Raw genomic sequence first — 46,399 nt, 5'->3', positions numbered from 1 at the left:
GCCGATCTTGATCTCGACGCCGCCGAGCTTGACGCGCTCGTCGTGCTTGAGCTCGCCCTGCACCGTCAGGAAGGTGCCCGTGGCGAGGTTCGAGATGAGGTCGGTGAGGGCGAGGGCTGCGGCATCCTGCTCGCTGCCGTCCTCTGCCGGTCGCGTCGCCGGGTTGACCAGCTGCACCGCGCCCGTCTCGTCACGCAGGATGACGAACTGGACCTTCTTCTGATCGCGGACGGTCTCCACCCAGCCCGACACCGAGACGGGGCCGTCGGGGAGCCCCTTCAACTGACTGACGAGAACGCGTTCACTCACGAGCGACAAGTCTACGTGGCAGGTCGGCGGGCACTTCGCCGCGCTGGGCGGGCGCACTGGGCGAACGCTCAGCCGGTCCACAGAACACGCCCACGTAGACTGGGGCCGTGCCCGCCGCTCGCCTCCATCTCGTGCGCCACGGGGAGGTCCACAACCCCTCCCGCGTGCTCTACGGGCGACTTCCCGGATACGGTCTGAGCGCCGACGGTCGTCGCATGGCGCGGCAGGCGGCCGAGTACCTCCACTCGCTGGAGCGGCCCGTCTCGGCGCTCGTGTGCTCGCCGCTGCAGCGCACCCAGGAGTCGGCAGAGCCGTTCACCGAGATCTTCGGCATCGAGCCGGTCATCGACGACCGCGTGATCGAGCCCACCAACGTGTTCGAGGGCAAGCGCATGGCCCGCGCCCTTGTGAACCCCTGGAACTGGCGTCACCTCCGCAAGCCGGCGCTGCCCAGCTGGGGCGAGCCGTACGCCGATGTCGTGGGCCGCATGAACAAGGCCATGACCGAGGCCTGGGACGCCGCAGACGCCGGCGACGTCGTGATCGTCTCGCACCAGCTCCCCATCTGGATCACCCACCTCGCGGTCGCCGGGCTCCCGCTGCGGCACGACCCCCGCGCGCGACGCTGCGCGCTGTCGAGCGTGACGAGCTTCGAGATGATCGACGGCAAATGGACAGAGACCGCCTACGCCGAGCCGGCGTCGACGGCGGGCGCGGTGGATGTGGGAGCAGTATGACTCGCGGCTTCGGGAAGGTCCGCGCGGCGGCATCCCTCGTTCTCAGCGCGGTGCTGATCGCCGGGCTCGCGGCGTGCTCCGCCGACCCGCTGGCCGAGCAGTACCGCGAGGGCGACAACAAGGGCTTCGTGGCGTCGGACGGCTTCAAGGTCGTCGAGATCAAGGCCGCCGATCGTGAGGACCCGGTCGCTTTCGAGGGGGTGCTGGACACCGGCGAGAAGACCACGAGCGCCGACTACGCCGGCGACGTGACCGTCGTGAACTTCTGGTACGCCGGCTGCGCGCCGTGCCGCGTCGAGGCGCCCGAGCTCGAGAAGGTGCACGACGCGTTCGAGGGGCAGGACGTCAAGTTCCTCGGCGTCAACCTGTACGACGGCGCCGAGGCGTCGCAGGCGTTCGCCAAGAAGTTCGGGATCACCTACCCGAGTGCGCTCACCACCGTCGACGGCTCGATCAAGCTCGCCTTCGCCGGTTCGACGCCTCTCAACGCCGTGCCCGTCACGCTCGTGCTCGACAAGGAGGGCCGCGTCGCCGCGCGCCTCATCGGGCAGATCGAGGAGTCGTCGATCCTCGAGACCCTCGTGCGCGAGACGCTGGAGGAGTCGTGAGCCTCGGCGAGCTCGTCGCCGACGGCTCGCTGCTCGTCGCGATCCCGATCGCCGTCCTCGCCGGCGCGATCTCGTTCCTGTCCCCGTGCGTGCTGCCGCTCGTGCCCGGCTACCTCGGCTTCATCGGCGGCGCGGTCGCGCCGCGCCCGGCCCCCGTCGCGGTGAACGCGGTGACGGATGCCGGCGGCCAGGCGCCCGCGCCCGCCGCGATGTCGACCGGGCTCGAAGCACCGGCCCGCGGCCGGCTGGTGCTCGGCGTGCTGCTGTTCATCGCGGGCTTCACGGTCGTCTTCGTCAGCATGGCGATGCTCGGCGGCACGGTCGGACGCTTCCTGCTCGAGTACGCCGACCTCATCACGCGCGTGCTCGGCGTGCTCATCATCGCGATGGGGCGCGTGTTCATCGGCTGGTTCGGGCTCGCGCAGCGGATCGCCCGGCCGCAGGTGCGCGGCAACCTCGGACTCATCGGGGCGCCGCTGCTCGGCATCGCGCTCGCGATCGGGTGGGCGCCCTGCATCGGCCCGACGCTCGCCGTGATCCTCACCATGTCGTTCGACTCCGGATCCGTCGGGCGCGCGGCGCTCCTCGGTGTCGCGTACTCGCTCGGGCTCGGCATCCCGTTCCTTCTCATCACGCTCGGATTCGGCTGGGCGACGCGCTCGGTCGCGTTCGTGCGCCGTCACATCCGCGTCGTCAACCTCGTCGGCGGCGCCCTGCTCATCGTGCTGGGCCTGCTCATGGTCACCGGCGTGTGGACCGCCGTGATGGCACAGCTCCAGGGGGTGTTCTCCAGTGTCCCGGCCCCGCTCTGACGCTTCGGCAGGCTCAGCGACCGAGGGCGGGTCGGACCCGCTCCGCCCCGCCGACCACGCGGACGGCGCCGGCGCGCCGGGCGACGGATCCGACGACATCACCCAGCCCGCGCTCGGCGTCGTCGGCTGGCTGCGGTGGGGCTGGCGCCAGCTCACCTCGATGCGCACCGCGCTCGTCCTGCTGCTGCTCCTCGCGATCGCCGCGGTGCCCGGCTCGCTCGTGCCGCAGCGCAGCGCCGACCCCAACGGCGTGCGACAGTACTTCGTCGACAACCCCGACCTCGCGCCGGTGCTCGACAAGCTGAGCCTGTTCGACGTGTACACGTCGCCGTGGTTCTCGGCGATCTACATCCTGCTGTTCATCTCGCTCGTCGGCTGCGTCATCCCGCGTACGAAGCACCACTTCAAGGCGATGCGCGCGAAGCCGCCGCGCACGCCCGCGCGTCTGTCGCGCCTGGACGCCCACCGCTCCGAGATCCTCGAATACTCGGACGAGACGGATGCTGCCTCCGCCGCCGCTCTGGCCGTCGAGGTCGCGCAGCAGCAGCTGCGCAGGTCGGGCTACCGCGTCGAGCGCTACGACAACGCCCGGACGCTGTCGGTGTCGGCCGAGCGCGGCTACCTGCGCGAGACGGGCAACCTCGTCTTCCACGGGGCGCTGGTGGGTGTGCTGCTGGCCGTGGGCATCGGCGGCGGATTCACCTATACCGGGCAGACCGTCATCATCGAGGGCCGCACCTGGGTCAACACGATGCTCGACTACACCTCTTTCAACCCCGGTCGCTTCGTCGACGAGGACGCCCTGACGCCGTACGCGCTGACGCTCGACCGGTTCGACGTCACGTACCAGCCCAGCGGCGAGCAGGGCGCGGGCATGGCCGGCGACTTCGTGGCGAACCTGACCACGCAGTACGCGGGCGAGCCCGCAGGCAAGGGCGAGGTGCGCGTCAACCACCCGCTCGACATGGCCGGCGACCGCGTCTACCTGATGGGCAACGGGTACGCCCCGACCCTCACGATCCGCGACGCCGACGGCGACGTCGTCTTCTCCGAGGCGGTGCCGTTCCTGCCGCAGGACACGAACATGACCTCGCTCGGCGTCATCAAGGTGCCGGACGGACTCAGCGACCAGGTCGGCCTCGTCGGCTTCTTCTATCCGACCCAGGTGAAGCTCGACAGCGGCGCGTACACGTCCAGCTACCCCGCGCTCATCAACCCCGTCGTCACGCTCGACGTCTACGTCGGCGACCTCGGCATCGACGGCGGCGTGCCGAAGTCGGTGTACACGCTCGACACGAGCGAGATGGACAAGCTCACCGGCGTCGGCACCGACGTGAAGTCGCTGGAGCTCGCCCCCGGCGAGACCGCCGACCTTCCCGGCGGACGCGGCACGGTCACGTTCGAGAACGAGGCGCCCGCGGGTGCGCAGGGCTACGACGGCTCGGTGAAGAGGTACGTCTCGCTGTCGATCCATCGGGATGCAGCCGCCACCTGGGTGCTCGGCTTCGCGGTGCTCGCGCTCGCCGGCCTGCTGGCGGCGCTGTTCGTGCCGCGCCGCCGCATGTGGGTCAAGGCCGTCGTCCAGGGGCACACCGTGCACCTCGAATACGCAGGACTCGCCCGCGGCGAGGACCCGACGCTCGCGGCCGCCGTCGACCAGTTCGCCGTGAAGCACCTCGCATCGCTGGCCGCGACCACGCCGGCCGGCGGCGCCGGCCGCGCTGCGGCATCCCCCGTTCCCGAATCAACCCCCGACGTAGACTGAGGATCATGCCCGACGCCACGCCCTTCGACCTCGACTCGATCTCGGTGCTCCTCGTCTGGACGGCCATCGCGATCTACGCGCTCGCATTCATCGCCTACACGGTCGACCTGTCCCGTCGCGGCGCGGTCGCGGCGGACGCGAAGGACGCCGCGGCGAAGGTCGCGCGTGAGCGCGAGCTCGTGACCGCAGGCGGGTACGCCGGCGGCAGCTCGGTCGACGAACTGCGCGCGCAGGAGTCGGCGTCCGAGGCGGCGCTCAACGCCCCCGTCGGCCGTCGCGAGCGCTTCGTGTGGGCGCGCATCGGCACGGCGCTGACGGTGCTCGGGTTCCTGTTCCACGTCGGTGGCGACGTCACGCGCGGGCTCGCCGCAGGCCGGGTCCCGTGGTCGAACATGTACGAGTTCGCGCTGACCGGCACGATGCTGATCGTCGCGGTGTACCTCGGTGTTCTTTTCCGCTACGACCTGCGGTTCCTCGGCACGTTCATCACGGGTCTGGTGGTGGTGTTGCTGGGCGGGACGGCCATCTGGTTCTACACCGACATCGTGCCCCTGATGGACCCGCTGAAGTCGGTGTGGCTCGTGATCCACGTGTTCGTGGCATCCCTCTCGACAGCCATCTTCGCGCTGGCCTTCGGGCTGTCGGTGCTGCAACTCATGCAGGCCCGACGCGAGCGCAAGGTCGCCGTCGCGGCGACAGCCGAGGACTCCGCGACGGCGGTCAAGACCGGACCCGGATTCCTCCGCACGCTGCCCAGCGCCGACGCGCTCGAGTCGCTCGCCTACCGGTTCGCGATCATCGGCTTCATCTTCTGGACGTTCACCCTCATCGCCGGATCGATCTGGGCCAACGACGCCTGGGGCAGGTACTGGGGCTTCGACACCAAGGAAGTGTGGACGTTCGTCATCTGGGTGCTCTACGCCGGCTACATCCACGCGCGGGCGACGCGCGGCTGGCGCGGCTCGCGATCGGCCTGGCTGTCGATCATCGGCTTCACCGCGGTGCTCTTCAACTTCACGATCGTGAACATGTTCTTCAAGGGCCTGCACGCCTACTCCGGCCTCAACTGACCCGTCTTTCCGCGACATTCCGTTCCGGGAATGCCGGGCCGGCCCCTCGGCTCGATGATGGAATGTCCGACACGCCCTTGACGGATCTCTCGGCCCGGGGCTACTTTTGCGCCTGTCCGGTTCGCTGACCGCGTCGCCTCGCCGCACGCAGGCCTCGGGACCGGGATGGGTTTGAGCATCAGGATCGGCACGCAAGTGTCATCGCCGGGGTTCGGGGGAGCCGCGCAGCGGATCGAGTACACCGGCGCGTTGTCAGTTTCGTCATACGAGCGACAGGCGCGTCATGGTTTGGGGATCGGGAACGGAGCGCTACCGCAGCGCGGCGTTCGGCTTGGTCGCGTACGCGACCGCCGTGGCCGTCGCCGTCGGTATCGCATTGCCGTACAGCGCGCCGCGCGCGCTCCCGGTCGCGACCGTCGCCTCCGCCTCCGCCTCCGCACCCGCTCAGGCACCGGCCGCCGCACCCGCGGCGACGGTGTCGGGAGCCGCTGCCGACGCCTCGTCCGGCGAGATGATCGGCGAGCCGGCGGCCTTGAACGTGCGGCCGTTCGACGCCACCGACGTGGCCACGCCCACCGATGCTCCTCCGGCCGACCCGGCGCCCGCGGACCCTGCGCCCGCACCCGATCCGGCACCGGCCCCCGCGCCCGATCCCGCCCCGGCGGTCGATCCCGCGCCGGCTCCCGCACCGGTCGAACCCGTCGCGGTCGACCCTGCGCCGGCGCCCGCGCCTGCGGACTCCTCGGTCCCCGCGGACCAGGCACCCGCCGCACCGGCGCCCGCTGCTCCCGCCACGGTCGCACCCGCCCCGTGGGTGCTGACGATGTCGGGCACGGCGTCGTCGCTCGTGTTCCACGGCGACGGCACGGTCACCTTCGAGGGCGTCACCCGTTCCCTCGCCGAGATCTCGGAGATCCGCGTCACCGGCACCGCGGGCGATGACACGTTCACGATCGACTTCGCCGGCACCGACCCCGGCGTGCCGATCTGGTTCGACGGCGCGGCCGGCTACGACACGCTCGCGACGAACGGCGGCGGCGGCTTCTCGTCGGCGCCGACCGACGGCTCGTCGGGCTCGATGACCTTCGGCTCGACCGTTGTGCACTACGCGGGCATCGAGCCGATCCTCACCGACAACGACCCGTCGGCGAGCGTCGAGTTCACGCTCAGCGGGAGCGACGACGACGCCGTGCTCGAAGTCGACCCCACCGACTCGTCGCTGCTGCGGCTGCGGTCGCTGGCAGGTTCCCCGACGTTCGAGCAGACCAGCTTCGCCGCACCGACAGCGTCCGGGACGAAGCTCAAGATCTCGGGCGGCAGCGGGCACGACAAGCTCACGGTGCTCGGCATCATCAACCTGCTGAACGCCGCGTTCGAGGCCTACTTCGAGTCGATCGTGTTCCAGGGCGCCACCGTCACCGCAGGATCGGTCACGGCGGCGGCGGCCGACAGCAACACCGACGGCATCCCGTTCACGCTCAGCGACTGCAACCCGCTCGGCGACGACTTCGACATCGTGAACTGCTTCGCGCACAACGCGACCGCCTCGGTCACCGTGACGAACAGCTCGATCACCGCGGGCGACGTCTCGCTCACCGCAGATGCCTCCGTCGTGCCCGACACCTCTGCCGCCACGGCGTATGCGGTGCTCGTGAAGTCCGCGGCGACCGTGTCGGTGACGGACTCGACCATCACCGCGACCGGCGCCTTCACGGCGGCGTCGACGTCGACCGTCGGCGCCTTCACCCTGAACAAGCGCTACGGCGACGTCGCGGTCGTCTTCTCCGACGCCACCACGACCATCGGAGGCACCACCGCTCTCAACGTCGGCGGCGACGCGACGATCTCGGCGACCTCCACGGTCACCGCCAGCGCCATCCCGCAGACGGCCAACCCGAACGACGCGCCGAAGAGCTTCGACGCCGCCGTCGCCGCCGTCACCGTCGACTCCGACGTCGTCAGCACCCTCACCGGCAGCGCACACGCCACTGTCGCCGGCGCACTCGGGGTCGCGGCATCCAACGTCGCCACCGTCACCGCCGACGGCGACGCATCGGGCGAGAGCAGCGGCGCCGGCGTCGCGGTCGTCTACATCGACCAGACGACGGACGCCGCCATCGACTCGACGTACGCGCCGGGATCCACCGCCGCCTCGCTCGCGGTGCTCGCGAACCAGCAGTCCACGGTGACGGCCACGTCGAAGGCCGCGCACGACGGGGCGTCGGCCCAGAACAACAAGAGCCCGAACGCGCCGAGCCGGGCGAACGGTCAGGCGGCCAACGACGACGGCACGCAGACCACGATCGCCGGGGCCTTCGCGCTGTCGATCCTGGACGTCGACACGCACGCCCGGCTCCAGGGCTCGTCGGTGACGACGACCGGAGCGCAGACCGTGACCGCGAAGGCGAAGAACAGCGTCGCGACCACCGGCAACGGCGGCACCACCGACGGCGCCGCGACCGGCATCGGCGTCGGCGTCGCGATCAACCTCATCACGCTGCTGACCGAGGCGTTCGTGCAGGCGGCTCACCTCTCGGCGGGCGGCGGCGTCACCGTCGAGGCCGACGGCCCCGACAGCGGAGACGCATCGTTCACCGCGACGGCCACATCGGGCGCCGGAGGCGGCGGCTCGTTCAGCGGTGCGGGCTCGCTGGCCGTCGACCGCATCACCGCGCACACCTCGGCACGGCTCGCCGGCACCGGCAGCACGTTCGACGGCAAGAACCTCACCCTCAAGGCGCGCGGCGCGCACACCAGCCACGCGAAGGCCACCTCGAAGCAGGACGGCACCGGATCGGTCGGCCTCGGCGCCTCGGTCGCGCTGAGCCTCATCCGCAACGAGGTGTTCGCGGGCGTCGACGCCGGTACGGGTGCGACAGGCATCGGGGCTCTCGTGATCGACGCGGCAGGCTCCGACGACGCGACGACCGAGACCGAGGGCGGCGCGGAGGGCGGAACCTCGGCCTCGCTCACCGGCGTCGCGAGCATCGCCATCCACAACGTGCACACGACGGCCTCGATCCTCGGCGGCCCGGCCCTCGCCACTGCGTCGGGCATCACCGCGAAGGCCGACCAGAAGGCGAAGGCGACGACGAGCGCCAAGGGCGCCACCAAGGCCGGCGCCGGGGCGACCCTCGCACTGACGATCGCGTTCGCGCTGACGAGCGCCGACCATGTCGCGGAGGCGCGGATCGGCCGCGACGTGACTGCGGGCGGTGCCGTGTCGTTCACCGCGGAAGGCACATCGACGACGGCCACCTCGGCCGAGGCGAGCGCGGCGGGTGCGCCGGGCGAAGCCGGCGGCAGCGGCAAGGACAGCACCGGCAAGGACGTCAAGGGCAAGGCCGACGACAAGGCGACCAAGACCGGGGCGCGCACCGACGGGGGAGCCGGCGGCGGCACCTCCACGCCCGAGCAGAAGAACGAGGACGGCACCTCGGTGTCGGTGGCCGCGGCGATCGCCATCAACCTCGTCAACTCGGTCACCCGCGCCATGCTCGGCGACGGCAGCGTGCTCGTCGCGAACGGGGCGCCGGTGACGTTCGAGGCGAAGAACAACACCGATGCCTCGGCCACGGCCAAGGGCACATCCTCGGATTCGAGCTCCGTCGGCATCGGCGCTGCGGTCGCGGTCAACAAGGTCCGCCTGATCAACGAGGCCGGGATCGGCATCGGAGCTTCGCTGCACGCCGCGTCGCTCGCCGTGTCGGCCACGGTGAAGACCGACGGGTCGGACGACACGCACACGTTCGCCGCCGTCGCCGAAGCCGGCGCGACCGGCACCGGCGGCACTCTCGGCATCGCCGGGGCGTTCGCGATCAACCTCGTCGACGAAGACACGCGAGCCGTGGTGGACGCCGACAACGACCCGCTGCACCCCGACCCGCCGGCGCCGCTTCCCGGCGTCGTGCTCACCGGGGGCTCCGCGAGCTTCACCGCCGGGTCGAAGAGCAACGACAAGGCATCGGCCAAGAGCGAGCAGGAGGGCGAAGGCACCGTCGGCATCGGCGCCTCGTTCGGGCTCAACCTCGTCACCCACGAGGTGTACGCGGGCGTCGCGCCCGCGGCCAACGGCACACGCGGCCCTCCCGTCACCGGTGCCGGCGCACTGACCATCACCGCCACGCACGACGTCACGCTCACCACTGAGGCAGAAGCAGGCGCGGCAGGCGGAGGCGTCACCATCACGCCCTCGGTCGCCATCGTCATCGCGACCATCCACACCGCAGCATCCATCGGCATCGGCTCCGCTCCGCTCACCACGTCGAGCATCACCGCCACCGCCACCCAGACCGTCGCCGCCGACACCACGGCGAAGGGGTCGACCACCGCGGGCAGCACCGCCGGGATCGGCGTCTCGCTCGCCCTCGCGATCCTCGACGACATCACGTCGACGTCGGGCAGCGATCGCAGCCTCACCACGACCGGCGCCGCCTCGTTCACCGCGACGCAGCGCGTCGACGCAAAGACCACCGCGAAGGCCTCGGCCCAGGGAGCGAAGCCGTCCGAGGGCAAGGACCAGGGCGGCAAGGACGTCAACGAGAAGGCCGACGCGAACCTCGGCCAGGCGAGCACCACCAAGCAGCAGAACGGCGGTGGATCGACGTCGACCTCGTCGACGCCGAAGGCCGCGACCAACGACAACAACGGCGCGTCGCTGTCGATCGCCGGCGCCATCGCCATCGCGGTCGTCTCGCCCACCGTGCGGGCCCGCTTCGCGAACGGCGTGTTCGTCGTCGCCGGCGGTCTGGTGACGCTGCGGGCGCTCGCCGACATCGACTCGAGGGCCGACGCCCGCGGCGACACGTCGACCAAGGGCGACGTCGGCATCGGGGCCGGTGTCGCGGTCCAGGCCGTCGAGATCACGGTGAACGCCACGACCGGCGTCTCGACGATCACCGCCACCGGACTCGTCGTCGAGGCGGGGATGCTCGACGGCGACACCGACGACGTGGTGCGCCGGTGGGACGACGCGACCAAGACGTGGATCGTCGTCGATTCGGGCGAACAGCTGCCCGGGCCTTCGAAGAACGACACCGCCTATGTCAAGGAGTCCGGGCAGGAGGGCATCTACACGTTCGACGGCTCGAACTGGTCGAACACGACGCCCGGCGCCATCACCGCCGGCGACGAGCTGCCCGGCTCGCCGAGCGCGAACGACCTCTTCCTGCTCCGCGCCGAGAAGGACGGCCACCCGGGCAACTCGGTGTGGAAGTACGACGGCTCGGACTGGGTGTTCCAGACCGCGGCGGTCTACGCCAAGAAGGACGACCTGCCCAAGGACGAGATCGAGGAGGGCGACTGGTTCCAGCTCACGGCACAGGACGGCACCCACGCTCCGGGCTTCTACAAGCGCAACGGCAGCCACGAGTGGGAGCTGCAGTCCGTCACCGTCGGCTCGGGCGACCGGCTGCCCGCTTCGCCCGCCGACGACGACCTGTTCCGCCTGTTCGAGCACGAGATCACCTCGATCGCCCGCGCCGGCGCCAGCAAGTCCGACAGCGTCGGCGTCGCCGGGGCCATCGCCATCAACATCCTCGGCAACCAGACCGAGGCGGTCGTCCCGACCGCGGCGACGGTCACGCTGTCGTCGGCGGCATCCACGATCTCCGCAGAGAGCAACGAACGGGATGCCGCGACCGCGACCTCGCAGGCCAACCAGGGCAAGGCGACCGGCATCGGCGCCGTGTTCACGCTTCAGGTCGTCGACGGCAGCGATGTGCGCGCCGAGGTCGAGAACGGTGCGGCGCTGACCGGCGGGACCGGGCTGGCCATCACGGCGTTCGGATTCCGGGAGTTCATCACGAAGGCCGAGGGCGGCGCCGAGTCGACAGGCGCGGCCGCGATCGCGCCCGTCGTCGCCCTCGTGATCAGCGTCGACGACGACGTCACCGCTCGGCTGGGGACGGGCGGTGACACCGGCGTCACCGGGCCGCTCAGCGTCACGGCGACCCACCAGCTGCGCATCCGCACCGACGGCAACGCGAAGGCCGCCGGCAAGAGCGCCGCGGTCGGCGCGATCATCGCCGTGAACGCCGTCGTCGGATGGGACACGCTCGCCGAGATCGCGCGCAACGCCTCCGCCACGGCGGTCTCGGTCGTCGCCGACTCGCTGGCCTTCACCGAGGCGAAGGTCGAGGCCTCGGCAGAGGGCGCGAGCTCCAGCGAGACCCAGTCGGGCGACCAGAAGTCGGGCGAGGCCGTCAACGGCGACAAGAACCCGAACACGGCGGGCACGCGCGACGACACCGCCGGCATGCCGTCCTCGAACGGCGGCACGAACGGCACCAACGGCGGCAACGGCGCGAACCAGCAGCAGTCCGCGCAGTCGGGCCAGTCCGGCAGCGGCAGCAGCGACACCACGGCGGTCGCTGCGGCGATCGGGGTCAACTGGCTCGTGGCGACCTCGACCGCCCGCATCGCCGCGAACGTCACCGTCACCGCGACGGCCGGCGAACTCGTCGTGCGGTCGCTCTTCGCGCAGCGCGCGTACGTCTTCGCCCTCGGCACGGCGATCGACGTGACCCACGGCGGCACCCGCGTCGGCGCCACCATCGGACTCAACGTGCAGGACGCCACCAACCGCGCAACCATCGGCGCCGGCGCGCACGCGACCGGCCAGACCGGCGTGACGGTCGCCGCCGTAGCACCCGCCGGCACGCACAACGACTTCATCGTGTGGTCCTTCGCCGCGGCGGGCGGCAAGAACACCTCGGTCGCCGGCAGCGCGGCCGTGCAGATCCTGCTGCTGACGACCGAGGCCTCGGTGGGCGTCGGCGCGGAACTGGATGCACCGGCCGGGGGAGTGGCCGTGACCGCGACGCAGCCCATGCGGCTGCAGAACCTCGCCATCTCGGGGGCGCTCAGCACCGGGTCGGATGCCGCCGTCGGAGGGGCGTTCCTGGTCAACTACCTCGAGATCAACACGCGGGCCTGGATCGACTCGACCGTCGGCTCGCCGACGCACGTCGACGCGTCGGGCGCCACCTCCCTCACCGCGACGACCACCCTCGACCCGATCGTCCCCGATCTTCCCGAGCCCGTGAAGGGCAAGGTCGACATCCCGGCAGTGAGCAACATCGCGATCGCCGGCGGGGCCACGCAGGGTACGGCGGTCACCGGCGCCTTCATCGTGAACATCTTCAACCTGCAGACCCGCGCATGGATCGCGAACGGCGCGCAGCTGAACCAGACGGGCGCCGTGGGCGGCAGCGGGCAGACCGTCACCGTCGCGGCGAGCGACTCGATCACCGTCGTCGACGCCGCCGGCGCGCTGTCGCTCAGCCTCGACTCGTCGAGCGTCGGCATCACGGTCGCCGTCGAGATCTCGAACTCCGACGTCCGCGCGTGGATCGGCGACCAGGCGGTCGTCCGTGCCGGCGGAGACGTCGAGGTCGAGGCGACCTCGCACGAGGACTGGTTCGTGCTCGCGGTGTCGGGCGGCGTGACGATCAGCGGCAGCGTCGCCGCGACCGGTGCCGTCCTCGTGATCGTCGCCAACCAGGGCGGCAGCGACCCGCAGACGCTCGCCCGGATCGGCCAGTCGACGGTCCGCACGAACGGCGACCTCACGGTGCACGCGAAGAAGGACGTCGTCGCGAAGCTCTCCAGCGGCAACATCGCCGTCTCGGGCAGCGGCTCGGGCGTCGGCGCGTCGGTGACGGTCAACGTCCGCGACGACGACGTCACGGCGCAGATCGGCGACGGCGCCGACGTGCAGGCCGCCGGAGACACCCTCGTCAAGGCGGAGCAGTCCGGCGACTTCCTGCTCTTCGCGGTCGGCGGCGCCGGCGGCAACTCGGTCGGCGTGGGCGGGTCGGTCACGGTCAACGTCCTGACCGACACCACCACCGCGAGCATCGGCGGCGGCGCGAAGGTGAACTGCGTGGGTGTCTCGTGCACCAACGCCAACCCGAGCCTCACGCAGGACGTGGTGGTCGAGGCATCCGACGAGACGACGGTCCTCTCGCTCGCCGGCGTCCTCGCCGTCGGCGGCACCGCGGGCGTCGGCGTCGGCGTCGACGTCGAGGTCGTGAACAAGACCACGCAGGCGAGCATCGGCGCCGGTGCGACCGTCAACGCGAACGGCGACGTCGTGGTCAGCGCCACGTCGTCCGAGCAGATCGACTCGATCTCGGCGGGCGGATCCGTCGGCGGCACCGCCGCGGTGACCGTCAACGCCGCAGTGCCGGTGGTCACGGTCACGACGAAGGCGTGGATCGGCGCATCCGCGAACGTCACGGCCGGCGGCAACGTCATCGTGGCCGCCGCGGACGACTTCACCCTCTTCACGATCGCCGGCAACATCTCGGTGTCGGGCACCGCGGCCGTCGGCGCCGGCGTCGCCGTGCCGGTGGTGACCAAGACCACGCAGTCGTGGATCGGCGACGGCGCCCGCGTCACCTCTCGCGCGCTCGCCGGGCACATGACGCACACCACCGTGGCGTCGGGATCGTTCGACCCGCACGGGACCGACACCCGCTTCGACCCGCGTGGAACGCTGGGCGGCTACCCGACGCCGTACCCGCACAGCCCGATCAACGGCAGCGGTCTGCAGGCGGACGGCGCCACCATCAACCTCGGATACCAGCACGGCTTCAAGTCCGGGCAGATGGTCGTGTACGACGCCGGCGGCGGCGCGGCGATCACGGGGCTGACCGACGGCGCGACGTACTTCGCGATCCCGGTGTCGAGCACCGCCATCAAGCTGTGCACGATGCGTGGACCCCCGGTGAGCCCGGGATCCGATGAGTACACCTGCGCACCCGGCCACCTCCTCGGCGGCCTCAGCCTCCCCGCCGGCGTCAAGATGGGCGAGAACCAGCGGTTCGTGCCCACCACCCAGCCCGGCCTCCCCTCGGACGTGTCGCCGCGGTTCACCGCCCAGTACGCGGTCGGCACCGACTACCTCGTCCTCCCTTACGACCTCACCGTGAACGTCGGCGATCCGGTCATCTACAGCGCCGGCGGCGGCACCCCGATCGGCGGCCTCGAGGACGGCGCGACCTACTACGTCGTCAACGCCGACCCGAACCACTTCCAGATCGCCCGCACCCAGTGCGAGGCCACCGGCCTCGCCGATGACTGCAACGGCGTCGCCGGCCCGATCGTCCCGATCGTCTTCAGCTCGACCGGCAGCGGCCGCTCCCACAGCATCGTCGCCTCGGGCGACCTGCCGGCGGCGGATGCCTCGGCCCTCGGTCCGCAGTCGACCTCCGCCCCCGTCAAGACGGGATTCGCAGGCGTCGCCGTCACCGCGACCGACAGCACGTACCTCGCCGGCATCGGCATCTCGGCGGGCGGGTCGGGCACTGCGGCGGTCACACTCTCGGGCTCGGTCTCGGTCGCCACCGTCCACGTCGAATCGTGGATCGGCACGGGAGCCCGGATCAACTGCGGCGACGTCGCGTGCAGCGTCAACGATCCGGCCTCGGCCGGGACCGCTCAGTCGGTCCTGGTGTCGGCATCCAGCTCGTTCCGCACCCTCGGGCTCGCCGCCGCCCTCGCGATCGGCGGCACGGCCGGTGTCGGGGCCTCGGCTGCCGTCCGGGTGATCGACCTCACCACCACCGCCGAGATCCGCGGCGGTGCCGTCGTGAACGCGCGCGACGACATCGTGATCGTCGCCGACTCGCGGCTGGACGTCGTCTCGGTCAACGCGGCCGCCGGAGGCGGCACCGTGGGTGTCGCGGGCACGGTGGGCGTCACCGTGGTGACGACATCGACCATCGCCCGCACCGGCAGCAACGTCGTGCTGCGCGCCGCGGGCGACATCGGGGTCTTCGCCCGGTCGGACGACCGCCTGATCCTCGTGACCGCGTCGGTCGCCGCCGGCTACGTCGGCGTCGGCGTGGGCGTCGGCGTGGCGGTCGTCGACAAGACCACGAAGGCCTACCTCGGACAGAACGGCACCCTCGTCGTCGGCGGCAACGGCGCCGCGGGGCTCGGCGGCGTCAGCAACGGGCTCCTCTCGGGCGGGGACTTCGCCTTCCTGGGCGAGTTCCACGGCCTGGCGGTCCAGGCGATCTCGCGCGAGAGCCTGTTCGGCCTCGTCGCCGGCGTGGGCGCCGGCTTCGTCGGCGTCACCGCGAACGTCGGCGTCAACATCTTCACCGTCGTGACGCAGGCGTACATCGATCTCGGTACGACCGTCAACGCCGGCGGTGCGGTGTCGGCGGCATCCAGCCAGCAGGGCGTGTCGGTCACGGCAGCCGACCGCTTCGACTCGGTCACCTTCGCGGGCGGCGCGGCCGGCGGATTCGTCGGCGCGGCCGGCGGCGTCGACATCGGCGTCGCGAGCATCGGCGTGACCGCCTACCTCGCCACCGGGACCGATGTCTGGGCGAAGGGCGACGTCGCCGTGAACGCCCTGGGCATCAAGCACGTGCAGTCGTACGCGATGAGCGTCGGCGCCGGATTCGTCGGCGCTGCCGGAGCCGTGTCGGTGTGGTCGATCGGCACCCAGCCGACGGCGTCGTACTCGAGCGACGGAAACGGACCCGACCGCGGCGCGTGGAGCGGGACGGTCTCGTACAACACCGGCGACGTCGTCACCTTCAGCGGGCAGCGGTACGCCGCCAAGCGCGTCAGCAAGGGCGCGCAGCCGAACACGTCGCCCGCCGACTGGGGTGCGATCGACGACACCGACCCGACGGACTACGGCAGCGGCCAGAGCTCGCAGGGCGACGCCGACACGGTGGTCGCCGGCGGCGGCACCGGCGGCTGGAAGTCGATCCTCGGCGACGCGCCGTCCGGATCGGGGACGACGCCGTACCAGAACACGGTCTACGGCACGATGGCCGGCACGAGCACCGCCGTCGGCGGCTCGTCGAACCAGACGTCGCCGACAGCACAGCGCTTCACCCAGCCGGCACCGCCGTCGGGAACCTCCGCCGGCATCTACGGCAGCGTCCACTCGCAGCTCGCCGACGTCAGCGTCGTCGCGACCGACGAACTCGTCGTCTTCGCCCTCGCGGGTGCCGTCGCCGGCGGCGCGGGAGCGATCGGAGCCGGCGTCACGGTCCTCACCATCGGCCTCAACACCGATGCGGGCATCTACAGCGGGGCGCACGTCGACGCAGCCGGCCGGGTCGATGTGACGGCCCTCGCGACCGAGAGGACCACGCAGATCGGCGTCGCCGGCGCGGCAGGCTTCATCGCGATCGCCGGACAGGTCGCCGTCCTCAACGACCACGCGGATCAGACCGCGCACGTCGACACGGGGTCGTTCATCGACGGGGCGGGCAGCGGCCTGCACGTGAGCGCGCGGGCCGACCGCGAGGTCGCCGTCTACGCGATCGGCGTCACCCTCGGCGCCGGCGCGGCGGGCGTCTCGGTCGCGGTCATCACGATCGACGGGGACGCACAGGCCAAGGTCGGCGCCGTCGTCCTGGATCACATCGGCGGACTCGAGGTGCGCGCCTCCGACCGCTTCGTGCCGACGGTGCTCTCCATCGGCGTCGCGGGCGGCATCGCCGTCGGCCTCAGCGGCGTCGTCGCCGTCATCACCTACTCCGGCATCACGCGGGCCGAATCCTTCGCCACCGGCACCGTCGACGGCGACGTGACCGTCGCGGCGTCGGCCGAGCGCAACACGATCGCGCCGCTGGCCGTCAACGTGTCCACCGGCGCGCTCGCCGTCGGCGTCACCGTGCTGGTCGCCACCAGCGACCGCGACACCGAGGCCGAGCTCGGCGGCAGCCTGAACCTGACCGCGGTGCCGACCGCCGAGGTGAGCGTGACGGCATCCGCCACCAACGCCGTGCGCGCGTACACCCCCGGCGTGTCGGTGGGTGGAGCCGCCATCACCGCCATGGTGCCGATCGCGACCGTGTCGGGACACACCACCGCCCGTCTTAGCGGCTCCGTCTCGGCCAACGACGTCACCGTCAGCGCCACGGGCCGCCAGCAGGCCTCCGCGCAGGTCGACGTGGTCGGCGTCGGCGGCGCCGCCTTCAACGCCTCGGTCGCCATCGCCGTCGTCACCGACGGCGCAGAGGTCGCCGCACGGGTCACGGGACCGGCATCCATAACCGCCACCGGCGCCGTCGTGGTCAGCGCGACGCAGCCGGGGCGCAACGAGGCGATCGCACTCGTCAACAGCATCCAGGTGAGCATGGCGTTCTCGGGCGCCGTCGTCATCGCCGACGCGCGTCTGGGCAGCGCGCTCATCGCCGCCCTCGACGGCGACGTCGTCTCGTCGGCCTCGGTGCAGGTGACGGCGAACGGACAGAACTTCGCGCAGGCCAAGGTGCTGCTCGTCGCCGGCTCGCTCGGCGCCGGCATCGGCGTCAACGTGCTGACCGCGGTCGTGACGGCCGCCGCGGTGGTCGCGGCGACATCGGCCGATGCGAACAACGACCAGCTCATCTCCAGCTCGGGCACCGTCGCCTTCGGCGCGACGTCGGCCAACACGGCCGAGGTCCACACCGACCTCGCCGGCGGCGGGCTGCTCGGCGGCGCCGCCGTCTCGGTGCCGACCGCGACGGTGGCGGGCGCGACCACCGCCTCGGTCGAGGGTGACGTCACCGGCAACGCGGGCGTCAGCGTCAGCGCCACCAGCGCCAACCGTGCGACCAGCGAGGTCGTGCTGGTCGCCATCGGCGGGATCGCGGGCGCGGCCGTCAACGTCTCGACCGCCGAGATCACCGCCGCCGCCGCCACGACCGCCGAAGTGAAGGCCGGCTCGATCGTCAGCGCACCCGGCGACCCCGTCACCGTCCAGGCGACGTCGGCCAACCGGGCGACCTCCAGCACCCTCGCGGTGGGCGCCGGGATCGGCGCGGCCGTGGCGGTGCAGATCACGCTGGCCGAGGTGGCCGGCGCGACCACCGCACGCTTCGACGGCGACATCCTGTCGACGCCGACCAAGACGGGCAGCCTGTTCGTACAGGCCCAGGGCGGCAACCAGGCGGTCGCCGACACCAAGGTGCTCACGATCTCGGCCGGGCTCAGCGGCACGGGCGTCAGCTCGCGGGCGATCGTGTCGGGCGAGACGCTGGCCGTCATCGGCTCCACCGCGTCGGTGAACGTCTCGGGCGCCGTGACGGTGAAGGCGCTGCTGTCGACCTTCGGCGGCGAGCAGAACCTCGCGCGCAGCACCCTCAAGGGCTTCGCCCTCGGCGGCATCGCCGCGGGCATCGTCGTCATCGAGGCGACGGTCTCGGGCTCGGTGCGCGCCCTCCTCAACGGTGCGATCGCCGGCTCCGGCTCCATCACGCTCGACGCCGACGCCACGATGCACGCCGACGCCGACAGCCTCTTCGTCGCCGCCGGGCTCGGCACGCTCACCGGCATCGCCACGACGGCGACCGTGTCGGCCGACACCGTGGCAGGCGGCGACGCGGCGGGCAGCGTGGCCACGACGGGCGGCCTGTTCACCGTGACCGCCGACTCGACGTACACGGCCGAGTCGACCTCGAACGCCCCCACCATCGGCGGTGTCGCCATCATCGTGCAGCTGCCGCTGGCGCGGGTCAGCGGCCGCACCGGCGCCGTCTACGCCGGACAGGTGGCGGGCGCCTCGTCCGCGTCGGCCGTCGCGAACTCTCACAACACCGCGACCGCCGATGCCTCCGAGCTGATCGCGATCACGCTGATCGGCGTCATCATCGCCTACGCGCTGGGCGAGGTGACGGCCACCACCGAGGCCGGTCTGGGCGGCGCCAACGTCGGCGGCGGTTCGGTCACCGTCACGGCGACGTCCGACGACGACGCGCAGGCGTACGTCGGCGGCCTTTCGGGCGGCGGCCTGTCGGTCTCGCTGCTGCGGCCCGAGGCCCGGTCGACCGGCATCACGCGGGCGTTCGTCGGCACGAGCAAGACGGTCACCGCGGGGTCGCTCACCCTCAGCGCCATCGCGACGCCGGATGCCACGGCCGAGGCGAAGATGGTCGGCATCAGCCTGCTGGCCAACGTGCTGGTGAGCAACCCGATCGCGACCGTCGCCGGGACGACCGAGGCCTTCATCGGCTTCGACGAGACGGTGTCGCTGGGCTCGGGGGCGGCGACGCTGACCGCGACCCGCACGGCCAACGCGAGCGCGACAGGCAGCAGCGTGCAGGTGTCGCCGATCTCGCTGTCGGGCATCACCCTGGAGGCGACGACGACGGGCACCGTGTCGACCCACATCGACGACCGCGCCGACGTGACGGCCGGCTCCGTGTCTATGACGGCCGGCGGCACCAGCACCCCGGTGGCTTCCAGCACGACGGTCGGGGTCTCGCTGCTCGGCGGCACGCTCGTCGCGATGAACACCACCGACTCCACCACCGTCGCCAGCTGGGTGGGACCGGCGGACAGCGCCACGGCCGCGGACGCGGCCGACCCGGCGAGCGTCACGACGTCGGGCGCCGGCGGGATCACGGTCGCCACCGACTACACGTCGCACGTGTACGTCATGGCGGTCGCCGCAGGATTCGGCGTGCTGGCGGCGGGCTCGTACATCCAGGGCACCGCGACGAACACGGCGACCGCCCTCGCCTACCTCGGCGACCGCGCCGAGCTGCGCGCGAACGGCGGCGGCGGCATCCTCTTCGACGCCGCGGCCGTGACGACCGCGATCGCCGACGCCGTCGGGTTCAACGGCGGACTCGGGTTCGCCGTCGGCCAGACCACCACCAAGGCCGACCTGCGGCCGACCATCCGCGCCTACACCGTCTCGGGCGGCGTGCTCAGCGGCGCGAGCGTCACCGTCCGGGCACGCAGCAACACCGATGCCGCAGGCGCCGCGATCCGTCCGACCTACACCTACAACACGGTTCTCGGCGACAACGCGCCCACCGTGGTGGCACCCGCCTTCGCGCGGGCCTCGCTCGGCGGGGCATCGCTGCTCGGCAGCGTGACGGGCGCCGAAGGGCACGCGATCAACTCGCCGACGGTGCGGGCGGCGATCGGATCCGGCACCACGGTCTCGGCGACCGGCGCGCTGTGGGTCATCGCCCGGTCGCTCGGCGACGCGCAGGTCGACGCATACTCGCTCGCCGCCGCTGTCGGCATCGGCGTCGGCATGGTCGACGGCTACGCCACCAGCGCCGGAAGCGTGACCGCCGAATTCAACGGCCTCTCGGGAACGATCGGGTCGGCCAACGTCCTCACCTTCGTGAACGCCACGGCGCTCACCGAGGGGCGCGCCGTCGGCGGCGGCGCCCTCGCCGGCGCGACGAACGGCACGCAGACCTCGACGGTGGGACCGACCGCCCGCGCCCTGGTGGGCGGCACGCTCACCGCGGCGAACGCCATCGACATCCGCAGCGACGTGCGGACGGCGGCGACCGCCGTGTACCGCGCACTGTCGCTCTCGGGCTTCGTCTCGGCGAGCTTCGGCACGATCACGGCCACTGACGAATCCGACGTGCGCACGGCCGTCGTCGGCAGCGGATCGGTCAAGAGCACGGGCGGCAACGTCACGATCCAGGCCTGGCACAACTTCGACGGCACGAAGTTCCTCACCGACAACATGGCCGACGCCTCGGTCATCCAGACCACGTTCGCCTTCGGCCTCTCGATCGGGTCGTCGAGCCTCCACGCCACCGCGAAGGCCATCGTCAAGGCGGAGGTCGAGGCGGGCGCGACGGTCGCGGCACCCAACGGCAACGTGGTGCTCAAGGCTCTCTCGGGCAACTACGCGGACTCGTTCTACAAGCGGACCGGCGGCGCGCTGGTGAACGTCCAGCCGAACTCGAGCCCGACCTCGACGGCCTCCGGCACGACGGCCGCGAACCTGCTCGGCCACGTCAACGTCAACGGCGCGAACGGCGCGAAGGGCCTCACGGTCCTCGCGCAGGGCAACGACCGGGCCGAAGCCGGCATCCGCAACATCGGCGGCGGCCTCATCCAGATCGGCAGCTCGTCATCCAAGGCAGAAGGCCACCCCGTCGTGAGCGTCACTCTCGGGGGCGCGGCATCCGTCATCCGCGTCGAAGGCGCCATCAGCGCCAAGGCGATCAGCTCGTACGACGCAGACGCCAGCACCTACAGCGCGACGGGCGGGGTGCTCAACGTCTCGAGCTTCAACGCGCAGAGCTCGATGAACCCCACCTCGTCCGCGACGATCACCGGCGGCGCCTCGATCATCGCCGGCGGCGCGATCGAGCTCTCGGCCGCCGCCAACCCGCCGCTGCCGGCCGCATCGGACGGCACGTTCGACGCCGTGGGCGGCGTCGACGGCACGGCCCACACCATCACGTTCGGCGCGGTGCACAACTCGGGCACGGGCGACACCGTCACCTATGACGCGCAGGGTCAGCCGACGGTGGCCGGACTCGTCCCGGGCCGTCAGTACTCGATCATCGTCATCGACGCCGACACCGTGCAGCTGGGCGTGGTCTACAGCAGCGACAACGTCAGCACGGTCTACGACACCATCAGCTTCGGCACCCGCAAGCACGGCCTGAACACCGGCGACGTGCTGCTCTACCAGCTGGTCAACGGCGGCACGGCGATCGGCGGCCTCACGGCCGACACGCTCTACGAGGTGTACAAGGTCGACGACAGCACGATCAAGCTCCGCGCGATCGGCGCGGCCACCACCACCGACACCGTGACAGCAGGCGCCGTCGACAACGGCACGCACACGATCGGCGGCTCCAGCGGCTTCCACAACGGCGACTACGTCACCTACCACGCGCCGGCGGCGACCGCGACGTTCACCTCCGGCCAGGTCGACAAGCAGTGGGACTCGGGCAGCAACACGTGGGTCGCGACCACCGGCTCCAACGCCGACAACATCTACTTCGCGCGCGACACGAGCCCGGCCGACAACGCGTTCGACGACATCGGCTTCGTGAGCGGGCAGCTCGTGCGGTACTTCACGACCGGCACGCCGATCAGCGGGCTCACCAACGGCGCGTACTACTGGGTCATCCGCAAGAGCGGGCAGAGTTACCAGCTGGCGGCCACGAAGTGCAAGGCGACCGGACTCGCGTCCGACTGCGGCGGCAGCGCCGGACCCATCACGCCCATCGCCATCTCGGCCAGCGGCACGAACTCGGTCGACGTGCACTCGCTGACCGCCGCGAACAACGCTCCCATCACCGGACTCGTCGACGGCCAGGGCTACTACGTGGTCGGCTGCCCGGCCGGCGGATGCGACGCCAACGGCTACCAGCTGTCGTCGTCGTTCGGCGGCGCGGCCATCGCGATCACGCACACCGGCACCTCGATCGACGGCGTCTCGTTCTCGTTCACCGGCGGCGGCCACGTGTTCCGCACCGAGGGCATCGACTTCACCGGGCAGGGCGCGACGGTGCAGAAGCTGGTCTTCGCCATCGCGCCGGTCGCGGGCCCCGGACCCAAGAACGAGAAGCTCGTCGGTATCGGCACGGCGATCCCGTTCAGCGCCATCGGCGGCGACCAGATCGTGTCGGCCTCCGCGACCGGCGGCGGCGGCGGCGCCATCAGCGTCAGCACCGCGGCGTCGTGGGCATACGTCGACGCAACCGTGACGACGACGGTCGGCAACGGCGCGCACGTCACGGGGCAGAGCGTCCTCATCGCCACCGACGGGCACGCCGACGCGAAGGCGGTCTCGTCCAACGACAGCGGCGGCCTCATCTCGGTGAACGACGCGAAGGCCGAGACCGATGTGCGGCTGTCCAGCGCGGTCTCGGTGGTCTCGGGCGCCGTCATCACCGCCACGCAGGGTCTGACCGTCTCGGCCAACGGGTCGCTGCACCCCATCGTGATCGCCTCGTCCGAGTCCGGCGGGCTGTTCGCCGGCGGGTCGGGCGGCGAGACCGCGCGCGTGGACTACAGCACGACCGCCGATGTCGCGGGCACGCTGACCTCGCTCAACGGCACGGCGACCGTCGAGTCGCACACGCAGCTGTACGGCTACGCGCAGGGCACCGCCGACCTCGGGACGTTCGCCGGCTCGGCCTCGACCTACACCGACATCCACGTCGGGCAGGGCGCGGTCAAGGACGGCAACACGCTGTGGGATCCGTCGGCGATCACCCGCACCACCGTCAGCGGCAAGGTCACCGGCCGCTCGGTGATGCTCCACGCACTCGTCGACCCGATCAAGATCGAGGCGCGCTCCGACACGGGCGTCTCGGCGTTCGGCGCCGGGTCGAACGCGAAGACCTTCGTCATCGTCCGGGGGAGCGCCGAGGTCGTCCTCGACACCACCGCCGAGATCGTGGGCCAGGTCGCCACGCAGCTGAAGGCGGAGTACACCGGCTGGGAGATCATCTCCCACGCGCACTCGCGCTGCTCGTGCTTCGGCGGCGCCTCGAACGCCGACGCGACGATCGACGCCGTGACCACCGCGAAGATCATCGGCCGCAGCGGCTCGGTCATCCGGACCTCCGACCTGACGGTCGCCGTCAACCAGCGGGTGTCCGGCTCCAGCTTCAACCGCGACGCGAGCCGCTCGCGCGGATTCCTCGACTTCGGCGACGCGAACACGCACGGCGCCACCTCGCTCACCCGCCAGACGTTCTGGCAGGTCCGGGTCATCATGCTGGGCGAGCCGAACCCGATCCTCGAGGTGGACTCCGCCGGCAACATCACCAACATCGTCAACGTGCGGGTGTGCGACGACCAGGGTCACTGCTACCAGGACGACCCCTTCACCAACACGCACACGACCGGGCAGCTCACGGGCACCACCTTCTTCGTGGACGACATCATCTACGACCACGGCGCGCAGGCGCGGTTCCTGACGAACGACCTGAGCGGGCTCGGCGGCCCCGACGGCTCCACCGACGCGGGTCTCATCTGGGGCCGGGGCGGCACGTTCGAGTTCCAGCAGACGTGGGACTACGTCAAGCTGCTCAACGCATCGAGCCTCAACATGGTGACGAACATCATCGACGTGGTGAACACGCTGAACTCGCCGCTCATCGACATCCGCGTCGACTCCGTGCCGAACGACGCGTCCAGCGCCAACACTCCCGGCCTGAATGAGAACGGGCCGGCCACGACGTTCGACTTCGACATCCTGTACCGGTTCCCGCCGACGCTCGTGCTGCTGCAGAACTCGTGCGCGTACTCGTGCCCGACGCGCAACCCGTTCATCCGGCTCGACGACTACATCGAGAACCCGCTGGGCACGACGCAGATCACCAACGCGTCCGGCGACATCCTGTCGGGCTCCGGGCACGAGCTCATCCGGACGAACGTGCTCGACCTCGACGCGCCGCACGGCGACATCGGCCACCAGAGCCCGACGCACGCGAACCCCGACCCCGAGCGCAACCCGATCGAGGTGGAGCTCGTCAAGTACATCCACCCGTCGGCCGAGTTCTGCGGCGGCGGCTACGGCCCGGCTCCCTGCCTGCACGACATCGTCGTGACGGTGGATGCCGGCAAGGACGCGGTCCTCGACCTCACGGCGTTCCGTCGCACCGACCAGACGCTGACCGACCCGATCACGGTGCCGATCGCCCGCATCCGCGCCGGCGACGACGTGGACGTCGTGCTGAACGACAGCAAGGCCGGGGACGACACCTCGTCGCTGTCGCTCGTCGAGGTCGACGTCTACAACCCCGGCACGAGCTACTACGACTACACCTACTTCGGCCAGTACAACCCGGCGCTCAGCGACGGCAGCCCGCTGAACCCGTGCCCCGGCGGCGCCTGCGGCTCCGGGTCGGGCAAGTACGAGAAGCACTTCCGTCCCGACGTGTCCGACCCCGACCTCGCGCACATCCTGCGGGCGCTCGGCACGGATGTCGACGGCGAGATCGAGTCGACCTACGACTTCGCCGATCTGCGCGCGGGCGACGACATCGACGTCTGCCACGTCACGACCGGCGGCGAGGAGCCCAAGACCTGCTTCACGACGCAGATCGACAGCGCCACGCACACCGTCACCGCCGACGCCCCCGACACGACGGTGCACATCGTCGCGCTCGTCGACTCGGCCTGGACCGGCGGTGCCGGCCACACCGGCCCGGTGGACGACCCGGGGCTGGGGTCGAACGTGTCGCAGATCTTCCTCCGCACGAACGGCGACATCACCGCGACCGAGATCGTGGGCGACATGCTCGTCGGGCACATCCACTCGACGAACGGCGACGTGATCCTCCACTCGCCGCAGCGGATCCTGGATGCCGACGGGCGGGCCACGATCGACGTCACAGGTGTCAACATCACGATGTACGCGGGCGAGAGCAATGTCGCCGGCGTGCAGGGCGGCATCGGCATCCCGAACAACTGGCTCGAGATCAACACCGACGTGAACGGGTCGGGCGGGGTGCTGAAGGCGTACGACACGCACGCGGCGACCATCTCCGGCGGGTCCACCGAGGGCATCTTCCTCGACGAGCTCACGGGCGACATGCCGATCTGGGAGATCTTCACCGGCGGCAGCTCGTCGCTCGCGACCGGCAACGTCGGCCTGCGGACCACGGGCGGCAGCATCCTGAACGCCAAGCCGAACGCCGACCAGACCGACAACGTCCGCGGCGACTCGGTCGACATGGACGCCAACGGCGGCACGATCGGCCTGTCGTCGAAGGACGTCATGGTGGACTCGAACCGTGCGCCCCCGTTCGAGTGCACGTACCTCAACTGCGGCAACGACCCCGCTTCGCCCTACCTCTCCGACCCCCGCCTCGCACAGGCCGGCGACGACGTCGGGCTCGAGGCCACGGGCGGCATCTATTACACCGAGACGGACGCCTACCTGCGTCTCGTCCTCGCCCACTCCTTCACCGGCGACATCCGTCTCACGGTGCGCGAGACCCAGGCTCTCGACGAGGATCTCTACCTCGTCGCCTCGGGCAGCGCCCTGTTCGCCGAATCGCACCTGCGGGCGCCGACGTCGGACGACGACCACCCGCGCCCGGTGGCGCACGGCACGATCTTCGCCGAGACCGGCAGCGTCGAACTCCGCGTGGGCGACGACGTCACGCTGCACCAGAACAGCCAGATCCTCGCGAACCTCTCGATCGACATCCGCGGCGACTACGGCAACGCCGACACCGGCTCGGTGCTCACCGAGTACGGCACGTCGATGATCCTGCGCGGTCGCATCATCGCCGACTGCGTCGTGACCGGCGGCGTCTTCGGCGGCGACCCGATGGGCACCTGCGCACCGTCGGCGGCGAACCCCGTGTCCGGACGGCAGACGAACGTCTGGGGCGGCAGCGACGTCGACGTCATCCAGCTCGGCGACCGCTCCGGTCTCGACCGCGACAACACCAAGATCACGTGGGGCAGCGCGGGCTACATCTTCCTGGGCTCCAAGACCACGGTCCACGGAAACGACGCGGCCGCGGTTCCGGCCGACTCGGCCACCGCCGACGGCGAAGACGTGATCACCGTCTACTACCTGCAGTCGATGAACGTCATCACGAGCCCGGCTCAGGCCGGCACGGGCGCCGGCCACGTGCTGAACCTCGACGGCCAGGGCGAGAGCGACCACTACGCCGTCTACACCAACGGCAGCCACGGCAGCGTCCGCAACTACAACATCGAGGTGCTCGACTCGGGGCCGGCGAACCAGGGTGTCGACGACCTGGCCGTCTACGGCTTCGACGACCTCGACCCGGCGCACAACACCGGAACCCGTGCCGACGACATCTGGCTGCTGCGGGCGCTGACCTGCATCGACAACCAGTCGCCGTTCGGAGTCACGGTCGCCCAGGGACAGGCGTCGTGCGTCTCGCCGAGCGAGACCGCCGACCACCCGGCGTTCATCGCCCTGCTGGCCGGCAACGAGAGCGCGGACGGCGGCATCGGACAGTACCGCGACCGCGACGCCTCCAGCGCGCCCAGCGCCCTCGTGCAGCGGATCACCTACGACCGCGCGCTCAACGGCCGCATCACGGTCTACGGCCTCGGCGGCAACGACGCGTTCTACGTGGACGACACGCAGGCCACGATGACCCTCGACGGCGGCGCCGGCAACGACGCGTTCCAGATCGGCCAGATCTTCGGCACCCAGCGCGACTCCGACCCGGCACCCAACGGCGGCGCGCTCCTGCCGTCCGACACGTTCCCGGCCCTGGTCGCGACGACGCGCGGCTGGCTGAGCCCCGGCACGCACGCCCCGCTGCTCGCGACCGGCGGCACCGGCAACGACCGGTTCGTCGTCTACTCGAACCAGGCCGAGATCCAGCTCAACGGCGACGACGACAACGACCTGTTCATCGTGCGGGCCTTCGCGATCGCCGCCGTCTGCGACCTCAGCGCCGACAACGACACCGACTGCGATCTGGCCGACGTCGACTTCCGTCCGGCGGGCGGCGTGTTCCCGCAGGTCAACGGCAGCGCGGTCCACCCGGTGACCCACCTCTCGACGCCCGTCTGCACCGGCGCCGGGTACTTCCGCTTCGACAACAACGGCGACGGCACGTGCAACAACGCCGACGCCCACGTCACCTACAACCACGCCGCGGGCTCCAACGTCGACCTCGACAACACGAAGTGGCTCGACGACACCATCCCGCTCGACGCGAACGGCGTCGCCGTGCCCGTCATCGGGCTCGGCTTCTCGACCAGCCGCCCGCTCGACATCCGGGCCGGCGGTGGTGAGGACGAGGTCCAGTACAACGTCAACGCCCCCGTGAACGTGGACGGCGGCACCGGCTTCGACAAGATGGTGATCCTCGGCACCGAGTTCGCCGACGACTTCGTGATCACCGACAAGGCGATCTACGGCGCCGGCCTCAACGTCAAGTACACGACCATCGAGGTGCTCGAGATCGACGGCCTCGAAGGCGACGACCAGTTCTTCGTCCTCTCCACCGCGTACGGCGTGGCCTACCGGGTCATCGGCGGGCTGGGCAGCGACCAGATCTCGGTCGCGGGCGACGTCACGAGCGACATCGTGACCCGTGAGCTCGAAGGCGTCTCGGGCGCCGTCGACCACATCGTCCGCTCGAACGACCCGCGCTACGACGGCATCGTCGTCGACGGCGTGCCCTACAACCTCGCCACCGGCCCGTCGGGGCTCGTGGTCGTCCGCGAGGTGGGCACGTCCACGAGCGTGCGCGAGTCCGCCGCGGGTCCGATCGGCCAGACCGCGTACTACGAGGTGTCGCTCAGCCAGGATCCGACCCTGAACGGCGTCAACAAGCACGTCTACGTGACCGTGTCGGCTGCGGCATCCCCCGATGAAGAGACGCGCGACACGTTCCACAACCCGGCGAACTTCGGGCTCACGGACGGCGCGGCCGACACGATCTGGCTCTGCGTCGACACCGGCCCCGTCTACGGCGACCAGTGCAACAGCGCGAGCGACTTCCAGCGGCACTACTTCCGCAACGGCCAGATCGTCGACGAGGCAGGACGCGCGGTCGTCCTCACCTTCGACGGCACGAACTGGAGCTCGCCGCAGCGGGTGTACATCCGGGCGGTCAACGACGACCGCTCCGAAGGCGACCGCATCGTCGTGGTGCAGCACTCGGTGATCAGCGACAACCCGCTCTTCCACGGCACGGCGGTGCGGCAGCTGAACGTGCGCGTCTACGACGACGACACGCCGGGCGTCTACGTCACGCACGTCGAGCCCGGGACCACGGTCCTCGACGACCGCGGCGTCGTCATCGAGGGCGACACCCCGGCGACCCGCCGCACCGACGACGTGCTGGTGCAGCTCGCCAAGGACCCGTGCCCCGTCGCCAACCCGGCCTGCGGCCTCGTGATCACGGTGAAGATCACGATGGTTGCCGACAGCCAGAAGCTCCTGCAGATCGACGACGCGGCCGCCGAGGCGCTGCTGGGCTCGCGCTGGACCAAGTTCATCGACGCCGACGGCGGCACGCACTACGAACTGACCTTCGACCACTCGAACTGGAACATCGCGGTCCGACTCACGCTCATCGCCCGCCCGAACCCCGACGCCGGCGACCCGACGACCGCGGTCATCACGTGGGGCCAGGCCAACGCGACGAACGCGTACCGGTTCCCGAACCTGCGCAGCGGCAACCAGCGCAGCGACGTGCTGGTGTACGACGACGAGTCCGCCCAGGTCGTGACGATCCCGACCGGCACCGACACCGTCGTGGTCCAGGGCGGCACGAACGACGACTACCTCATCCGACTCACGACGCAGCCCACGGCCACCGTGAACATCGCGATCACGCCCGACGGACTCGTCGACGTGGTGAAGATCAACGGCGTCGCGGTCAACCCGACGAACTACGCCGAGATCGGCGGCGACATCCCGTCGCGTCTGTTCCTCGGCTTCCTCACCTTCGCCGGCAGCACCGTCACCCGCGCGAACGGCAGCGACACCGGCAGCTTCATCGACGACGGCATCGTCGCCGGCATGCGCCTCACCTTCGGCGCGTGCACCGGCGTCTACACGGTCAACGCCGGATCGGTGACGGCAGGCTCGTTCACGGTCACGCCGGCCCTCAACTGCGGCGCGGTGCCGGCGGGCGGCACGACGATCAACGTCCTCACCTACCGCGGCAAGTGGAGCGGCGCGCTCGCCACGGCCCCCGCCCAGGTCGCCGGCGACGACAGCGTGCTGCGCTGGCGGATCACGCGCACCGGCGGCGGCTGGCTGGCCGACGGGTTCGTCGAGGGCCAGTGGGTCAAGGTCTGCGACGGCTTCGGACACTGCGCGATCGGCAAGATCCAGAACATCCGCGGCACGAACGCGGCGCACGACGAGCAGATCGAGTTCGGCCTGTCGCTGTGGGGCGACTCCTTCGGCAGCCTCGTCGGCCCGGTCACCGTCACCCGCATCGCGGCGCAGGCGCAGTTCACGACGGCCAACTGGATGACCGATCAGCGCATCGAGCTGCAGGGCGACACGGGCTACTACCAGCCGCTCATCCGCCAGGGCGTCAAGACCTTCCCGGCGACGCAGCACCTGCTGACGCGCCTGCGCGGACCGCTCGCGGTCGAAGGCGGCGTCACCGGTGCCGACCGGTCGCTGGAGCTCGGACTCAAGCTGCCCGGCGAACAGGACGGCCCGCTGTTCGTGATCGCCGCGCAGGCCCCCGAGTCCAAGCAGATCGACGTGCTCAACATCTACGGCGACTCCAGCGTGGCCAACAACTGGGGCGTCATGACGTCGACGACGCTGCGCGGCCTCGGCATGGCAAAGGACCTCGACTTCGGCGCCTCGTACGGCGGAGCACAGGGCGAGACCTTCGGCGAGCCGCAGATCTTCCCGGGCGGCATCAGCTTCGGCTCGGTTTCGTTCGACGGGACGAACTACTCGACGGATGCCGGCAAGTCCTCGATCGAGGTCATCAACCTGTTCCTCGGCTCGGGCAACGACCGGCTCGACGTGCAGGGCACGCTCCAGCCCGACGTGCCGGTCAAGGCGATCGGCGCGGTCGTCGTGACCGCGCAGGGCGCCGGGCCCGGCATCCCGGCAGGAACGACGCACCGCCTCTCGCGCGCGACACCGTTCGACTTCACGGCGCAGGGATTCCTGGTGGGCCAGACGATCGTCGTCAGCCAGGGCGGTCATGTCACCCGCTACCTCGTCAAGGGCTTCGGCGACGACAACCCGGGCGACACCACCGACAACACGGTGATGTACCTCGCGTTCATCGACGACACGCTCGCGACGACGCCCGTGGCGATGGTGACGGCATCCGATGTGCCGGTCACGGTCACCGTGCCGGTGACGATCACCGGCGGCGCCGCCGGCGGCACGGTCACCCGCTCGACCGGCAGCTTCATCGCCGACGGGTTCGTCGTCGGCCAGCTGGTGCGCATCGCAGGCATCGACGGGCAGTGGCGTCTCATGGGCATCTCGCCAGACGGCAAGACCCTCACGCTCGACCGCGGCGACGTGCTCCCGAGCAGGGCGCTCGCGTCGCAGAACGTGTTCGTCCCCGGTCCGCACGGCGGCATCACCACCATCCACGGCGGCGGCAACTCGGCCATGCAGACGGTGTTCCCGATGACGCGCACCGCGGTCGCCGGCGGCGGCCTGCGCCTCACCCGGATGGACGGCGGCAGCTGGACGTTCAACGGCCGGTTCGCCGGCAGCGGCTACTACGCCGGCGACCCGTACCAGCACGCGTTCCAGCACATCCAGCTGGCCGGCGAGACGTTCACGCGCATGGTCCTCGGCTTCGACGACGCCGACTGCCTCGCCCTGGGTATCACCGACCCGTACCCGGGCTGCGGCCTCGGCGCGGTGATGATCCTGAGCGGGCCGCAGGTCCCGGCGGGCGAGCCTGCGGGCACCGTGCTGCCGACCGGCACCGCGAGCACCGACGTCAGCGTCGTCGCTCCGCTCAAGGTCGAGACCACCACCTCCGTCGAGGTGCACACGTCGAGCCTCGTGCGCGCGTCGGGCAGCTGGAGGACCGACGGCTTCCGCGCCGGCATGCAGGTGCGCATCAGCGGCTTCGCAGGTCCCTTCACGATCGCCGGCATCAGCGGCGACGGGCGCACCCTCACCCTCGCGAACACGGCGCTCGCGCCGAGCGTGCACCTGAACGCGGCGGGCATCGCGATCTGGGATGCCGTTCTGCTGACGGTCACCGGCTTCGACGCCTCGCGCAGCGGCGGCCTGCTGATCGGCGGAGACATCATCACCGTCTGCAACCGCGCCGCCGACCCGCTGCTCTTCAAGATCGCGAAGGACGCCGACGGCGTCGAGAACGATGCGGTCCGCTGCGACGACACCCACACCGCGGGTCCGGGATCGCCGCTGGTCATCTACGGTGACACCTCGCAGGACGGCGTCTGGTACTCGGGCAACCCGGGCGACACCCTCGGCATGGAGTTCGGCCCGAAGCCGTTCGACCCGTTCACCCACATCCCGGACGGTCAGAACGAGGATGACGAATGGGTCTTCGGACTCGCGAACCCGTACGACCACGCCGGCAACGACATCATCGACGCGTCGGGCCTGTTCGCCGACGTCGCGCCGAACCTGCTGCCGACCGTGGGCCTGACGATCTACGGCGGTCTGGGCGGCGACCTGATCATCGGCAGCCAGGCGGGCGACCACCTCGCGGGCGGCTCCGGCGACGACGAGATCCGTGGCCAGCGCGGCGTCGACCACATCTACGGCGACTCCGGCATCAACGTCGACGTGCTCACCCGGGCACTGCAGATCGCCACCGTCAACACCAGCCCGCGTCCTTCGGTGACCGGGGCGGGCGTCATCGCCGACGGCACCACGATCATCCCGGCGCCGGGCGGCATCGTCGGCATCGTCGACGATCTGCAGGTGCCCGGACGCGACCTGCTGTACGGCAAGGGGGCCCCCGGCCTCGGCCTCGGCGCCTACGCCGTCAACGCCGGCGGGTCGCCCGAGTACGCGTACGCCGACATCATCTTCGGCGACCACGGCGCGATCGACCAGGATGTCGTCGACCCCCACGAGCCCGACCCCCGCCTGCAGAAGATCCAGACGACCGCGCTCGCATCCGTGCTGCGGATCCGCAGCGTGCGTCTGGACAAGGGCGGCGACGACACGATCTTCGGCGGCCTCGGCCAGGACGTCATCGTCGGCGGCGCCGGCCACGACATGGCCGACGGCGACGAGGCGGACGACCTGGTGTTCGGCGACGCGGTCGACCTCCTCCGCACGATCGGCGACTGGACGAGCCTGCGGTTCCAGGCGCTGTGCGGAACGCTGCTGTACGGCCGCAGCGACATCACCGACCCGACGAACCTGTGCAACGGCCTGTACCCGGTGCCCTCCGAGAACAACTCGGGTGCCCTGCTCGTCGACGGCACCCCGCGGGCCTACCGCGACCCCGACGGCGCGCCGTGGTGGGCCGAGTACGACGTGAAGAACCTGTACCACGACGTCGCCTCCGACAAGGGCGACAAGTGGGCCGGCACGTGGGGCAACGACTACCTCGCGGGCGGCCAGGCGAACGACATGCTGTTCGGCGGCCTGGGCGACGACGTCATGCAGGGCGACGGCGGCATCGACGACGCGTACCGCCGCATGATCGACGATGCGCGCGTGGCCGTGCACGTCGGCGCCAGCCGCACGCCGCTCGGCTGCGTCGGCTCGGCCGGTGCGATGGTCTGCGACTACACGGGCACGCTCACGGTGGTGCCGTCGTTCGAGGCGGCCACTGACGGCGAGGACTACCTCGAAGGCAACGCCGGGAACGACGTGATCTTCGGCGGCCTCGGCCAGGATGACATCGTCGGCGGCTCGAGCGACTTCTTCAGCCTCGTGACGCCCGACCTGCGGCCCGACGGCCTGACGGCCACTCCCACCAGGACCCTGTACAACTACACGGTCGGCCACGACCGCGGCGCAGACATCCTCTTCGGCGGTTCCGGTCAGCGCATCGGCATCAACGACGAGACCTCCGGCGGCACGAACGCCAGCACGCCGACGACCGGCGGCACCCTCGCCGGCGGCACGGTTGCAGCCGACATGGACGCGCGCGACGCCGACACGATCGTCGGCGACAACGGTCGCATCATCCGCATCGTGGGCATCGGCGGCCAGGACGGCATCGCCGGCATCGGCACGGGTCAGACCACCGCGGCGCAGGCACCCAACAACTACGTGAAGTTCCAGTACGACGCGGGAACCGGCGCGCAGCGACTCGTCGTCCGCGGCGTCACGCTGCTGGACTACACGGTGGGTGGCCCCGACTTCCAGCCCGAGAACTTCGGACTGGGCGTCGGCAGCGACTGCACCAACGGCTCGCCGACCCAGCCGACCTGCTCGAACGTCCTCAACACCGATCTGGGTGCCTGGCGCAACACCTCGTTCAACGGCTCGCCGTGGCAGACCGGCGGACGCGACGAGGTGCACGGCGAGACCGGCGACGACACCGTCTACGGCGGCGCCGACCACGACATCATCTACGGCGACGCGCAGAGCGACGACCTCATCGGCGGCTGGGGCAACGACTGGATCTCGGGCGGCACCGGCCAGGACGGCATCCTCGGCGACGACGGCCGGATCTTCACCAGCCGCAACGCCTCGACGGGCATCACGCTCACCGGCGCCGTCTGCAACGGCAACAGCGTGGTCCCCGGCGGCGTGGGCGCCTGCTACAGCGAGCGCCTGTTCGGCATCACGGCGCTGCTGGCCGTCGACCCCGACACCAAGTACTCGAACGGAAACGTGCTCAACGAGTTCATCTACACACCGGGTCAGGGCCAGACCGCGACCATCAACCTTGCGGGCGCGCTCAACAAGGCCGCCGACCTCACGGTCTACAACCTCGGCCCCGACGTGAACGCCGGCAACCAGCACGTCGCCAACTCGCCGCTGTACGACGCGAACAACTCCGACGACATCATCTTCGGCGGCTGGGGCTCCGACTGGATCCACGGCGGCGCGGGCGACGACGCCATCTCGGGCGCCGAGGCGATCGGCACCGACCCCGACGACCTGACCGCGACCGGCGGCGTCAACGGACCCCTGACCGCGGCATCCGGATACAACCAGCACTACGACCCGGTGACCGGCGCGCTCGTCGGCCTCGAGTACATCGACTTCGCCCACCCGTGGAACCCGGGCGACGTGCTACACTTCGGCGCCGACACCAACGCGTGGCACTCTAACAACCACAACGAGATGCGCCTCGGCGAGTTCGTCCTGTACGACGAGTACGACCCGCTGCGCGCGATCCTGTTCAACGCGGGCGGCCAGACGTGGGGCTGCACCTCGTGGACGCCGAGCGGCCACACCTGCACGGGCAGCACGCCGCTGGCGCAGTTCCCGTACCAGTTCTTCCTCAACAACGAAGACAAGTTCGGCGACATCCTCGCCAAGGTCTGCGTGGCGGTCGACAACCAGGGCAACTGCACCCAGTTCCTCTACAACACGCAGCCCACCGACGGCGACGACGCGATCTTCGGCGACCTCGGCAACGACTGGATGGTCGGCGGCACCGGCATGGACACGCTGTGGGGCGGCTGGGGCAACGATCTGCTGCAGACCGACGACAACCTGCACAACGGCTGCGTCAACATGGCCAACAACGGCACGTGCCTGCAGTACGGCGACACGTGGCTGAACGACATCCCCGACGGCGTCAACTCCAGCTACCAGGACCGCGCGTACGGCGGCGCCGGTCTCGACATCCTGATCGCCAACACCGCGGGCGACCGCCTGATCGACTGGGTCGGCGAGTTCAACACCTACCTCGTGCCGTTCGCCCCGTTCGGCATGGCCACCGTCAGCCGCCAGAACAACCCGGCGCTGCCGGAGTTCCTGTACGCGCTCAGCCGCAGCCAGGGCGCCGACCCCACTCGCTGGAGCGACGAGGGCAGCGACCCGGCGCGCAACGGCGAGCCGTTCGGCGAGCTCGGCCTGATCCGCCAGGAGGACCACGGCTACTGGCAGACCCAGACGGGCGGCCCGACCGACCCGCAGGCGGGCAACATCCCCGGGGGCAAGCGCGACAGCGTGCGCGGCGCGGACTTCAACGACGGCACGCTGCAGGGCTTCCTGACCGACTCCGGCACCTTCTCGATCACGCAGGGCGTGCTGACGGTGACCGCCGCCGACTCGCAGGGCGACGCCGTGGCGGTCTGGTACTCCGACGCCTACCAGACGGTGTACTACGAGGTCTCGGCGCGCATCTCGATGCAGAAGCCCACCGGCGGCTGGAAGGCCAACGCGTACATCATCTTCGACTACTTCTCGCCGACCGACTTCAAGTTCGCCGGCATCGACCAGTCGATCAACAAGATGGTGATCGGCGAGCGGACCGCCACCGGCTGGTGGGTCCGCGCGCAGGGGACCGTGCAGGGCGGCGTCAAGGCTGACACCTTCTACGACCTCAACGTCGTCATCAACGGGCTCATCGTCACCGTCACGGCCAACGGCAAGAACGCGTTCAGCTACACCTTCGCACCGCGCACGATCGGCGGCGAGAAGGTCGCGCTCAACCGTGGGCTCACCGGGTTCGGGTCGAACCAGGCCAGGGGACAGTTCGACAACATCAACCTGGTCGTCATCTCGCCCGAGATCACGATCGACCGCACCGAGTTCTTCGAGGGCACCGCCGTCGCCGCCCGCCAGGACGTCACCGGCACATGGACGACCGTCGGCGGCCGCCTGCAGGGCACGACCGATGCGGGCGGCACCGCGACGACGCTCCTCGGCATCCCGACCACCGGCAGCGCCTACGCGGGCGTGCCGCAGCTCGAGCCCACCGCCTACGTGCAGCTGACCGCGACCCTGCGGGCGAGCGGGTTCACCGGCATCCTCTTCGACTGGTACTCGGCCAAGGAGTACAAGTTCGTCGGCATCGACGTCGTCGGGCAGCGGGTCGTCGTCGGGCACGTCGCGAAGGGCGTGCGCACGATCGACCTGGTGATCGCCCGGACGCTCGTGGCCGGCACCGACTACGCGCTGGACGTGGTGCTGAAGGCCACCGTGGTCACAGTGAGCCTGGCGGGGCAGGTGCTCGCGTCGTACGCGTTCAACTCGCCGCTCGCCGACGGCGCGCAGGGGCTGTTCGCGTTCGGGGCCGGCGTGACGGCATCCGCCGCCGACTACCGGCTGCGCACCGACGACGACGCCTACGTGGGCTCGGCGCCCGCGGCGCAGGCGGTGCGCATCTCCGACGCGACCGTCACCGAGGGCGCGGCCGGCACCACCAAGACGGTCACCCTGACCGTCACGCGCGACCAGGCCGGCTCGGCGCTGTCGATCGGCTGGAGCGTCGACACGCTCATCGCCAACGGCGTCACCTGGGGCACCGACGTGACCGGCGCGCAATCGGGCGTCATCACGTTCGCGGCCGGTGCGACCACCGCCACCATCACGTTCACGATCGTCGGCGATGCCGTGAAGGAACCCGACGAGGCGTTCATCGTGACGCTGAAGCCCGCTGCCGGCGCCAACCTCGCCGACGCGCAGGGGCTCGTCACGATCAAGAACGACGACGGCTGAGCCGTCCCACATGCTCCGGCGGGTCGGGCTGACTCTCCCCCGACGACCTCGGCCCGCCGGTACTCCTCCCTTCCACCGTCAGAGAGCGGGCGGTCGCACGATCGGGTCTCGGCGAGTCGCCACATGCGGACGACAGGCAAGAGCGGATGCCGCACGCAGACGCCGCCCCGGCCGCGAACGCGACCGGGGCGGCGAGGGCCTGCGGATCAGGCGGTGACGGGCGTCGTCTTCAGCAGCGCACGGGCCGACGTGGTGCGGCGTCGTGCGACCGCCAGCATCGTGGCTCCGAGCGCGACGAGCGTCCAGATCACGAGGCCGGCGAACGCCGCACCGAGCCCGGACGCCGAGGTGAGCGCGGCGACCATGCCCTGGTACGCGGCCGATGTCGGCATGAGTCCGGCGATGCTCGACAGCACGCCGGGCACGGTCGAGACGATGCCTGTCGCGACGGTGAGCACACCCACGAGGGCCGCGATCCAGCGCCCGGCTCCGCCGAACACCGCGACGAGGGCCTGGTTGACTGCGGCGAACGCGATGCCGGCGACGACGCAGACAGCTGCGAACACCCACCACTCGCCCCACGAGTACGAGGCGGCGGCCTGCACGACACCGGCCACGAGCAGGCCCTGCAGGGCACCGAGCCCGGCCGCCGGGGCGTAGGAGCGCAGGGCCAGCAGCGCCGACGGCCTGCGCGAGGTGAGCGCGCGGCGCGACACCGCCTGCAGCGCGATGAACGTGCCGAGCCCGCCGAACCACAGGGCGAGGGTCGCCAGCAGCGGGATCGCCGAGGCGCCGAACAGCGACGAGCCGACGCCGTCGGCCTCGACCGGGTCGGCGACGACGGACGCGAGGTCGGTCGCCTGCTGGTCGGTGTACGAGGGGAGGGAGTCGGATGCCGTGTGCAGGCCGTCGGCGAGGGTGGTGGTGCCGTCGGCGAGCTGAGCCACGCCGTCGGCGAGGCCGTCGGCGCCGTCGGCTGCGCTGGATGCGCCGGTCGCGAGCTGGCCGGCGCCCGATGAGAGCTGCGTCGCCCCGTCGGCGAGCTTCGAGACACCGGTCGCCGCCGAGGTGGCGCCGGCCGCGAGGCCGTCCATGCCCCCGGCGATCTGCTGCAGGTTGCCCGACATGCCCACGAGTGTGTTGCCGAGTGCCGGGATCTGGCTGAGCCCCGCGACACCCTGCGCGATCGCGCCGGACTGGTCGAGGATGCCGTTGATCGGAGTGAGCGATTGCTCGGCCTGCGCCGCGGCGGTCGAGATGCCGTCGCAGATGTCCTGCGGGCCGCCCTGGTCGACGCATTGCTGGGCGAGCTGCTTCAGCTGCGTGACGGATGCCGCCGCCTGGGCCTTGATGGCGTCGCTGTTGGCGGCGAGCTGGTTCGCCTGGTCGACCGTGCTCTGCGGGATCTGGGGAACCTGCGCGAGCCCGGCGCCGATCTGGCCGATGCCGCCCGCGATCTGGCGCGTGCTCCCGCCGAGGGTCTGGGCGCCGGCGGCCCACTGGCCGAGCCCTGCCGATGCCTGCTGAGCGCCGCCGGCCCACGTCGTCAGGCCCGACGACAGCTGCGAGGCGCCGTCCGAGAGCTTGCGCACGCCGTCGGCGAGGCTCACCGCTCCGTCCGCCGCCTTCGTCGCCCCGTCCGCGAGTTGCGTCGCGCCGTCGGCCGCCGTGCCGAGCTGGTCGCCCAGCGTCGTGAACCCGAGGAACACGTTCTCGAGGTAGACCTGCGACAGCTGCGTGCCCATGCTGGATGCGGCCACGGACGCGACCTGCGAGGTGATGGCGTCGTCGACGATGAGGCTGTCGGGCGGCGTGGTGACCTGGATGGTCGCCTTCTCGGGCGTCTCGCCCGGCTGCGTCGAGGTCGCGGCGGCCGAGAAGTTCTCGGGGATGGTGATGACGGCCGCGTACGTGCCGTCGGCGAGACCCGCGGCCGCGTCGTCGGCGTTCGAGATCGACCAGGTGAGGTTGCTGTCGACGTCGTCGGAGCCCTCGACCAGGCCCGCCGTGAGCTGCCGGCCGAGCGGCACCATCTGCCCGTTGATCGTGACGGGCTCGTCCTCGTTCACGACCGCGGCGGTCAGGCTGTCGAGCCGCTCGGTGGGGTTGTACAGCGCGGCGACCAGGATGCCGCCGATGACGACGGGCAGCAGCAGCACGCCGATGAGCGTCAGCCATGTCACCGGACGGCGGGAGCGCGAGCGCTCGATGGCCGTAGTGATCCAGTTGGGGGTCATGCGTTCACCTCTGCGGTGGTGGATTCGGTGGAGGTCGTGGATGCCGCCCCCTGCACGCGCAGCGAGACGGACGTGACGTCGGGTCGGTGCACGTCGGCGAGCAGCGCCAGCGCGGCGCTCTCGGTGCGGGAGGTGACGACGAGCGTGAGACGGGACGCGGCATCGCCGGCAGGTTCGAGGCGTTCCTCGGCGGCGTCCCTGATGAGCGCCGCGGCCTGATCGCGTTCGGCGGCGTCGAGGGAGTCGACCCCGTCGATCACGACGATGGACGCGCCCTTCAGACCGTGGCGCACGGCGTCGACGCGGTCGTCGACATCGCCGAGCAGCGCGAGTCCGACGTGGCCGCGCACCCAGGCGGCGCGTTCGGGCAGCAGGTGCCCGGCGACGCGCAGCCGGCCGTCGGTGGGGGCCAGGCGCCCGGCGAGGGCGAGGGCGAAGGCGCGCGCCGCACGCGGGTCTCCGGTGGCGATGAGCGTGCCGCCGCGCTCGACGCGGAAGGCCGCGTGGTCGAACAGGGCGACCTCGCCGGCGGCGCGGCCGCCGTCGGCGGTGACGGCGAGGCCCTCGCCGACGAGCGCGGCGGTGGTGTGGGGCTCGGGCCATTCGGCCAGCGACAGCTCGCGCTCCACGGCCTCGCCCTCGATGTCGAAATGGGGGAGGGCGCGGTTGAGCCAGCGCGGCATCCACCAGGCCTTGGCCCCCAGCAGCGCCATCACGGCAGGCACCAGGGTCATGCGCACGAGGAACGCGTCGATCGCGATGCCGGCGGCGAGCCCCAGCGCGATGGGCTTGATGGACGAGTCGCCCTCGGGCACGAACGAGGCGAACACGGCGAACATGATGACGGCCGCGGCCGTCACGACGCGGGCCGACGCGGTGAAGCCCGAGCGGACGGCACCGATCGCGATGTCGCGGTCGCTGCGGGTCGCGTGCGCGCCGGAGTCCCCCCGGGCGCCGCGCCGCGCGTGGACGTAGTCCTCGCGCATGCGGCTGACGAGGAACACCTGGTAGTCCATGGCGAGGCCGAACAGCACGCCCATGAGGATGATCGGCATGAAGCTGATGACGGGTCCGGTCTTGTCGACGTGCAGCAGGTCGGCGCCCCAGCCCCATTCGAACACCGCCGCGACCACGCCGAACGCGGCGAGCACCGACAGCAGGTAGCCGAGCGCGGCCGTGAGCGGCACCCAGATCGAGCGGAACACGATCATGAGGAGGATCAGCGACAGGCCGACCACGAAGATGCCGAACGGGAGCAGGGCGGCGCCCAGCTGATCAGAGATGTCGATGCCGACGGCCGTGAAACCGGTGACGAGCAGGTCGACGCCGTACTCGTCCTTCAGCTCGGGGGCGAGCCCGCGCAGCGCGCGCACGAGGTCGGCGGTGGCGGGGTCGTCCGGCGCCGTCTCGGGCACGATCTGGATGAGCCCGGTGTCGGCCGTCTCGTTCGGGGTCGCCAGGGCGACCTCCTTGACGCCCGGCACCTTCTCGATCTCGGCCTTGAGGTCGGCCATGAGGCCGAGCGGGTCGGTCGAGGTGACGATCGTGCCCGTCATGATGAGCGGGCCGTTCGCGCCGGGCCCGAAGTGCTCGGCGGTGAGGTCGTAGGCCTGGCGGGCCTGGCTCGACTCGGGCTGCTGGCCGGCGTTCGGCAGCGCCAGCGCGAGGCTGCCGGCCGGGATCGCCACCACGCCCAGCGTGATGACGACGGCGAGGGTCGTGATGAGAGGGTGCTTCGTCACGAGCATCACCCAGCGGTTGGGCTTCTTGACCGGGGTCGCCACCGCGTGCGCGCGCGTCGCCGGGCGGGTGTCGGCGGGCAGCTCGCCCGCAGCGTCGGCTCCGTCGGCGTCTTCGGCCTCTGCCCCGTCAGCCGCTGCCGCCCCGCGGCGGCCGCCGAGCGGCATCCCCCGCTCCAGCACACGCCGGCGCTTCGTGCCGTGACCCCACCCGGCCACGCGCTCCTTCGCGAATCCGAGCAGCGCGGGGGTCAGCGTGATCGCCACGACGACGGCGATCGCGACGGCGACGGCCGCGGCGATGCCCATCGTGGTGAGGAAGGGGATGCCGGCGAAGCCGAGGCCGATGAGCGCGATGAGCACCGTCACGCCGGCGAACACGACGGCGGATCCGGCGGTGCCGGTGGCGCGTGCGGCGGACTCCTCGGGGTCCTCGCCGGCGCGCACCTGATCCTGATGTCGGGCGACGATGAACAGGGCGTAGTCGATGCCGACCGCCAGCCCCAGCATGATCGCGAGCATCGGGGTGGTCGACGAGATCGACGCGAACGCGGTCGAGACGTAGATGAGGGCGATCGCCAGTCCCACGCCGATCAGGGCCGAGACGAGCGGGAACCACGCCACCGCGAACGAGCGGAACGTCACGATCAGCACGAACAGCGCGATGAGCACGCCGACGGCTTCGATGATCGACAGTGCGGGCACCGACGTCGAGAACAGGTCACCGCCCATCGCGACCTGCGATCCGGCGGGCAGCGTGTCGCGCAGGTCCGCGGCGACGTCCTCGAGCTGCGTCTTGGTCTCGGCCGAGACGTCGGTGGACTGGCCGTCGAACTGCAGGCGCACGATCGCCGCCGACTCGTCGTCGGCCACCATGCCGCTGACCATCTCGTCGTACGGGTCGGTGACGGCGATCACGCCGTCGATGTCTTCGAACTGCGAGACGGCGTCGCCGATGTCGGTCTTGTAGGGGTCGTCGGTGACGCTGTCGCCGTCGGGGACCACCACGACCATCTGCGCGCTGGTGCCGCTGGCCTGGGGGAAGCTGCGGTCGAGCAGCGCGATGCCCTCCTGGGCCTCGGTGCCCGGGATCGAGAAGGAGTTGTCGGTGCCTTTCATGAACACCGCGGCGCCGGCTCCGGCGAGGGCGAGCAGCAGCAGCCACGACACGAGGACGCGCCACGGGTGGCGGTACGACCAGCGGCCGAGCGCATACAGGACAGTCGACATGGGTTCTCCAGAGAGCCGGATCCGGATCAGGGACGAGAGGTTCGGGACATGTCGATACAGCGCTGTATCGGATACATGAGTGTATCGTAAAGCGGGTTCGCCGCCCGAAGCTGAGTAGTCCGTGTGAGACTGGCGGAGAGGAGAACCATGACCGACACCCAGGCGGCAGATGCTGCCGTCACGTCCCCCCGTCGCGAGGCGACCCGGCAGAAGCTGCTGGATGCCGCGGCCCTCGTGTTCGCCGAGGTGGGGGTCGACGCCGCCTCGGTCGAGGCGATCTGCGAGCGCGCGGGTTTCACGCGCGGCGCCTTCTACTCCAACTTCGAGACCAAGGACGAGCTGATGCTCGCCCTCACCGAGCGCGTCGCCGGCGAGAAGATCGACGACGTCGCCGAGCGCGTCGCGGCGCTGCAGGCCAGGGGCGAGGACCTCGAGCCCGGTGCCCTCGTGCGGCAGCTGCTCGATGCGGCGTTCGACAAGAAGCAGGGCATCCTGCTCACGAGCGAGATCCGCACGCGCGCGATGCGCGACCCGCGCCTGGCGAAGACCTACATCGACTGGCAGACCGGACTCGTCGAGCGTGTCGGCTCATTCATCGAGAGCCTCGCGCAGACCTACGGCTTCCGGCTGCGGCTGCCGGCGACCGAGTTCGCGGGCATCATCCTGCAGACCTGGGAAGACACCGCCGCGTTCGCGGTCATGAGCGGTCTGGGCGCGGAGCAGACCCACACGCTCGTCAACGAGCGCACCGCGCGGGTGGCCACGGCCCTCGTCGACCCCGTCTGACCCTCAGTCCCCGGTGCTGAGCACCGCGTGACACCGCGCCACGCGGTCGAACCACCACTGCCGGCGCTCGGCGCCCGCCGCATGCTCGGCGAGCAGGCGTGCGTCGGGCGTCACGCGACCGGTCGCGAGCGTCCCGTCCCGCGGTGCGAGCGGGGGGTCGGCAACGTCGGCGGTGAACAGCGAGGCCGTGCCCAGGCCGCAGTCGTAGTCGAGGCGGGGCAGGGATGCCGCCAGCGCGACGCCCATCGACAGCCCGACGGAGGTGTCGAGGGCGCTCGACACGATCGCCGGCAGTCCGGCCGCTGCCACGATCGACAGCGCCCGGCGCACGCCGCCGAGCGGCTGGGCCTTGACGACGAGCAGGTCGGCGGCGCCGGCCCGTGCGACCGCGAGCGGGTCCTCGGCCTTGCGCACGCTCTCGTCGGCGGCGATGGGGATGCCCATGTACTTCACGCGCCGGCGCAGCTCGGCGAGCTCGTCGACGCTCGCGCACGGCTGCTCGGCGTACTCGAGGTCGAATTCGGCCAGGGCGTGCAGGGCGCGCTCCGCCTCGTCGACGTTCCACCCGCCGTTCGCGTCGATCCGCACGCGGCCCTCGGGCCCCATGCTCTCGCGGACGGCGCGCACGCGGGCGATGTCGTCTGCCAGGCGCTGTCCGGCCTCGGCGACCTTCACCTTGGCCGTCCGGCATCCGTCGAATCTGGCCAGCACGTCGGGGACGGATGCCGCCGGCACGGCCGGCACCGTGGCGTTGACGCCGATGGCGTCGCGCACGGCCGCGGGGCGCGGCATCCACGCGTCCTCGATCGCCGCCGCCAACCACGTCGACGACTCGGCGTCGCCGTACTCGGCGAAGGGCGAGAACTCGGCCCACCCTTCGGGTCCCTCGAACAGGAGCGCCTCGCGGACGTCGATGCCGCGGAAGCGGGTGGCGAGCGGCAGGGCCACCACGCGGGCGGAATCGAGGATGTCGTCCAGCGGGGGCAGCGGCGCGTCGGTGCTCACGCGTCCATCCTGCAACGGGTGCGAGAAAACATTGATGTGCCGTTGACGATAGTGTGCGACACACAGTATGGTGTGAGGCATGAGCGAATCCGAGATCCTCGAGACGCACCTGCAGGAGCTGCGGCGCGGCACCGTCGTGCTGGCCTGCCTGCGTCTGCTCGAGACGCCCGGCTACGGCTACGGGCTGCTCGAAGAGCTGGGCGATCGCGGATTCCCCACCGATGCGAACACGCTGTACCCGCTGCTGCGCCGCCTCGAGAAGCAGGGGTTCCTGACGAGCGAGTGGAACACCGACGAGGCGCGGCCTCGCAAGTTCTACCGCACCAGCGACGCCGGCGCGCGCCTCGCGGGTGCGCTGACCGACGACTTCCACGCGATCGCGACCGCGATCGACGGACTCGAGACCGAACTCTGAACACCACGGAGCACGCGATGACCACCACCGACACCCTGACCGACCGCTACGTCGACGCCGCGATGCGGACCGTCCGCGAAGACCAGCGGGCCGACCTCGCCGCCGAACTGCGCGGCTCCATCGACGACCAGATCGAGGCGCGCATCGCCGAAGGCGCCGACCCCGACTCCGCCGAACGTGCGGTGCTCACCGACCTCGGCGATCCCGACCTGCTCGCCGCCGGGTACACCGGGCGCCAGCTGCACCTCATCGGACCGCGCTACTACCTCGACTGGTGGCGCCTGCTCAAGCTGCTGCTGTGGATCGTCCTGCCGTGCACGGCCTTCGGTGTCGGGCTCGCCCAGGTGCTGCAGGGCGCGACCGTGGGCGAGACGATCGCCTCGGCCGTCGTGGCCGTGCTGACGGCGGCCCTCCATGTCGCCTTCTGGACGACGCTCGTCTTCGTCGTGCTCGAGCGCACCGGCCACGAGACGATGACCTCTGAGCCCTGGACGCCGGACCGGCTCCCCGAGCCGCGGCAGCGCGGCGCGGGGTTCGGCGACATGATCACGTCGATCGCCTTCCTGCTGATCATGGCGGCGGTGATCCTGTGGGACCACTTCATCGGCCTGGTGCCGACGCAGCGCGGGCTGTCGTTCCTCGACGACGGGCTGTGGCCGTGGTGGATCATGGCGCTGTTCCTCGTGATGGCCATGGAGGCCGTGCTCGCCATCGCCGTCTACGGCGTCGGACGCTGGACCGTGCCGCTGGCCGTGGCCAACGGCATCCTGAACCTCATCATCGCCGTGCCGGCGCTCTGGCTGCTCGCCGAGGGGCGGCTGATCAACCCCGACTTCTTCCCGACGATCATCGAGGGCGCGGACGGTGCGACGGTGCAGAACATCCTCGCGGCGATCATCGGGTTCGTGATCGTCGGGGTCGCGATCTGGGACACGACGGATGCCGCGCTGAAAGCCGCCCGGGCGCGCCGGGCCTGACCCTGGCGGCCCTAGTCTTGCCCCATGCCCCTCCTCGACACCCCCGTGCGCTTCGGCGTGCAGATCCAGCCCCAGCACACCTCCTACGACGGGATCCGCGACGCCGTCCGCCGGCTCGAAGACCTCGGCGTCGACATCCTCTTCAACTGGGACCACTTCTTCCCGCTCTCAGGAGACCCTGACGGCCTGCACTTCGAGTCGTGGACGATGCTCGGCGCGTGGGCCGAGCAGACCGAGCGCGTCGAGTTCGGCGCGCTGGTCAACTGCAACAGCTACCGCAACGCCGACCTGCAGGCCGACATGGCCCGCACGATCGACCACATCTCGGCCAAGGGCGGCGACACCGGCCGCTTCATCTTCGGCACCGGCGCCGGCTGGTTCCAGCGCGACTACGACGAGTACGGCTACGAGTTCGGCACCCCGGGTTCGCGGCTCGACGACCTCGCCGCCGGCCTGGAGCGCATCGAGGCCCGCTGGGCGAAGCTCAACCCGCAGCCGACGCGCAGGATCCCGGTGATGATCGGCGGCAAGGGCGAGCAGAAGACGCTGCGCCTCGTCGCCCGCCACGCCGACATCTGGCACAGCTTCGTCGCCCCGGACGAGATCGCGCACAAGGTCGAGGTCATCGAGCGCTGGGCCGAGCGCGAGGAGCGCGACACCTCGAACCTCGTGATCTCGAACGAGGTCTACGGACACGGGGTCGACCACGCCGACGCGCTGTACGACGCCGGCGCCCGCCTCATCACGTTCGGCTTCCGCGGCCCCGACTTCGACTACGACCTCGTCGAGTCCTGGCTGCGCTGGCGCGACAGCAAGAACGCCTGACCCCCGTGCCCCCGCGCGGGCCGTCACGAACGGGTCCGGCCGGGGGGCCCCCCCCCAAAAAAACCCGGGGGCCCCCCGGAGCCGCCCCGCCCCCCGCGCCCCCCCCACCCACCGCGGGG

The 46,399-nt window shown here is 71.0% G+C and carries 14 protein-coding genes; 10 read left to right on the top strand and 4 right to left on the bottom strand.

Annotation, left to right across the window (positions count from 1 at the left end; translation table 11 throughout):
* On the bottom strand, positions 1 to 309 hold a 309-nt coding region (locus tag ACTHNQ_RS01660), incomplete at its 3' end, for an OB-fold nucleic acid binding domain-containing protein (RefSeq protein ID WP_440330706.1).
* 107 nt (positions 310 to 416) lie between these two features.
* On the opposite strand from ACTHNQ_RS01660, the gene ACTHNQ_RS01655 reads away from it, so the two are divergent.
* The 6 genes from ACTHNQ_RS01655 to ACTHNQ_RS01630 all read left to right on the top strand — a co-directional run bounded on the left by ACTHNQ_RS01655 (position 417) and on the right by ACTHNQ_RS01630 (position 37,066).
* Entirely contained in the window at positions 417 to 1,046 is a 630-nt protein-coding gene (locus ACTHNQ_RS01655; protein WP_440330705.1) for a histidine phosphatase family protein, read from the top strand.
* A complete protein-coding gene (locus ACTHNQ_RS01650; protein ID WP_440330704.1) occupies positions 1,043 to 1,654 on the top strand; it encodes a TlpA family protein disulfide reductase in 612 nt (203 codons plus the stop codon). Before ACTHNQ_RS01655 ends, ACTHNQ_RS01650 begins: the two co-directional genes overlap by 4 nt.
* Complete coding sequence (locus ACTHNQ_RS01645) at positions 1,651 to 2,466, top strand: cytochrome c biogenesis CcdA family protein (RefSeq protein ID WP_440330703.1); 816 nt, start codon at positions 1,651 to 1,653, stop codon at positions 2,464 to 2,466. The genes ACTHNQ_RS01650 and ACTHNQ_RS01645 overlap by 4 nt, the downstream gene beginning before the upstream one ends.
* The gene (resB, locus tag ACTHNQ_RS01640; RefSeq protein WP_440330702.1) at positions 2,447 to 4,231 is read left to right on the top strand and encodes a cytochrome c biogenesis protein ResB; all 1,785 of its coding nucleotides are present in this window, start codon (positions 2,447 to 2,449) and stop codon (positions 4,229 to 4,231) included. Before ACTHNQ_RS01645 ends, resB begins: the two co-directional genes overlap by 20 nt.
* A 5-nt stretch (positions 4,232 to 4,236) precedes the next feature.
* Complete coding sequence (gene ccsB / locus ACTHNQ_RS01635; RefSeq protein WP_440330701.1) at positions 4,237 to 5,301, top strand: c-type cytochrome biogenesis protein CcsB; 1,065 nt, start codon at positions 4,237 to 4,239, stop codon at positions 5,299 to 5,301.
* Between the two features lie 283 nt (positions 5,302 to 5,584).
* On the top strand, positions 5,585 to 37,066 hold the full coding sequence (locus tag ACTHNQ_RS01630; protein ID WP_440330700.1) for a hypothetical protein: 31,482 nt from the start codon (positions 5,585 to 5,587) through the stop codon (positions 37,064 to 37,066).
* Between the two features lie 206 nt (positions 37,067 to 37,272).
* Here the strand turns inward: ACTHNQ_RS01630 and ACTHNQ_RS01625 are convergent, their stop codons facing one another.
* Positions 37,273 to 39,303: a YhgE/Pip family protein gene (locus ACTHNQ_RS01625; protein WP_440330699.1), complete on the bottom strand. Its 2,031-nt coding sequence runs from the start codon at positions 39,301 to 39,303 to the stop codon at positions 37,273 to 37,275.
* A complete protein-coding gene (locus tag ACTHNQ_RS01620; RefSeq protein WP_440330698.1) occupies positions 39,300 to 42,272 on the bottom strand; it encodes an MMPL family transporter in 2,973 nt (990 codons plus the stop codon). Before ACTHNQ_RS01620 ends, ACTHNQ_RS01625 begins: the two co-directional genes overlap by 4 nt.
* A gap of 147 nt (positions 42,273 to 42,419) precedes the next feature.
* On the opposite strand from ACTHNQ_RS01620, the gene ACTHNQ_RS01615 reads away from it, so the two are divergent.
* Positions 42,420 to 43,058, top strand: a complete 639-nt coding sequence (locus ACTHNQ_RS01615; RefSeq protein ID WP_440330697.1) for a TetR/AcrR family transcriptional regulator — start codon at positions 42,420 to 42,422, stop codon at positions 43,056 to 43,058.
* 3 nt (positions 43,059 to 43,061) lie between these two features.
* On the opposite strand, the gene ACTHNQ_RS01610 is transcribed toward ACTHNQ_RS01615, so the two are convergent.
* Complete coding sequence (locus ACTHNQ_RS01610) at positions 43,062 to 44,063, bottom strand: o-succinylbenzoate synthase (RefSeq protein ID WP_440330696.1); 1,002 nt, start codon at positions 44,061 to 44,063, stop codon at positions 43,062 to 43,064.
* Positions 44,064 to 44,142: 79 nt separating this feature from the next.
* Between ACTHNQ_RS01610 and ACTHNQ_RS01605 the strand changes: the two genes are divergently transcribed.
* The 3 genes from ACTHNQ_RS01605 to ACTHNQ_RS01595 are packed head-to-tail and all read left to right on the top strand — an operon-like array spanning position 44,143 to position 46,280.
* Positions 44,143 to 44,478 (top strand): PadR family transcriptional regulator, encoded by a 336-nt coding sequence (locus ACTHNQ_RS01605; RefSeq protein ID WP_440330695.1) that lies wholly within the window; start codon positions 44,143 to 44,145, stop codon positions 44,476 to 44,478.
* Between the two features lie 17 nt (positions 44,479 to 44,495).
* Entirely contained in the window at positions 44,496 to 45,455 is a 960-nt protein-coding gene (locus ACTHNQ_RS01600; RefSeq protein ID WP_440330694.1) for a permease prefix domain 1-containing protein, read from the top strand.
* A gap of 24 nt (positions 45,456 to 45,479) precedes the next feature.
* Positions 45,480 to 46,280 carry an LLM class F420-dependent oxidoreductase gene (locus ACTHNQ_RS01595; protein WP_440330693.1) on the top strand — a complete coding sequence of 267 codons (801 nt, stop codon included), beginning with the start codon at positions 45,480 to 45,482 and terminating at the stop codon, positions 46,278 to 46,280.
* The last annotated feature ends 119 nt before the right edge of the window (positions 46,281 to 46,399 follow it).

The organism is Microbacterium sp. (assembly GCF_051953575.1).
In the GTDB taxonomy this organism is placed as follows: Bacteria; Actinomycetota; Actinomycetes; order Actinomycetales; family Microbacteriaceae; genus Microbacterium.
Note: the sequence above shows the minus strand (reverse complement) of the source record. Positions and strands in the feature narration are given on the sequence as shown.

Coding starts and splice junctions, on each gene's coding strand:
- ACTHNQ_RS01650 (WP_440330704.1), top strand. CDS start 1,043: ATGACTCGCGGCTTCGGGAAGGTCCGCGCGGCGGCATCCCTCGTTCTC.
- ccsB (WP_440330701.1), top strand. CDS start 4,237: ATGCCCGACGCCACGCCCTTCGACCTCGACTCGATCTCGGTGCTCCTC.
- ACTHNQ_RS01630 (WP_440330700.1), top strand. CDS start 5,585: ATGGTTTGGGGATCGGGAACGGAGCGCTACCGCAGCGCGGCGTTCGGC.
- ACTHNQ_RS01625 (WP_440330699.1), bottom strand. CDS start 39,303: ATGACCCCCAACTGGATCACTACGGCCATCGAGCGCTCGCGCTCCCGC.
- ACTHNQ_RS01620 (WP_440330698.1), bottom strand. CDS start 42,272: ATGTCGACTGTCCTGTATGCGCTCGGCCGCTGGTCGTACCGCCACCCG.
- ACTHNQ_RS01615 (WP_440330697.1), top strand. CDS start 42,420: ATGACCGACACCCAGGCGGCAGATGCTGCCGTCACGTCCCCCCGTCGC.
- ACTHNQ_RS01605 (WP_440330695.1), top strand. CDS start 44,143: ATGAGCGAATCCGAGATCCTCGAGACGCACCTGCAGGAGCTGCGGCGC.
- ACTHNQ_RS01600 (WP_440330694.1), top strand. CDS start 44,496: ATGACCACCACCGACACCCTGACCGACCGCTACGTCGACGCCGCGATG.
- ACTHNQ_RS01595 (WP_440330693.1), top strand. CDS start 45,480: ATGCCCCTCCTCGACACCCCCGTGCGCTTCGGCGTGCAGATCCAGCCC.